The sequence below is a fragment of the Flavonifractor sp. An82 genome, assembly GCF_002159265.1.
Taxonomy (GTDB): Bacteria; Bacillota; Clostridia; order Oscillospirales; family Oscillospiraceae; genus Flavonifractor.
In genome coordinates, this window is the sequence record NZ_NFHG01000004.1 from 1 (window position 1) to 57671 (window position 57671).

The 57671-nt window shown below is 59.7% G+C and carries 42 protein-coding genes and 1 tRNA gene (1 of these 43 running past the window's edge); 34 read left to right on the forward strand and 9 right to left on the reverse strand.

Annotated features, from left to right (window positions below):
* Positions 1 to 101 precede the first annotated feature (101 nt).
* The gene (locus B5G34_RS18410; RefSeq protein ID WP_140397211.1) at positions 102 to 740 is read right to left on the reverse strand and encodes a hypothetical protein; all 639 of its coding nucleotides are present in this window, start codon (positions 738 to 740) and stop codon (positions 102 to 104) included.
* A 205-nt stretch (positions 741 to 945) separates the two neighbouring features.
* Here B5G34_RS18410 and B5G34_RS06175 point away from each other — a divergent pair, with 205 nt between their 5' ends.
* From B5G34_RS06175 to B5G34_RS06190, 3 genes are all read left to right on the forward strand, one after another.
* A complete protein-coding gene (locus B5G34_RS06175) occupies positions 946 to 2553 on the forward strand; it encodes a hypothetical protein (RefSeq protein ID WP_087335272.1) in 1608 nt (535 codons plus the stop codon).
* A 29-nt stretch (positions 2554 to 2582) separates the two neighbouring features.
* Positions 2583 to 3836 (forward strand): RecQ family ATP-dependent DNA helicase, encoded by a 1254-nt coding sequence (locus tag B5G34_RS06180; RefSeq protein WP_162609434.1) that lies wholly within the window; start codon positions 2583 to 2585, stop codon positions 3834 to 3836.
* Positions 3837 to 4119: 283 nt separating this feature from the next.
* Positions 4120 to 5322, forward strand: coding sequence for a site-specific integrase (locus B5G34_RS06190; RefSeq protein WP_087335277.1), 1203 nt, complete (start codon positions 4120 to 4122; stop codon positions 5320 to 5322).
* Positions 5323 to 5397: 75 nt separating this feature from the next.
* Here the strand turns inward: B5G34_RS06190 and B5G34_RS06195 are convergent.
* Positions 5398 to 5473 (reverse strand) — tRNA-Val (locus tag B5G34_RS06195).
* A gap of 130 nt (positions 5474 to 5603) precedes the next feature.
* On the opposite strand from B5G34_RS06195, the gene fabG reads away from it, so the two are divergent.
* From fabG to B5G34_RS06275, 16 genes are all read left to right on the forward strand, one after another.
* Positions 5604 to 6326: a 3-oxoacyl-ACP reductase FabG gene (gene fabG, locus B5G34_RS06200; RefSeq protein ID WP_087335279.1), complete on the forward strand. Its 723-nt coding sequence runs from the start codon at positions 5604 to 5606 to the stop codon at positions 6324 to 6326.
* Between the two features lie 141 nt (positions 6327 to 6467).
* The gene (locus tag B5G34_RS06205; protein ID WP_087335281.1) at positions 6468 to 7670 is read left to right on the forward strand and encodes an ABC transporter substrate-binding protein; all 1203 of its coding nucleotides are present in this window, start codon (positions 6468 to 6470) and stop codon (positions 7668 to 7670) included.
* 181 nt (positions 7671 to 7851) lie between these two features.
* Positions 7852 to 8724, forward strand: a complete 873-nt coding sequence (locus B5G34_RS06210) for a branched-chain amino acid ABC transporter permease (protein WP_087335283.1) — start codon at positions 7852 to 7854, stop codon at positions 8722 to 8724.
* Positions 8725 to 8734: 10 nt separating this feature from the next.
* Positions 8735 to 9814 (forward strand): branched-chain amino acid ABC transporter permease, encoded by a 1080-nt coding sequence (locus tag B5G34_RS06215; RefSeq protein WP_087335286.1) that lies wholly within the window; start codon positions 8735 to 8737, stop codon positions 9812 to 9814.
* Between the two features lie 32 nt (positions 9815 to 9846).
* Positions 9847 to 10671 (forward strand): ABC transporter ATP-binding protein, encoded by an 825-nt coding sequence (locus B5G34_RS06220; RefSeq protein WP_087335599.1) that lies wholly within the window; start codon positions 9847 to 9849, stop codon positions 10669 to 10671.
* 4 nt (positions 10672 to 10675) lie between these two features.
* Entirely contained in the window at positions 10676 to 11377 is a 702-nt protein-coding gene (locus B5G34_RS06225) for an ABC transporter ATP-binding protein (protein WP_087335288.1), read from the forward strand.
* Positions 11378 to 11535: 158 nt separating this feature from the next.
* The gene (locus tag B5G34_RS06230; RefSeq protein WP_087335291.1) at positions 11536 to 12381 is read left to right on the forward strand and encodes a zinc dependent phospholipase C family protein; all 846 of its coding nucleotides are present in this window, start codon (positions 11536 to 11538) and stop codon (positions 12379 to 12381) included.
* A gap of 178 nt (positions 12382 to 12559) precedes the next feature.
* The gene (locus tag B5G34_RS06235) at positions 12560 to 12772 is read left to right on the forward strand and encodes a FeoA family protein (protein ID WP_087335292.1); all 213 of its coding nucleotides are present in this window, start codon (positions 12560 to 12562) and stop codon (positions 12770 to 12772) included.
* Between the two features lie 13 nt (positions 12773 to 12785).
* Positions 12786 to 13007 carry a FeoA family protein gene (locus B5G34_RS06240; protein WP_087335294.1) on the forward strand — a complete coding sequence of 74 codons (222 nt, stop codon included), beginning with the start codon at positions 12786 to 12788 and terminating at the stop codon, positions 13005 to 13007.
* 77 nt (positions 13008 to 13084) lie between these two features.
* Positions 13085 to 15463 carry a ferrous iron transporter B gene (locus B5G34_RS06245; RefSeq protein ID WP_087335296.1) on the forward strand — a complete coding sequence of 793 codons (2379 nt, stop codon included), beginning with the start codon at positions 13085 to 13087 and terminating at the stop codon, positions 15461 to 15463.
* A 39-nt stretch (positions 15464 to 15502) separates the two neighbouring features.
* A complete protein-coding gene (locus B5G34_RS06250; RefSeq protein ID WP_087335298.1) occupies positions 15503 to 15679 on the forward strand; it encodes a FeoB-associated Cys-rich membrane protein in 177 nt (58 codons plus the stop codon).
* A 13-nt stretch (positions 15680 to 15692) separates the two neighbouring features.
* On the forward strand, positions 15693 to 16064 hold the full coding sequence (locus B5G34_RS06255) for a DNA-binding protein (RefSeq protein ID WP_087335300.1): 372 nt from the start codon (positions 15693 to 15695) through the stop codon (positions 16062 to 16064).
* A gap of 181 nt (positions 16065 to 16245) precedes the next feature.
* On the forward strand, positions 16246 to 18642 hold the full coding sequence (locus tag B5G34_RS06260; RefSeq protein ID WP_087335303.1) for an S-layer homology domain-containing protein: 2397 nt from the start codon (positions 16246 to 16248) through the stop codon (positions 18640 to 18642).
* Positions 18643 to 18823: 181 nt separating this feature from the next.
* Positions 18824 to 19465, forward strand: coding sequence for an HAD family hydrolase (locus tag B5G34_RS06265; protein WP_242956888.1), 642 nt, complete (start codon positions 18824 to 18826; stop codon positions 19463 to 19465).
* 57 nt (positions 19466 to 19522) lie between these two features.
* Entirely contained in the window at positions 19523 to 21124 is a 1602-nt protein-coding gene (locus tag B5G34_RS06270; RefSeq protein WP_087335307.1) for a peptide chain release factor 3, read from the forward strand.
* A 185-nt stretch (positions 21125 to 21309) separates the two neighbouring features.
* Positions 21310 to 22353 (forward strand): helix-turn-helix transcriptional regulator, encoded by a 1044-nt coding sequence (locus tag B5G34_RS06275; protein ID WP_162609436.1) that lies wholly within the window; start codon positions 21310 to 21312, stop codon positions 22351 to 22353.
* A gap of 38 nt (positions 22354 to 22391) precedes the next feature.
* Here B5G34_RS06275 and B5G34_RS06280 read toward each other — a convergent pair whose 3' ends face one another.
* Genes B5G34_RS06280 through B5G34_RS06290 form a run of 3 tightly spaced genes read right to left on the reverse strand, consistent with a single transcriptional unit; the run spans position 22392 to position 28583 of the window.
* The gene (locus B5G34_RS06280) at positions 22392 to 25553 is read right to left on the reverse strand and encodes a hypothetical protein (protein WP_087335311.1); all 3162 of its coding nucleotides are present in this window, start codon (positions 25551 to 25553) and stop codon (positions 22392 to 22394) included.
* Positions 25550 to 27997: an MMPL family transporter gene (locus B5G34_RS06285; RefSeq protein WP_087335313.1), complete on the reverse strand. Its 2448-nt coding sequence runs from the start codon at positions 27995 to 27997 to the stop codon at positions 25550 to 25552. The genes B5G34_RS06280 and B5G34_RS06285 overlap by 4 nt, the downstream gene beginning before the upstream one ends.
* A 13-nt stretch (positions 27998 to 28010) precedes the next feature.
* Positions 28011 to 28583: a TetR/AcrR family transcriptional regulator gene (locus B5G34_RS06290; protein WP_162609437.1), complete on the reverse strand. Its 573-nt coding sequence runs from the start codon at positions 28581 to 28583 to the stop codon at positions 28011 to 28013.
* 183 nt (positions 28584 to 28766) lie between these two features.
* Here B5G34_RS06290 and B5G34_RS06295 point away from each other — a divergent pair, with 183 nt between their 5' ends.
* From B5G34_RS06295 to B5G34_RS06305, 3 genes are all read left to right on the forward strand, one after another.
* The gene (locus tag B5G34_RS06295) at positions 28767 to 30404 is read left to right on the forward strand and encodes an S-layer homology domain-containing protein (protein ID WP_087335317.1); all 1638 of its coding nucleotides are present in this window, start codon (positions 28767 to 28769) and stop codon (positions 30402 to 30404) included.
* A 119-nt stretch (positions 30405 to 30523) separates the two neighbouring features.
* Positions 30524 to 31963 (forward strand): proline--tRNA ligase, encoded by a 1440-nt coding sequence (gene proS, locus B5G34_RS06300; protein ID WP_087335319.1) that lies wholly within the window; start codon positions 30524 to 30526, stop codon positions 31961 to 31963.
* Between the two features lie 236 nt (positions 31964 to 32199).
* Positions 32200 to 35208, forward strand: a complete 3009-nt coding sequence (locus tag B5G34_RS06305; protein WP_087335321.1) for an S-layer homology domain-containing protein — start codon at positions 32200 to 32202, stop codon at positions 35206 to 35208.
* Between the two features lie 48 nt (positions 35209 to 35256).
* Here B5G34_RS06305 and B5G34_RS06310 read toward each other — a convergent pair whose 3' ends face one another.
* Positions 35257 to 36135, reverse strand: a complete 879-nt coding sequence (locus B5G34_RS06310) for an aldose 1-epimerase family protein (RefSeq protein ID WP_087335323.1) — start codon at positions 36133 to 36135, stop codon at positions 35257 to 35259.
* A gap of 132 nt (positions 36136 to 36267) precedes the next feature.
* On the opposite strand from B5G34_RS06310, the gene B5G34_RS06315 reads away from it, so the two are divergent.
* The 5 genes from B5G34_RS06315 to B5G34_RS06335 all read left to right on the forward strand — a co-directional run bounded on the left by B5G34_RS06315 (position 36268) and on the right by B5G34_RS06335 (position 41928).
* Positions 36268 to 37074 carry a TIGR04255 family protein gene (locus B5G34_RS06315; RefSeq protein WP_087335324.1) on the forward strand — a complete coding sequence of 269 codons (807 nt, stop codon included), beginning with the start codon at positions 36268 to 36270 and terminating at the stop codon, positions 37072 to 37074.
* Positions 37071 to 37586, forward strand: a complete 516-nt coding sequence (locus tag B5G34_RS06320) for a GNAT family N-acetyltransferase (protein ID WP_087335326.1) — start codon at positions 37071 to 37073, stop codon at positions 37584 to 37586. The genes B5G34_RS06315 and B5G34_RS06320 overlap by 4 nt, the downstream gene beginning before the upstream one ends.
* 52 nt (positions 37587 to 37638) lie before the next feature.
* Positions 37639 to 38184 carry an isochorismatase family cysteine hydrolase gene (locus B5G34_RS06325; RefSeq protein ID WP_087335328.1) on the forward strand — a complete coding sequence of 182 codons (546 nt, stop codon included), beginning with the start codon at positions 37639 to 37641 and terminating at the stop codon, positions 38182 to 38184.
* Complete coding sequence (locus tag B5G34_RS06330; RefSeq protein ID WP_204245916.1) at positions 38181 to 39629, forward strand: nicotinate phosphoribosyltransferase; 1449 nt, start codon at positions 38181 to 38183, stop codon at positions 39627 to 39629. Before B5G34_RS06325 ends, B5G34_RS06330 begins: the two co-directional genes overlap by 4 nt.
* 265 nt (positions 39630 to 39894) lie before the next feature.
* A complete protein-coding gene (locus B5G34_RS06335; RefSeq protein WP_242956889.1) occupies positions 39895 to 41928 on the forward strand; it encodes a glycogen/starch synthase in 2034 nt (677 codons plus the stop codon).
* A gap of 192 nt (positions 41929 to 42120) precedes the next feature.
* On the opposite strand, the gene B5G34_RS06340 is transcribed toward B5G34_RS06335, so the two are convergent.
* Positions 42121 to 43392 carry a dockerin type I repeat-containing protein gene (locus B5G34_RS06340; RefSeq protein WP_140397212.1) on the reverse strand — a complete coding sequence of 424 codons (1272 nt, stop codon included), beginning with the start codon at positions 43390 to 43392 and terminating at the stop codon, positions 42121 to 42123.
* On the opposite strand from B5G34_RS06340, the gene B5G34_RS06345 reads away from it, so the two are divergent.
* A complete protein-coding gene (locus B5G34_RS06345; protein ID WP_087335331.1) occupies positions 43325 to 44548 on the forward strand; it encodes a right-handed parallel beta-helix repeat-containing protein in 1224 nt (407 codons plus the stop codon). The genes B5G34_RS06340 and B5G34_RS06345 overlap by 68 nt on opposite strands.
* A gap of 233 nt (positions 44549 to 44781) precedes the next feature.
* Here B5G34_RS06345 and B5G34_RS06350 read toward each other — a convergent pair whose 3' ends face one another.
* Positions 44782 to 49251 carry a hypothetical protein gene (locus tag B5G34_RS06350; protein WP_087335333.1) on the reverse strand — a complete coding sequence of 1490 codons (4470 nt, stop codon included), beginning with the start codon at positions 49249 to 49251 and terminating at the stop codon, positions 44782 to 44784.
* Here B5G34_RS06350 and B5G34_RS06355 point away from each other — a divergent pair.
* The 3 genes from B5G34_RS06355 (at position 49223) to B5G34_RS06365 (ending at position 54261) form a co-directional block, all read left to right on the forward strand.
* Positions 49223 to 52045 (forward strand): S-layer homology domain-containing protein, encoded by a 2823-nt coding sequence (locus B5G34_RS06355; RefSeq protein ID WP_087335335.1) that lies wholly within the window; start codon positions 49223 to 49225, stop codon positions 52043 to 52045. The genes B5G34_RS06350 and B5G34_RS06355 overlap by 29 nt on opposite strands.
* A gap of 65 nt (positions 52046 to 52110) precedes the next feature.
* On the forward strand, positions 52111 to 53829 hold the full coding sequence (locus tag B5G34_RS06360; RefSeq protein WP_162609438.1) for a transglutaminase domain-containing protein: 1719 nt from the start codon (positions 52111 to 52113) through the stop codon (positions 53827 to 53829).
* Between the two features lie 225 nt (positions 53830 to 54054).
* Positions 54055 to 54261 (forward strand): alpha/beta-type small acid-soluble spore protein, encoded by a 207-nt coding sequence (locus B5G34_RS06365; protein ID WP_087335339.1) that lies wholly within the window; start codon positions 54055 to 54057, stop codon positions 54259 to 54261.
* Positions 54262 to 54309: 48 nt separating this feature from the next.
* Here B5G34_RS06365 and B5G34_RS06370 read toward each other — a convergent pair whose 3' ends face one another.
* Complete coding sequence (locus tag B5G34_RS06370; RefSeq protein WP_087335341.1) at positions 54310 to 54762, reverse strand: hypothetical protein; 453 nt, start codon at positions 54760 to 54762, stop codon at positions 54310 to 54312.
* Positions 54763 to 55088: 326 nt separating this feature from the next.
* Here B5G34_RS06370 and B5G34_RS06375 point away from each other — a divergent pair, with 326 nt between their 5' ends.
* The 3 genes in view from B5G34_RS06375 to B5G34_RS06385 are tightly spaced (at most 18 nt apart) and all read left to right on the forward strand, a layout consistent with a single transcriptional unit that may run on beyond the window.
* Positions 55089 to 56174: a 1-propanol dehydrogenase PduQ gene (locus tag B5G34_RS06375; RefSeq protein WP_087335343.1), complete on the forward strand. Its 1086-nt coding sequence runs from the start codon at positions 55089 to 55091 to the stop codon at positions 56172 to 56174.
* On the forward strand, positions 56174 to 57592 hold the full coding sequence (locus B5G34_RS06380) for an ethanolamine ammonia-lyase reactivating factor EutA (RefSeq protein ID WP_087335345.1): 1419 nt from the start codon (positions 56174 to 56176) through the stop codon (positions 57590 to 57592). Before B5G34_RS06375 ends, B5G34_RS06380 begins: the two co-directional genes overlap by 1 nt.
* Before the next feature lie 18 nt (positions 57593 to 57610).
* Positions 57611 to 57671, forward strand: partial view of an ethanolamine ammonia-lyase subunit EutB gene (locus B5G34_RS06385; protein WP_087335346.1) — the beginning only. It continues 1304 nt past the right edge of the window; only the first 61 of its 1365 coding nucleotides appear in the window; it begins with the start codon at positions 57611 to 57613; the stop codon falls past the right edge of the window.

Consider the following 57671-nt stretch of genomic DNA (forward strand, 5'->3'; position numbering starts at 1 on the left):
CAGAAGACCATTGATCACCTGGTGGACCAGAGATCCATCCAACAGATCTATTCCGATTCCTACTCCATTGACCGGCATTTGAAGAGCACCTATCTGGTGGATCAGGGTAAAATCATATGTTTGCATAATATATCAGAAGTTTCGTCACTTAACTCTTGAAGTCCGGGCGCTATTACTTTGTTGAAAAAACCATCAGTGTCGTCAGGAAGAAAGTGAGTGAGCAGTTTATCTTGGAGAGTAAAAACATGACATTTGCAGTTTGAGGCATAGGTAAATAATCTGTTTAAAAGTGAACTATAAATGTCATTTCGTTGGGGACACTGAGTCATCGCATATGTTACGCACGATTCGTGTTGTTCCTGAGGAGTCTTCCCTGTATCGTTTCGGAAACTACGATAATAAGGGTGAGAACTCGTGTATACCTGATATGAACGAGAAAAGAGCGTCTTGCTATCAGAGAGAAGATGACAAATTACATCTTTTGACATTGTACATTGTCTATTTTTAAAAATAAAGTTTGCTTTGCAAAGAAAATGTGGCCTTATGTCAGAGGAGCGTTGGGATGTGTAGCCACAGGCATTCCAAAAGGATTCTCTTGCAGAGGTAATTTTATTAATTTTATCGGCATCGGTTAATCCATCTTCCTGGTCCTCTTGAAAAAAACCTCGCCCCCAAGGGGTAAGGGAAATGTTATCAGAATCGGAAAACGGATCGTCTAAAAATTGTGGTTCTTTTTGCATGGCTTTACCCCCTAAAATTAGTGAACGACAAACAAACGGGCGAATTAAGAGCGGAAATAATGGGAAGTGGAAGAATAAAATGAACAAAATAGCGTAAAAAAGATTTGCAATACTCAGCCGCCTGTTTCGGTACCAGCAAAGGATCGATGGTATCCTAGGACGTAAGCTCTGGTTGGAGCGAATGTCAATTGGAAGGAGCAACGAAATGCGAGAGGCGGTTACTTTAGATATGAAAAAAATACTATGCACATTTGCTTGTTCGGCGCAGGCCGATGAGCCCTATAATGTAGCAACTGTGCGGGTTCCAAATAGGCAGATTCGGAGCTTGCGCAAACGCCTAAGGGGATCCGAGAACTGGCAGATTGCAGATGGAGCTATCTATCATGTTTCCGGGGTTTCCGTTCCAGCAATCGCGTCCTGGGGCGATATGATGACCGTACGGGTTGCGGGCCGGGATCGACGCTATGGTATCCTACATTTGGATTACTTCGGAGTACGATATATTTTTGCTATTCCGGCCAGGGTAATGGGAAGCACTTTTGAACTACCGGGGTTTGACTTTAATTCGACAGAACTTCAGTTGCTCCGACTCATGGCGAGTGAATTGCGGGGTGTTGAAGATTCCCACGAGGTGCTGATTACGATGAAGCACCCTGCCCTTAAGACAGCAAAAGTGCAACGAAATGAGTGGCGTGAGGTTACAGTCGACCAGGAGAAGCTGCTTGATTTATTGTATCAGGAGCCATTGTTGCTACAGGTCATTGTGGCGGCAGTAGATGTGCAACTGCGCTCCTTCAAGCGCTTGAAACAGGCTCCTCTGGGTGTATACCATTTTCAAGTTACAAAGGGAAGTACCTGTGCAGATAGATGGCTGAGTCAGGTCTTACAAGCGGTGACTTTTGTCAATGAGAAGGGAAGATATGGAATGGGTCCAATCGAGATAATGATGCAAACACAGGCTGATTCAAAGGTATGTAGATATTTTCCAGATAGACTGGTGGTGGTGCGGACGAGCACGACATCGCATCTTAGACCACTGTTGGATGAAATGGAACTGGCGGAAGCGAATAGAAAGGCGGGTTGGAATAAGATGGAGAAGTCTATGGGAACTCCGATTGTAATATCGCAGGGCCTGCTTCACTGCCGGAAAGCTGTGGATTTCCTTGTCCCCGCTGATATTACGGAGCTTTCCGGCGAAGAGCAGGACCTGCTTAGGGCGGCTGCAGCCCAGGTGCTAAGCAGGGGAACAGCTAGGAATGTTTTAGAACAGTGGGAGGTCAGCACATCTGGAATGTATGCATACCGCCTCGATTGGTTTCAGATTTGGCGGGATATTTTAATCAAAAATATTGTGCAAACATGGTTTGGCGACAGCCCATTATGGCAGAGGGCGCAGCAGCTGTTGCACAAGACACAGCAACAGCAGGAACGAGAGGAACGTGAACGGGAAAAGAAAATCGCAGATGCGGTGGAGTTGTTGGGGGATCCTGACCGATTCAAAAATCAAATTTTAACAGAGCGACCAGAGAGCAAGGAAGAGGCTGAGATGTGCCTAAGCAGTGATGCAGTTGCGTTCCGAATCACTTTTCAGAAGGGGGCGGACAAGGGAAGGACGGCACTTGCATTTACAAAGGGCTCACTCCAGAGATTGTTGCGAGGATATGGATGCAGCGAAATGTACTACGAGGCAGTGTTGTCTCGCTGTGAAAAATTGGGATTATTAGATGATAAAAATCGCTCAATTACGTTGGGGAAGGAAACATTCAATGCTGTGACAATTTGGGTGAAAAGTGATGAAGTTTTAAAATTTTAAAGTTGTTTCGATTGAAATGAGGTGTGAATGTGCTCTTACATAGTACAGCTGCGACTGCTGGCATACTTAAAAATTTGGGTGTCGACAACTTGTACGACTGGCAGAAAGAAGTGCTGCATGAAATTTATCGAGGCAGTGATATCTTCCTGCAGCAAGCAACCGGGGGTGGGAAGAGTTTGGTATACCAGCTGCCTGCTGCGGCAGAGGTGGGGCGAGCGCTTACCATTGTAATTTCTCCATTGAAAGCACTTCAAGCAGACCAAGTGGCCAAATTAAAGAAGAGTGGAATCCGTGCTGTTGCGCTCAACGGAGACCTCTCAGATGCTGAAAGGAGGAGAGTGCTAACGGACTTGCCGGACACGGCGTTGTTATATTTGGCTCCTGAGCAACTATGGGCAGACGATTTGAGGGGGGCGCTGTGTCGGTGCCACATTGAACGCGTTGTCCTGGACGAGGCACATATTTTACCACAGGTAGAGCTGAGTTTCCGAAAGGCATATGCGGCTATTGGAGAATTCCTTTCCAGCCTGCCGGTACGGCCTCAAATTGTTGCCTGCAGCGCAACAACCACGCGGCGAGAGCGTAAATGGATCATACAATCTCTGGGTATGATTGAGCCGGTTTTCTTTATCTATCCCATGCGCCGCGATAATGTTCATATCGAGGTCAAGAAAATTGAGTGTCCTCCCAAAGAGCGTGGCACCGACTTGGAGAGTGTGATGTTTCATTGTGTTGAACGGGAACTACGCAGATGGAATGGAGAGGGTGCGGTTATTATTTACTGCCCGACAGTCAGACGGGTCAAGAAGCTATGCAAATGGTTAAATGGACGTGATTGGGCCACGATACGTTATACCGGGAAGATGTCCACAAAAAAACGAATGCAGGGGCAGACTGCATTTCTATCTGGAACTGCGCAAATCGTTGTTGCCACAAATGCATTCGGCCTTGGCATTGATAAATCAGATGTAAGACTGGTGATTCATGCTGGACTACCGCTGACGTTAAGTGGTTATGTTCAGGAAATCGGGCGTGTTGGACGGGATGGAAAGAGGGGAAGATGTGTTTTATTTTACACAGGAGGAGATATCAAACAAAATGAGCGGATTCTCAAAAAGGCCGGGAATGAAAAAGCGCAGAAGCGGGGCTTGAGAGGACTATATGCGCTCCAAAAGGTTCTGAAGTCAAATAAATGTATTTGGCACGAGGTCGAACGGTACTATGGGCAGAAAAAGGGTAAACGATGTGGTCATTGTTCACACTGCCTGGCAAAACAAACTTGAGGGGGCAAGCAATATGTCGGAAACTAGAGCGGAGCAAACGCAAGATACGAGAGTGGAACTACCAATGGTGCTCACTGTAGCCGAGCTAATCAAAGTCCTAAGGATCAGCAAAGGCGCTGCCTATGCCTTAATACGGTCAGGGCAGATTAAGGCACTGCCCATTCCTGGGCGTATTCGCATCTCGAAGTATGAGGTGCTGCGATATTTGGGAGGTCCTATAGAAGCGTAACCATAATCGAAAGGGGGCTGCCAGCCCCCTTTCGATTTGAAAAGGAGGATAAAAATGAAAAATAGTAAAAGTAGCCGTAATGCACCGGGAGCCGGGACGATTCGGAAAAAAGTAGTGCGAAGAGGTGGTAAAGAGTATAGTTACTGGGAGGCGCGGTACACGGTGGGGTATGATCCCGGTACAGGCAAACAGTTGCAGCGATCTATAACTGCAAAAACCCAGCGAGAAGCGGCACAAAAGTTGCGGCAGGTGACGTTGAAGTTGGACCAGGGAACCTATCATGCCCCGTGTAAATTAACGGTGGCCCAGTGGCTGGATATGTGGGCGGCAGATTACTTGGGAGATGTGAAAAGGTCTACCGCTCACCTCTATCGAGAGAACATTCGACTATACCTGAAACCAGCATTGGGAGCAGTCAGATTAGAGGCACTGACAACGCCTGCAATCCAGAAAATATATAATCGGTTGGTAAGTACTGAACGAGATGGGCAGGGGTTATCACCTAAAACCGTGAAAAATATTCATGGAGTATTACATCAGGCGCTTCAGCAGGCAGTAGCCATCGGATATCTGAGATTCAATCCGGCAGCAGCATGTACACTGCCGCGCATTGTGAAGAAGCAAATCAAACCTCTGGAAGAAGATCAGATTGCCCGCTTTTTGGAGGCTATACAAGGTCACCGGCATGAGATCCTCTATAAGGTGGCGCTATTTACCGGCATGCGGGAAGGGGAAGTTTTGGGACTGATGTGGGATTGTGTGGACTTTGAACACAATACCATAACGGTAGACAAGCAACTGCGCCGAGCGCAGGAAAAAGGAGGAGAATACTATTTGGCGCCACCCAAGAACAACAAAGCCCGTGTAATTACAGTTGCGCCATCGGTCATAAAGCTGCTGCGTGTGCAACAGAGAAGGCAGGCCGAACAGCGCCTGGCATTAGGGCCGGTCTGGAAAGGAAGCGGCTTGGTCTTTACAAATGAATTGGGTGATCGGTTGTCCTATCGAACAGTCTATGATTGCTTTAAGCGGATCGCGGCAAGTATAGGCTGTCCGAAGGCCAGATTCCATGACCTCCGCCATACCTACGCGGTGATGGCCTTGGAAAGCGGAGATGATATCAAAACAGTGCAGGAAAACCTGGGGCATCACGCCGCATCATTTACGCTTGATGTATACGGGCACATCACGGAGAGGATGAGACGGCAGAGTGCGGAGCGAATGGAACGCCTGATTCAGACAGTCTCGGGCGGATAAGGGAAAATCAAAGGGAAAACATGCTGTAAAAAAATAAAAAAGCCCTGGAACCTTTGTGGTTCCAGGGCTCATACCTGGTGGACGATACAGGACTTGAACCTGTGACCTCCCGCACGTCAAGCGGATGCTCTACCAGCTGAGCTAATCGTCCGAACAGCATGGACTATTATAGCGAAAAGGGGATAGCTTGTCAATACTTTTTTAAAAAATTCTCTTTTCAACCTGCCCGGAGACTGTTATACTCTGACTAACAGTAAGACAGTATGACTGGAGGTAAGACTATGGCAGGACGGGTGGTGCTCATCACCGGCGGCAGCCGGGGCATCGGCGCGGCGGCGGTCCGGCGGTTTGCCGCCGGGGGAGACAAGGTGGTGGTCAATTACTGCCGCTCCAGAGAGCGGGCGGAGGCCCTGGCGGCAGAGATCGGCGGGTGGGCAGTGGAGGCCGACGTGTCCGACCCGGTCCAGGTACGAAATATGGTTGACAATGTGTTGGATAAATTTTGTCAACTTGACATTCTGATATGTAACGCCGGCATTGCCCAACAGAAATTATTTGGCGATCTGACGGACGAGGACTGGCGGCGGATGTTTGCCGTCAATGTGGACGGCATGTTCTATGCCATCCGGGCGGCGCTGCCCCATTTCATCCACCGGAAGGCGGGGCGTATCCTGACGTTGTCTTCCATGTGGGGGCAGGTGGGAGGCTCCTGTGAGGTGGCCTATTCCGCCGCAAAAGCTGCTGTCATCGGGCTTACAAAGGCTTTGGCCAAGGAGTTGGGACCCTCCGGAATTACCGTGAACTGTGTGTCTCCCGGAGTCATTGACACCGAGATGAACGGCAACCTGAGCCCCGAGGATCTGGCTGCCCTGGCGGAGGAGACCCCTTTGGAGCGCATCGGCCGGCCGGAGGATGTGGCGGAAGCCCTGTGGTTTCTGGCTTCCGACGCCGCAAACTTCATTACGGGGCAGATTTTGTCTCCCAATGGCGGACTGATCATCTGAAATTGCCTGCTTGCGTTCACAAATTGTTCATGATTCACACAAGGACCCTCCCTGAGCGGAGGGCCCTTGTGCATTTTTGAGGTTGACAATTTCCGACGACACGCATATAATTGTCAACAACTTCTCAAAGGAGGAATTACAATGAAAAAGTCTCGCATCCTGTCTCTTGCGCTGGCGGGTGCTCTGAGCTTCTCCATGCTGGCCGGCTGCGGCGGCGGCACCCAGGGCGGCTCCGCCAACACCCCTTCCGGTGGTAATGAGACCACCAGCGGCAACACCGAAGGCGCCATCAAGATCGGCGGCATCGGCCCCCTGACTGGCTCCGCCGCTGTGTACGGCCTGGCCACCAAGCAGGGCGCCGAGATCGCCATTCAGGAGATCAACGCTCTGGGCGGCCTGCAGTTTGTTCTGGATTCCCAGGACGATGAGGGCGACACCGAGAAGGCTGTCAACGCCTACAACAAGCTGATCGGCGACGGCGCTCAGATCATCTACGGCTGCACCACCACCAACCCCTGCGTGGCCGTGGCCGCTGAGACCTATGCCGCCCGCTACTTCCAGCTCACTCCTTCCGCCTCCTCCACTACCGTGACCGAGGGCAAGGACAACGTGTTCCAGGTGTGCTTCACCGACCCCAACCAGGGCATCACTGCTGCCAACTACATCAAGGACAACAACCTGGGTACCAAGATCGCTGTCATCTACAACAACGGCGACGCCTACTCCACCGGCATCTACAACTCCTTCCAGGCCACCGCTGAGGAGATCGGCCTGGAGATCGTCACCGTGCAGACCTTCCCCGACGACAGCAACACCGACTTCAACGTGCAGCTGACCGCCGCCAAGGACGCCGGCGCCGACCTGGTGTTTATGCCCATCTACTACACTCCCGCTTCCCTGATCCTGTCCCAGGCCCAGGCCATGGGCTATGAGCCCACCTTCTTCGGCTGCGACGGCATGGACGGCATCCTGGACCTGGAGGGCTTTGACGTGTCTCTGGCCGAGGGCCTGATGCTCATGACCCCCTTCAACGCCTGGGGCGAGGATGAGCGCACCGTCAACTTCGTGACCGAGTATCAGGAAGCTTACGGCGGCATCCCCAACCAGTTCGCCGCTGACGGCTACGACTGCATGTACGCCATCTACGAGGCCTGCACCGCCGCCGGCATCACCGCCGACATGAGCGCCCAGGACATCTGCGAGGCCCTGATCGCTCAGTTCACCTCCGCTGACTTCAGCGTGGACGGCCTGACCGGCACCGGCATGACCTGGTCCGCCAACGGCGAGGTCTCCAAGGCCCCCGTGGTGGTCAAGGTTGAGGGCGGCGTGTACGTCACTCAGTAATGTGAATCGGAATACCACCGCTTGACAGGGACCCAGAAGCGGGTTGCCGGGGGGACCCGGCAGCCCGCTTTTCCCCATGTATCCCCAATCGGATGTATGGTGGAAACATCGGCAGCCCTTCCGGACCGCCGATGTTTCTGCCATACACAGAACAGAGAAAACAAGTAGAGAGGTGAATGGTTTGAGCTTCCTCAACAATCTGATCACCGGTATCAGCCTGGGCAGCGTCTACGCCATCATCGCCCTGGGCTACACCATGGTGTACGGCATTGCCAAGATGCTGAACTTTGCCCACGGCGACGTCATCATGGTGGGCGCCTATGTGATCTTCTTCGCCACCGGCAGCTTCGGCCTCAACCCCATCGTGGGCATCCTGCTGGCCGTGGTGGTATGTACCGTGCTGGGTGTGGTCATTGAAGGCCTGGCCTACAAGCCCCTGCGGCAGGCCACCTCCCTGGCCGTGCTCATCACCGCCATCGGCGTCAGCTACTTCCTGCAAAATGCCGCCCTGCTGCTGTGGGGGGCGGACCCCAAGGTGTTTACCTCCGTCATCCCCGAGGGTTCCCTGCCCATTGAGGGCGTGAACATCACCTATGTGTCCCTGGTCACCGTGCTGGCCTGTATCGTGATTATGCTGGCCCTCACCTGGTTTACCACCAAGACCAAGATGGGCAAGGCCATGCGTGCCTGCTCCGAGGACAAGGCGGCGGCCCAGCTCATGGGCATCAACGTCAACCGCACCATCTCCATGACCTTTGCCATCGGCTCCGCCCTGGCGGCCATCGCCAGCGCCCTGCTCTTCTCCAGCTACAAGAACCTGATCCCCACCAGCGGCTCCCTGCCCGGCATCAAGGCCTTTACCGCCGCCGTCTTCGGCGGCATCGGCTCCATCCCCGGCGCCATGCTGGGCGGTATCCTGCTGGGCATCATCGAGACCTTCGCCAAGGTGATTAACACCAATATCTCCGACGCGGTGGTCTTCGCCGTGCTCATCATCGTGCTGCTGGTCAAGCCCGCCGGTCTGCTGGGCAAGACCGTCCGCGAGAAAGTGTGAGGTGGCCGATATGAAGAAACTCTCTCCCGGCCGCAAGCGGCTGGTCAGCAACAGCATTACCTACGGCATCGTGATTGCCGCCTTTATCATCCTGCAGGTGTGCAACGCCGGCGGACTGCTCTCCCCCTCCATCCAGGGCCAGCTGGTGCCCATCTGCGCCTATGTGGTCATGGCCATCGCCCTGAACCTGGTGGTGGGCATCTCCGGCGAGCTGAGCCTGGGCCACGCCGGCTTTATGAGCGTGGGCGCCTTCTCCGGCGTGGTGGCCGCCCTGTCCCTGCAGAATGCCATCCCCAATGACGGCCTCCGCCTGGCGGTGGCCATGGTCATCGGCGCCGCCCTGGCCGGTGTGGCCGGCGTCATCGTGGGCGTGCCCGTGCTCCGTCTGCGGGGCGACTATCTGGCCATCGTCACCCTGGCCTTTGGCGAGATCATCCGCAACATCTTCAATGTGCTCTACGTAGGCGTGGATGAAAACGGCCTCCACTTCTCCCTGCAGAATGAGATGGCCCTCAATCTGGCCGAGGGGGGCAAGTCCATCCTGAAGGGGCCCATGGGCTTCACCACCAACGTGAAGCTGGCCACCTTCACCGCAGGCTTTATCCTGGTGCTCATCACCCTGACTGTGGCCCTCAACCTCATCAACAGCCGCTCCGGCCGGGCTATCATGGCCCTGCGGGACAACCGCATTGCCGCTGAGAGCGTGGGCATCGGCGCCACCAAGTACAAGCTGATGGCCTTCGTCACCTCCGCCGTGCTGGCGGGCGCTGCCGGCGTACTCTACGCCATGAACTACTCCTCCATGGCCCCCAAGAAGTTCGACTTCAACACCTCCATCCTCATTCTGGTGTTCGTGGTGCTGGGCGGCATCGGCAACATCCGTGGCTCCATCATCGCCGCCGCCTTCCTCACCTACCTGCCCGAGCTGCTGCGCAACTTCAACCTGGATGAGTACCGGATGCTGGTGTACGCCATCGTCCTGATCCTGGTGATGCTGGTCACCAACAACCCCACCCTGCGCAGCCTGTTTACCTTTGCCGGGCGCAAGGCCAAGAAAGAAGAAGCACAGAAGGGAGGCGCGGTACAGTGAACGAACGGCTCAAGAACAAGCAGCCCACCAAGATGGTGCCTGTGCCCAGCCATTCCATCGTCCCCGAGCGTGACGTGGATAAGCCCCCCATTCTGGAGTGCCAGCACCTGGGCATCGATTTCGGCGGTCTGACCGCCGTCAACGAGTTCAACCTCACCGTGGGCCGCACCGAGATCGCCGGCCTCATCGGCCCCAACGGCGCCGGCAAGACCACGGTGTTTAACCTGCTGACCAAGGTGTACCAGCCCACCCGGGGCACCATTCTGCTGGACGGCAAGGACACCCACGGCATGAACACCGTCCAGGTGAACAAGGCGGGCATCGCCCGTACTTTCCAGAACATCCGCCTGTTTGACAAGCTCACCGTGGAGGACAACGTGAAGATCGGCCTCCACAACCAGGTCCGCTACCCCATGTGGAGCGGCGTGCTGCGCCTGCCCAGCTACTGGAAGAAGGAGAAGCTGGCCCACGAGAGTGCCATGGAGCTGCTCCACATCTTCGACATGGAGGATCTGGCCAACCACCAGGCGGGCAGCCTGCCCTACGGTGCCCAGCGCCGGCTGGAGATCATCCGCGCCCTGGCCACCAACCCCTCCCTGCTGCTGCTGGACGAGCCGGCGGCCGGCATGAACCCCTCCGAGACCGCCGATCTGATGGAAAATATCCTGAAGATCCGGGACACCTTCCAGATCGCCATCATGCTCATCGAGCACGACATGAACCTGGTCATGGGCATCTGCGAGGGCATCTGCGTGCTCAATTTCGGTCAGGTCATCGCCAAGGGTACCCCCGCCGAGATCCAGGCCAACCCCAAGGTGGTGGAGGCCTACCTGGGCAGCCAGAAGAAGGAGGGCTGACACCATGCTGAAGGTCAACAACATCAACGTCTACTACGGCGCCATCCACGCCATCAAGGACGTGTCCTTTGAGGTCAACGACGGCGAGATCGTCACCCTCATCGGCGCCAACGGCGCCGGCAAATCCACCACGCTCCAGACCATCTCCGGTCTGCTGCGCTCCCGTACCGGCTCCATCGAGTTCATGGGCAAGGATATCGGCAGCGTGCCCCCCGACAAGCTGGTGGCCCACGGCCTGGCCCAGGTGCCCGAGGGCCGCCGGGTCTTCCTCCAGATGACGGTGGAGGAGAATCTGGAGATGGGCGCCTTTACCCAGCCAAACTCCACCATTGCCCCCAATATGGAGCGGGTGTACGCCCAGTTCCCCCGGCTGAAGGAGCGCCGCCGTCAGGTGGCGGGCACCCTGTCCGGCGGCGAGCAGCAGATGCTGGCCATGGGCCGCGCCCTCATGTCCAACCCCAAGCTGCTCATGCTGGATGAGCCCTCCATGGGTCTGGCTCCCATCCTGGTGGAGCAGATCTTCGATATCATCAAGGAGCTGCACAAGGCGGGCACCACCATCCTGCTGGTGGAGCAGAATGCCCAGATGGCCCTCTCCGTGGCCGACCGCGGCTACGTGCTGGAGACCGGCAAGGTGACCCTCACCGGCCCCGGCAAGGAGCTGCTGGCCGACGAGGGTGTCAAGAAAGCCTACCTGGGCGGCTGAGCCCAAGACAAAAAAGGAGCGTCCCGCCGGGACGCTCCTTTTTCCTTTGGAGATCGAAAGATTTAACATTTTTTTGCTTTCTCTCCTTGACACACAGTGCTAGAATAAAACTATAAAATGGACTGTTATGGACTGTGACAGGAGGGACATACAGGAACATGCCAAATTACTACGCGCACCTGAAGTTTGGAGATAAAGTCCTGGGCGGCCTGCCGGCGCCGCTGGCTCAGGCCATCGACCGCGAGCGGGAGGCCTTTGACCTGGGCTGCCTGGGACCCGACCCGCTGTTTTTCTACCAGCCCATCCGCCCCAACGCCGTGCGGCGGGAGGGGGTGCGGATGCACCGCAATTCCGCCCTGCCCGCTGTAGAGCGGCTGCGCCAGGCCATTGAGGACCAGGTGCCCATGTCGGTGGGCTACGGGGCGGGCTTTCTGTGCCACCTGGCTCTGGACAGCGCCTGCCACGGCTATGTGGACGAGCGCTCCGCCGAGGGCCCCATCTCCCACATGGCCATGGAGGGGGAATTTGACCGGATGCTCATGGCCGGCGACGGCCTGGACGCCGGCAGTCAGGCCCACCTGCCTGTGCCCCCCCACAAGGAGAGCCAGGTGTGGGACGCCGCTGCCTGCGCCTATGTCCACGCCTCCCCCCGGCAGGTCCGCCGGGCCTACAAGGCCATGAACTTCTATCTGGACTTCTTCGCCCGCTCCTGCGGCACCCGCCGGGGCAAGGTCATCGGGGCGGTGAGCCGGATGCTCCCCATCCAGTCTGCCAAGGATGTGGCCCTGAAGGAGACCCCCCATCCCGCCTCCCTGGAGAGCAGCGCCCACCTGGACCGGCTGCTGGAGGGGGCGGTGGACGAGACCACCCGTCAGATCGACGCATTCTTCCAGGCCATCCGGGAGGAAGCCCCTGTGCCCGCCTGGTTTGACCGGGATTTTAAGGGCACTCCCCAGGCAGGGGAGCGGAGCTGGAACGCCGTACACATCGGCGCCCTGTCCTGACAACTCCATAGAGAAGCTTTGGGCGGCCCTTGCGGCCGCCCGTTTTTATATGCAGGAAAAATTTTAAAAAAGGGATTGACAACATCGGTTAGTTGGTGTAAACTCATACCCACCGAAAGGGTTAGCGATTGCTAACTAAAGATGAGAGGCGGGACAGCCGCCGCTGGAGGGAGGAACTATGATGCCGCTGACATTGGCAGGCCGGGGAGAACCGGTGACCATCCGCAAGATCACGGGAAAGGATGAGATCCGCCAGCACCTGGCCGAGCTTGGTTTTGTAATGGACGCCACGGTCACCGTGGTCAGTGAGATGGGCGGGAACCTGATCGTGCAGGTCAAGGACAGCCGCATCGCCCTGGACCGGAACATGGCCGGACGAATCATGATCTGAGAGGAGCAGCGCAATGAGAACTTTGAAGGACGCCAAGGTGGGGGAGACCGTTACGGTGGCCCGCCTCCACGGCGAGGGTGCGGTGAAGCGCCGCATCATGGACATGGGCATCACCAAGGGCGTGGAGATCCATGTACGGAAGGTGGCCCCCCTGGGAGACCCCATGGAGCTGAGCGTGCGGGGCTATGAGCTGAGCGTACGCCGGGCCGACGCAGAGATGATCGAGGTGGGGTAATATCCCCTGTGCCGTCGGAGGACGGCGTTTTTTCAGAATAGCGGTTAGCTATAGCTAATTGAGGAGGGAGCAAGAAGATGGAGTTGAAGATCGCGCTGGCGGGCAATCCGAACTGCGGTAAAACCACCCTGTTCAATGCCCTGACCGGCTCCAGCCAATATGTGGGCAACTGGCCCGGTGTGACGGTGGAAAAGAAGGAGGGCAAGCTGAAGGGCCACAAGGATGTGGTCATCCAGGACCTGCCCGGTATCTATTCCCTGTCCCCCTACACCCTGGAAGAGGTGGTGGCCCGGAACTATCTGGTGAATGAGAAGCCGGACGCCATCCTGAACATTGTGGACGGCACCAACATCGAGCGCAACCTGTACCTCACCACCCAGCTCATCGAGCTGGGCATCCCGGTGGTGGTGGCTGTCAACATGATCGACCTGGTGCGCAAGAACGGGGACGTCATTGACCTGCAGAAGCTGGGCAGCGCCCTGGGCTGCCAGGTGGTGGAGATGAGCGCCCTGAAGGGCGAGGGCGGCAAGGAGGCCGCCCAGAAGGCGGTGGAGCTGGCCAAGAGCCACAGGGCCGGCGAACTGCCCCATGTGTTCACCGGCAGTGTGGAGCACGCCATCGCCCACATTGAGGAGTCCATTGCCGACCTGGTGGAGGAGCGGTACCTCCGCTGGTACGCCATCAAGGTCTTTGAACGGGATGAGAAGGTGCTGGAGCAGCTCCGCCTCACCGGCGAGCTGAAGGAGCACCTGGAGGCCCACATCGCCGACTGTGAGCGGGAGCTGGACGACGACGCCGAGAGTATCATCACCAACCAGCGCTACTCCTACATCAGCTCTGTGGTGGGCAAGGCCGTGAAGAAAAAGCGGGCCGCCCACTCCATGACCACCTCCGACAAGATCGACCGCATTGTCACCAACCGCATCCTGGCCCTGCCCATCTTTGTGGCGGTGATGATCCTGGTGTACTCCATCGCTATGGGCGGCAGCGCCTTTGCCATCGGCACCCGTGCTACCGACTGGGCCAACGACGGCCTGTTCGGCGACGGCTGGTTCGTTCCCTTCACCGCCGACGTGGACGCCTGGGAGGAAGATTCCGGCGCCTGGGAGGAGGCCTCCGCCATGATCGAGGGCTATGAGGCCGGTGACAGCGAGGTCTACTTCTACGACGACGAGACCGGCGAGACCACTGTGGTGCCCGTCACCCAGGAGGCCTATCAGGCTGCCCTCCAGGTGTCCGAGCCCGATCCCAACGACTACGGTACTTGGGTACCCGGTATTCCCGTGCTGGTGGAGGGAGCCCTCACCTCCTGGAATACCCATCCCGTGGTCCAGGCCCTGATCCTGGACGGCATCATCGGCGGCGTGGGCGCCGTGCTGGGCTTCGTGCCCCAGATGCTGGTGCTCTTTCTGCTGCTGGCCCTGCTGGAGGACTGCGGCTACATGGCCCGGGTGGCATTCATCATGGACCGGATCTTCCGCCGCTTCGGCCTGTCCGGCAAGAGCTTCATCCCCATGCTGGTGGCCACCGGCTGCGGTGTGCCCGGCATCATGGCCTCCCGTACCATTGAGCAGGAGCGGGACCGGCGCATGACCATCATGACCACCGGCTTCATCCCCTGCGGCGCCAAAATGCCCATCATCGCCCTGTTCGCCGGGGCCCTGTTCGGGGGCTCCGCCTGGGTGGCTACCTCCGCCTACTTCATCGGCGTGGCGGCGGTGGTGATCTCCGGCATCATCCTGAAGAAGACCCGGGGCTTTGCCGGTGACCCCGCGCCCTTCGTCATGGAGCTGCCCGCCTACCACGCCCCCGCCGCCGGCAACGTGCTGCGGGCCATGTGGGAGCGGGGCTGGTCCTTCATCAAGCGGGCGGGCACTGTCATCCTGCTCTCCTCCGTCATCCTGTGGTTCCTCCAGGGCTTCGGCTTTGTGGACGGCGTGTTCCAGATGGTGGAGGACAACAACGACTCCCTGCTGGCCGCTGTGGGCCACGCGGCAGCCTTTGTCTTCGCCCCCCTGGGCTTCGGCACCTGGCAGGCCACCGTGGCGGTGGTCACCGGCCTCATCGCCAAGGAGGAGGTGGTCTCCACCTTCGGTGTGCTCTTCCCGGGCAACCAGACCCTGGAGATCGCCGCCCACTTCACCGCCATCTCCGCATACTCCTTCATGATCTTCAACCTGCTGTGCGCCCCCTGCTTTGCTGCCATGGGCGCCATCAAGCGGGAGATGAACAGCCCCAAGTGGACCTTTGCCGCCATCGGCTATATGTGCGGTTTTGCCTATGTGATCTCCCTCATCGTCTACCAGATCGGCGGGCTCATCATGGGCCTGGTGCCCTTCGGTGTGGGCACCGTGGCCGCCCTGATCTGCCTGGCGGGCCTCATCTACCTGCTGGTGCGCAAGAATAAGTACGAGGAATCCGACGTCAATCTGCGGGCGGTGGCCGCCGCCAAGTAAAGCGGCCCGCCCATTCCCATCCAGAAAGGAGCAGTTACTATGCTATCCACCATTCTCATCAGTTTCGCCATTTTTGCGGTGTGCGCCGCCGTCACCTACCGGGGCGTTCAGAATCGCCGTCAGGGCAAGAGCAGCTGCTCCTGCGGAGGCTCCTGCGGCAGCTGCGGCTGCAACGGGGCGTGCCACGGTACCCATGAGAAATCCACCGCCGGCTGAGGAAGGAGAGACTATGGAGCTGACCAACACCAACATCCGTTATCTGCTGACCATCTACGACCTGTCCAAGGTCCGGCTGGAGGTATCCTCCAAGGACATTGCCCAGTCGCTGGCGGTCTCCCGGGCGTCGGTGACCAGTATGATGTCCATCCTCATCGACAAGCGTCTGGTGGATAAGGAGCGCTACGGCAAGATCCATCTGACCGGCCTGGGCCGTACCCTGGCCCGGGAGCTGGCCGGCCAGGCCGACCGGCTGGCCATGGACCTTCAGGCCCGGATGGACCTGTCCGGGGAGGAGGCCTGGAAGGCGGCCTGTGCCGCCGTGTCCGAGCTGCCCCACCGCTGCTTTCAGGGACCGTGCCGGATCGCCGCCCTGCCTGCCTGATCTCCTTTCCCTCTCTGCCGCCGCCCGCCGGAAATTCCGGCGGGCGGCGGCATTTTTTGGCATTGTGAAATGATTTTACAAAAGAGGGAACCATTGCACTGGACATTTCGTCCAAAGTGAGAGATAATGGAGAAAATTAACCAAGGTAAACCAATGAAGTTTTGGAAGGAGAGATACGGAAATGAAGCAGATGCGGAAGAGATTGATGCGCCTGCTGTCCGCGGGTACCGGTCTGGCCCTGCTGGCAGGCATGCTGCCCGGGGCTCTGGCGGCCACGTCGGTTCTGGAGTATGAGGTGGATTCCGACGATGTGCTGGAGATCACCGACAAGGCTCTGAATGACTACTGCAAGAAAAAAACAGACAGCAACATGGACTACATTTACTTTACCGACCTGCCCTCTGCCAGTAAGGGAACCCTCTATTACTGCGACAATTATGAAAAGAAGAATCCCATTGAGGTCGAAGAAAATGAAGATATCCCCTATAATGAACTCTATTACTTGCTCTTTGAGCCGGATGAGGACTTTGACGGTACCGTCACCATCCCCTTTGAGGGTGAGTCGGTCGGTGAAGATGCCTATTGGGGCGATCTGGTCATCGAGGTGACCGGTGTGGGTTCCTCCTCTTCTTCCGGCGAACTGACCTATGAGATCGACGGGGATGAGACCCTGGAGCTGGATGTGGACGAGTTTGACCAGTATGTTTATGACCATACCCAAAGGGGCGAGGAGGTAAAGGAGCTCTGGTTCACCAGCCTGCCCTCCTCCAGCAAGGGTACGCTCTACTACGACTACGGTTACTCCAGCCAGAAGAAGGTCCGCGAGGACGACGAATATGACCATCGTGACATCGACTATCTGACCTTTGTGCCTGAGGAGGACTATAAGGGTACTGTTACCCTGTCCTTCCGGGGACTTTCGGACAGAGATGAGTCCTTCTCCGGCGACCTGGTCATCAAGGTGAACGGCGGGGATAAGGTCACCGGCGATGTGACCTATGAGGTGGAGGTCAACGATACCGTGGACCTGCGCTACCGGGACTTCAGTAACTACAGCGTCGACGAGACAGGGGACGACGTGGACTACATCTGGTTCACCGACCTGCCCTCCTACCGTGAGGGTACCCTCTACTACGATTACGACGACCGGTATGAGGACGGCACCGAGGTGGACGAAAACAAAGACTATGACTATGACGAGATCGATGATCTGACCTTTGTGCCCTACAAGGACTTTGAAGGCACCGTCACCATCGGCTTTGCCGGCAAGGCCGACAACCGGGAGACCTTCTCCGGCGAGCTGGTGATCCAGGTGGGCGACGCCTCCGACGGCGACATCACCGTGAAGCTCCAGGCCGCCAACGGCGCCGACCTGACCTTCCGGGCGGATACCTTCAACCAGGCCTGCGTGGAGGAATTTGGGTCCAACCTGGACTACGTCATCTTCGACTACACCTCCGGCCGGAGCGGCTACCTCTACTACCAGTACGGCCAGTCCAACGAGAGCGAGGTGGAGAATGCCCGGTATTACCGCTCCTCCTATCCCAGCCTGGACCAGATCACCTTTGTCGCCGGCAGCGGTACCGGCAGCACGGTACGTATCCCCTTCAGCGGAAAGACCACCAATGGCAAGACCTTTGACGGAGAGGTGGAGATCACCTACGTCACCCTGAAGGATCCCAGTGTTATTGTCTACACCTCCAACGGCCTGGGTGTGAAGTTCAAGGACAGCGATTTCCGGGCTGCCTGCGCCTCCCGTGGGGGCCAGGCCCTGAGCACCGTCCGGTTCCTGGAGCCCGAGCTGACCGGCGGCAGCCTCTATTACAGCTTTACCAGCCCCATGCAGTACCGGGGCCCCGTGGTCTCCAGCGTGGACTATTCTGCGGGCGGCCTGTATTCCCTCAGTGAGATCACCTTCCTGCCCAAGGCGGGCTACACCGGTATGGTCTCCATTCCCTACGTGGGCACCGATACTGCGGGTATCACCTATGACGGCACGCTGAACATCCTGGTCAGCGCCCCCACCACCAGCCGCTTTACCGACATGGGCACCTACGGCTGGGCCCTGCCCTCCGTGGAGTTCATGGCCGCCTACGGCATCACCACCGGCACCGGCAACGGCAGCACCTACAGCCCCGCCGGTCCCATGACCCGCGGTGACTATATCCTGATGCTGTGCCGCACCTTCGGCTTTACCACCACCCAGACCGGCAACTTCACCGACGTGCCCGCCGGTATCTACTATGCCGATGCCCTGGCTGCCGCCAAGGCCCTGGGTATTGCCACCGGCGACAGCAACGGCGCTTTCCATCCCGGCGATCCGGTGACCCGGCAGGACGCCATGGTGTTCCTGTATAAGGCCATGGATGTAGCCGACAAGGATATGCCCAGCGCCAATGTCAATGTGCTCAACCGGTTCTCCGACGTTGCCTCCGTGGCGGAGAGCGCCAAGCCCGCCGTGGCCGCCATGGTGCAGGCCGGCGTGATCCAGGGCAACGGACTGGGCCAGCTCAATCCCAAGGGCACTCTGACCCGGGCGGAGATGGCTACCATCCTCCACCGCGCCGTTACTCTGTGATTCTTACCTGATGCTGAAAGGCTGGGGCCGCAAAGCGGCCCCGGCCTTTTTGTGCAAAATATGCCGGGAGGAAGGCTTGAAAAACCGACTTGGGGTATGATATAGTAACATTGTATTGGTATCGGCTGCATCCCTTCGGATGTGGTCGTTTTTTGAGACGAAAGCGGGAGGCGCGTATCCTTTGTTTGACGGACTGCTCTTTGATCTGGATGGGACCCTGTGGGACTCGGTGGACGCCATCTGCCTGTCCTGGAACAGTGTGCTGGAGCGGCGCAACCCCCAGCTGGCGGGACTGGTGACCCGTGAGAATGTCACCGGCTGCATGGGCATGCTGCTGCCCGACATCGTGAAGAAGCTGGTGCCCGATATTCCCAAGGAGGAGATCCGCCCTCTGCTGGATGAACTGCTGGTGGTGGAAAACGACTATGTGGCCACCCACGGCGGCGTGCTCTATCCCCGGGTGGAGGAGACCCTGGAGCGACTGGCCCGGGACTATCCCCTGTTTATCGTCAGCAACTGCCAGGACGGCTACATCGAGGCCTTTTTCCAGGCCCACGGCCTGGGGAGGTTTTTCAAGGACTATGAGAATCCCGGCCGCACCGGCAAGCCCAAAGGGGACAATATCGCCCTGATGGTACAGCGCAACGGCCTGAAACATCCCCTCTACATCGGGGACACCCATGGGGACTACAACGCCGCTACCCAGGCGGGGGTGCCCTTCCTTCACGCCGCCTATGGCTTTGGTCACATCGACCGTGAGGTGCCCCGAGTGGAGGCCTTTGAGGATATTCCGGCGGCGGTGGAGCGGCTCAGCCCGCCGTAATATGGATGCCGCCCCCTGAGAATGGATATTTGACATTTTAACAAGGAGGACATCACCTTGTCACAATACGAATCTGAAATCAAGCGCCGCAGAACCTTTGCGATCATTTCTCACCCCGACGCCGGTAAGACGACCCTGACTGAGAAATTCCTGCTCTACGGCGGAGCCATCGCCCAGGCCGGTCAGGTCAAGGGCAAGAAAAACACCCGTGCCGCCACCTCCGACTGGATGGAGATCGAGAAGCAGCGCGGCATTTCCGTCACCTCCTCCGTCATGCAGTTCCAGTACGAGGGCTACTGCATCAACATCCTGGACACCCCCGGCCACCAGGACTTCTCCGAGGATACCTACCGTACCCTCATGGCTGCCGACAGCGCCGTCATGGTCATCGACGCCGCCAAGGGCGTGGAGGCCCAGACCCGGAAGCTGTTCAAGGTGTGCGCCATGCGGGACATCCCCATCTTCACCTTCATCAACAAGATGGACCGTGAGGCCCGGGACTCCTTCGAGCTGCTGGAGGAGCTGGAGAAGGAACTGGGCATCGAGACCTACCCCGTCAACTGGCCCATCGGCTGCGGCAAGGACTTCAAGGGCGTGTACGATCGGGGCAGCAAGAAGATCATCCACTTCACCTCCAACGGCGGCGCCAAGGCGGCCACCGCCACCGAGGTGGAGCTGGGGGACCCCAACCTGGACGGCCTCATCGGAGAGCGGCTCCATCAGCAGCTGGTGGATGAGATCGAGCTGCTGGACGGCGCTGCCGCCGAGTTCGACCTGGACCGGGTGCGCCACGGCAAGCTGTCCCCCGTGTTCTTCGGCTCCGCCCTCACCAACTTCGGCGTGGAGCCCTTCCTGGAGCACTTCCTCCAGATGACCACCGCCCCTCTGCCCCGGAAGGCAGGGGAGGAGATCATCGACTCCATGGACGACAACTTCTCCGCCTTTGTGTTCAAGATCCAGGCCAACATGAACAAGGCCCACCGGGACCGGATCGCCTTCATGCGCATCGTCTCCGGCAAGTTCGAGGCGGACAAGGAGGTCTACCACGTCCAGGGCGGCAAGAAGATCCGCCTGTCCCGGCCCCAGCAGCTGATGGCGGCCGAGCGGGAGATCATCGAGGAGGCCTATGCCGGCGATATCATCGGCGTGTTTGACCCGGGCATCTTCTCCATCGGCGACACCCTGTGCACCGCCTCCAAAAAGTTCAAGTTCGACCCCATCCCCACCTTTGCCCCCGAGCACTTCAAGCGGGTGCGCTCTCTGGACACCATGAAGCGCAAGCAGTTTTTGAAGGGCATGGAGCAGATCGCCCAGGAGGGCGCCATCCAGATCTTCAAGACCCCCTATTCCGGCATGGAGGAGGTCATTGTGGGCGTGGTGGGCACCCTGCAGTTTGACGTGCTGGAGTACCGGCTGAAGAACGAGTACAACGTGGACCTCTACATGGAGGGCCTGCCCTACGAGTACCTGCGGTGGATCGACACCGAGGACGGCCAGCCGGTGAAGGAGGAGGACCTGAACCTGGGTACCGACACCAAGCTGGTGGAGGATTACAAGGGCAACCAGCTGCTGCTCTTCGGGTCCCAGTGGGCCATCAACTGGACGGAGGAGCGCAACAAGAACCTCACCTTCCACGAGTTCGGCGGCACCAACTTTTGAGTATTCGGCGGCCCGCGCATTGCGCGGGCCGCCTTTGCGCGTTTTGGGAAAAAGCCCGCAAACCATTGGGAGAGCAGGACTCGACCAACGGTCGAGGGGGAAATAGCTCCTCATTTCTTGACTTTTTCCCGTCGGGCGGGTAGGGTGTGTGTCGGGCGGTTCGCCCAAGATCGGAGGTCCTTGCTTTGGATGAAAAGAAAACCTTTGGCGCCTATATCCGCCGCAAGCGGGGGGAGACCGGCCTGACCCAGCGGGAGCTGGCCCAGGCGCTCTATGTGACGGAGTCCTCGGTGAGCAAATGGGAGCGGGGCTTGTCCTACCCTGACGTGTCCCTGGTGCCTGCCATCTGCCGGCTGCTCCATATCTCGGAGCACGAGTTCTTCACCGCCTGTGACGACGATGAGGCCAGCGCCCAGGCCAGAGCCGCGGCGGTGTGGAACGGAGTGGTGAGGGGGACCCGTATTTTCTTTGCCGCCGCCTACCTCACCGCCCTGATCCCCTGCTTTATCTGCAACCTGGTCTTTGAGGGGCGGCTGAGCTGGTTCTGGATCGTGCTCTTCTCCCTGGGGATGGCTTTTTGCGTGACCAACCTGCCCTTCCGCCTGAAGAAAAACAAGCTGCCCATCTGCATGGGGGCCCTGTCGGCCTGCCTGTTGCTGCTTCTGGTATCCTGCTGGGGGGTGACCGGCGGCTCCTGGCTGGGGGGCGGGCTTGCCATCACCGCAGCCTGTCTGGCCCTGCCCTGGGGTCTGTGGGCGGTCAACCGCTTTTACTCCGGACACCGCCTGCCGGCCTTCCTGGCCCTGCTGACGGTGTGGCTCTTCGTGCTGCTGGCGGTGATCTCCCTGGCCACCGGAGGAGACTGGCTGCTCAGTCTGGGATATCCCATTGCCGCCTTCGTGATGGCCCTGGTCTGGCTGCTCTTTGTGATCCTCTACTGGCTGCCAGCGGGGCCCTGGCTGAAGGGGGGGCTGGCCGCCCTGGAGATCACCTTTGTCATTCCCCTGGGCAACTGCCTGGGCGCCTGGCTGGTGCCCGAGCAGAAGGTGCCCACTCTGGCCCAGTACTTTGCCTGGCAGGTGCTGGTGACCCACGCCGACGTGGGGGGCTTCTCCTGGATCAATGTGCTGGTTTTTGCCATCATGCTGCTGGCCGCCCTGGCCCTCGTGGGGGTGGGGGTGTGGCTGGAGCTGCGGCGGCTGCGGCGAAAAAAGAATAACGGGAAATAAAAAGAGGCAGACACTTGGGTGTCTGCCTCTTTTTTGATTCACTTGACGTCCGCAGTGGCGCGCCCCTTCTTCCGTCGGCGCAGGAGCAGGAGGGCCGCAAGCAGGACCAGCAGGCCGCCGCAGACGGGCAGGATGATGAGCAGGGGGTTGAGGGCAGGCTGGTCCAGCAGGGCGATCTGCCCCTGGGCGGGGCCCTCAAAGACCAGATAGCTGCCGTCCAGCTGAGCCTCCACCACCTGCCAGCTGCCGTCAGCCTGCCGGATGGCCGCCTGCGGGCGGTCAGTATCCGCCGCCCGCAGACGGAGGGTCACGGTGTCGCTCTGGCAGTGGGTGACGGTGTAGGACCAGCTGCCCATGCTCTGCCGGCCCGACAGGGTGGGAACGTCCTCCAGGGACTCCAGGTCCAGGGTGGACTCCGGCGCGAAGGCGCCCTCCGCCAGCAGGACGGGAAACTCTCCGCCGGAGGAGAGGGTGGCGGTGGGCTGGGTGAACTGGGCCTCCAGCACCATGGAACGGGTAAGGCCCTTCACCGGGAAATCGGGCCACACACCGTATTCCCCGTCCTTCTCCGGGGGCTGGGGCACTTGACTCTGGTCCAGATCGTCCCCGTAGGAGAAGGGGATCTCAGCCACCGTTTGGCCATCCACCACAAAACGGTAGGAGAAGGTAAGGAAGTCCGCCGGGATGTAATCCAGCTGGGAAAAGGACGTAAAGTCCAGACCCTCGGCCTGACCGGTGACGTCCACCCCGTCCAGGCCCGCCAGATCCTCCAGCAGGTAGCGGTTGCCGGTAAGGGCGTCCTCCGACTGACCGGCGACGGCCCCCCGGTACTCCCCGTCCCCCTGGGCCCGCACCATGGCCCGGCAGTCGGTGAGGGTGCCGCCCAGACCGGCAATGCCGCCCAGCCAGCTGCCGCCGTCCAGGTCTACCAGGGCGGCGCAGCGGAGCACGGTGCCGTCGGTGCGGCCGGCGATACCGCCGCAGTAGTCGGTGCCGGTGGTGACGGACCCCCGGGCAGCGCAGTCCACGATGGCGCCGGTGGTACACCGGCCGGCAATGCCGCCGCCGCAGTCGTTTTTCACGGTGACGGCGCCGTCAAACCGGCAGTCCCGCACCGCCGCCCGTAGGGTGGCATATACATCAGCCAGAAGCTTCAGGTCCTCCACGTCAAAGGTTTCCTCCGGATCGTCGGTGAGTTCAGCCCCTACCGCGCCTACGATACCGCCTACGTTGGAGTCCCCATCCACGGTGCAGGAGGCGGTGCAGGCGGCCACCACGCCGGAGCCCTGGGTGGCATCCTGGGACAGATCGGCGGTGGTGAGCTCCGGTTCCTGGCCCAGTTGATAGATGGCTTGGCGCACCTGGTCCAGGGCCCCGGTCACTTGTTGGGCGGAGGCATGGAGGGCCTGGTTGTCCTTCCCGGCGGCCTGGGTCATGCTGTCCACCCGGTCCTGGATCACATCCAGCTGGCCGCTGATATCCTCCGCCGCGTCCTGGGTTTTGCTGCCCAGGGTGTCGGAATAGTCCTTCAGCAGGCCGCGGACGGCGTCAGCCTGGGCGGTAACGGCGTCCAGGTCCTGTTTGGCGTTCTGGGACAGAGTGCGCCCCGCCTCCACCAGGCGGCTGGCGGCGGCGTAGATGGCGTCGGCGGCTTTATCGGCATCAGCCCGGATGGCGTCCACCTCATGGGATGTGTGTTTTCCAATGGCTTCCCAGCTGCGGAGCAGATCGCCTGCCAGGGTGGGCAGGCGGTTCAGGGCCTTCTGGATGGCGGACAGGTGGCCCGCTGGGTCCAGGGTGGGGAAGGGAATGGAGAGGGCTCCCTCCAAATCCAGATGAAGCAGACGGTCGGCTACCTGCTTGAGGTAGGTCTTTATGTTATTCAGTTCATCGGACATGGCCTTCAGGTGGGTACGGATGGTTCGTACCTGGCTCTCTACCCCGTCGATGGCGTCCTCCAGAGCGGCGGCTGCCTTGGAGAGGGCGGAGTCGGTGCTGTCCAGCAGATCGTCCACGCTGCGGCGCAAAGCGTCGGTCTGCTCCAGCAGGGTGTCCAGCTCCGTCCAGGCGGTATCGGAGAAGGTATCCACATGGCTGCGCAGACCGTCCAGCGCAGTTCCCAGGGCGGTGATCTCCTTGTCCAGGGCGTCGGTCATGGCCTGGTAGTCATCCAGCCCCTCCTTCCCGGCGTCGTTCACCCGGTCCCGGAGTCCGCCCACCGCCTCCTGGATGGCCTGCGCATCCTCGATGCCCCGGCCTGCTATGGCGCTGATCTGGTCGCCGAAGTCCTCCATTGCGCTAAAGAGGGTATCCAGGCTGCTGTTGAGGCTGTCGGTGGGGGAGGGGCCGTAGCGCACCTCCACGCTGGGCTCAAACTGCCCCACGATGCCCCCCACGTCCTTCCGGCCCAGGATGGAGCCGGTGTTGGTGCACTGGGAGATGTAACCGGACTGGAGCCCGGCAATGCCGCCGGTGTTGTAGCCCAGGTGCTGGTAGCCCACGGTACCGGCGTTGGAACAGTTGGAAATAGTGCCCCGGGACAGCCCGGCGATGCCGCCGGAGTTGGAGGGGGCCTCCTCGTTGGGGTCGGTGTTGACGGCGCCGGTGTTGGTGCAGCTTGTAATGGTGCCCAGGCTCTGGCCGGCAATGCCGCCGGCGTTGCTGGGGGCGGACACGGAGGCCTGATTGATGCAGGAATCCACGGTACCGGTCTCCGTGTTGAGACCTACCACGCCGCCCACGTCCGCCTGACCAGAGACCGAGCCCTTGGCGGTGCAGTCCCGGACGGTGCCGCTGTTTTCACCGGCGATAAGCCCCACCTGCCCGGCGGTGCCGCCGGGGGACAGGGTACCCTCCACAATTAGGTCCTCCACCAGGGCGCTCTCGGTGAGGGTGCGGAAGAGGCCCACCTTGGAGCCTTTGTCGGAGAAGGAGAGGCCGGTAATGGTGTGGCCGTCGCCGCGGAAGGTGCCCTGGAAGATGGGAATGGGGGAAAAGTCGGTGCCGCTCAGGTCCAGGTCGGCGGTAAGCTCTACTGTCACTCCCACTGACCAGGTGTCTTTGGTGCAGCTACGGGCGAACTCCTGGAAGTCGGAGAGGGTGGCGATGCTCACCGTCCCTGCCGCCCCGGCGGGAGGCAGCAGGGAGAAGAGGAGGGCGGCGGCCAGCAGCAGGGCCGGGATACGTTTGGTTCGGTTCATGGCTGGTCCTCCTCTTGGTCGTCTTCGGTCTGAATCTCCTGATAGTTGCTCTCGATGAGGGCGTCCACGCTGCCGTGGATCACGCCCTTGAATTCGCCGTCCACAAAGCCGGACACATGGCCCCGGACATGGCCGTCCAGCCGCATGGTGCCCTTGTTGAACCGCTGGGACCGGTCCCGGTTGAGGGTGATGGCGGTGCGCTCAATGAGGGCGTCCCCCAACAGCAGCAGCTGGGGCAGCACGGTCATGACCAGGAAGATGGAGGTGACGGTGCCCCGGCCCAGGGTGAGGCCCACCGAGCCGATGGTGGCGTCGGTGGAGATGCCGCCGATGAGGAAGCCGGCCACCGCCATGATGGAGCCGGAGGTGAGGATGGTGGGGAAGCTCTGGCTCAGGGCCTCCACCGCCGCCTGCCGGGGTTCCATCATGGTTTTCAGCTCCAGATAGCGGTTGGTGATGACAATGGCGTAGTCGATGGTGGCCCCCATCTGGATGGAGCTGACCACCAGGTAGCTGAGGAAGAAGAGGTTGGTATTGGTGAGGACGGGGAAGGAGAAGTTGATCCAGATGGAGCCCTGGATGGTGAGCACCAGCAGCACCGGCAGACCGGCGGACTTGAAGGTAAAGAGCAGGATGACCATGACGAAGAGGGCGGTGAGCACGCTGATCTTCAGGTTGTCGCCGGAGAAGGAACTGGCCAGATCAAAGGCGTTGGTGGAGTTGCCCACCAGCACCACGTCGTCATAGTAGTCCCGGCCAATGGCCCGGATCTCATCCAGCAGGGCGTAGGTTTCTTCCCCCTCGGTGGGCACGTCGGCCACAAAGACCATCCGGGACCAGTCCTCGCCCTGAAGCTGCTGGAGCCCCACATCCAGCTGCTCCTGCAGGTCCTCCACCTGTTTGGCCTGGTCTCCGGTGAGGCTGATCACGCCCTTGTCCTTCTGCTCCAGCAGGAACTGGAAGATGTCCAGCAGGGGGACAGAATAGTCGTCCGGGTTCTGGAAGATGGCGCCGTACTCCTCCACACTGAGGCCGTAGGCCTGGAAGAGCAGCCGGGCCAGCTCCACATCCACGCCCGCCAGCTCGGCAAACTGCCGGGGTGAGATGTCGTCGGTGAGCATCCGGCCCTCCTCCACCTCGATGTTGGCAAGGCCGGTGACCTGGGTCACCTGGGGCAGGGCGGACACCCGCTCCAGGATGCGCTTTTCCTTCTGGTAGTCCCCCCGGGGTACCAGCATGGCGATGGTGTTCTTCTTGCCGAAGGTGGCCGTCACCTTTTCGTCGGCCAGCTGCCAGTCAGGCTTGTTGTCAAAGTCGGCATCGTTGGTGTCAAAAACGTAGACGCAGCGGCTGGACAGCACCGCTCCGGCGATGACCACCACCAGAAAGATGGGGGGCAGGATAAAGCGCAGCTTGACCACCGCCTTGCCCCAGAAGTTGATCCTGGGCACCAGGTTTTTGTGGCGGGTGCGGTCGATGGGCCCCTGGAACACCATCAGCAGGCCGGGCATCAGGAAGAACACGCACAGCATGGAGCACACGATGCCCTTGGCCAGCACGATGCCCATGTCGAAGCCGATGCGCAGCTGCATGAGCATCAGGGCCACCAGACCGGAGATGGTAGTCAGGCTGGAGGAGGAGATCTCCACGATGGCCTTACTCAGGGCGGCGATGTCGGCCTCCCGGGGGTCCAGGCCTCCGTCCCGCTCCTCCATGTACCGGTGGCAGAAGATGATGGCGTAGTCGATGGCCAGGGCCAGCTGGAGCACCACGGCGATGGAGTTGGTAATAAAGGAGATGGTGCCGAAGATGAAGTTGGTGCCCATGTTGAGCACCGCCGCCGCCACAAACACGATGAGGTAGACGGGCACCTCCATATAGCTCTTGGAGGTGAAGAGCAGCACCACCACGATGACCGCGGCGGCGATGGCCAGGATGACGGTCATCTCCTTACGCAGGGAGGCGGAGGTATCCCGGCCCACCTCGGTGGATACCGACAGGTCGTAGCCCTCCAGGGTGTCCTCCACCCGGTGGAGAGCGGCCACCGTCTCCGGGTCGTCCGCCTCCCCGTCAAAGGAGATGGCAAACAGGGCGGCCGAGTCGTGGTAGTGGTCGGCGGTGTCGTCAAAGGTTACCTGGGACACCCCCTCCACCTGCTCCAGCCTGGCGGCCAGGGCGGCGGCGGCGTCATAGGTCACGTTGGACACCATCACGTTGGCGGTGCCCAGAGTGACGAACTGCTCCTCCATCAGGGTCAGGCCCCGCCGGGTCTCGGTGTCTGCGGGCAGGTAGGAGGTGATGTCGTTGTTCACCTGCACCTTATTGATGGAGGCGCCGCAGAAGATGAGGGCGGCGATGAAGATGAGAAAGAAGGCCTTGCGCTTGTCAACGATGAAGCGGGCCAGCTTGGTCATGGGGGTTTCGGTTTTCTGTTCCGGCTGCATAATCAAAGTCCTCTCAGCTGTGGGGAATGAAACGGTCCAGGTGCTCCAGCAGCACCGCCTCGGGCACCGGGTCGGGGCTGAGCAGCCACCACCGGACCAGGGAGAGCATGGCACCCACATAGAAGCGGGCGGCGATGCGGGGGTCCAACCCCGGCAGGGCGTCGGGGAAGGGGGGCTGGCTCAGGCGGCGGGCCAGCTCCTCAGCGGCGGTATCCTCCAGCAGCCGGGTCTGGGTGTCCGCACCGCTGGCCATGCAGGCCCGGTAGAAGCCCTTCCGGGCGCTGAAGAAGGCCAGGGTGTTGCGGGCCGCCGTCAGAAAGAACTGGCGGGGGGTGGGCGCGTCCTGGGGGACGCAGGCGGCGATGCATTCCCGCTCCACCTGGACCATCAAATAGTGGAGCAGCTCCTGCTTGTCGTTGAAGTGGGCGTAAAAGGTGGTGCGGTGGACCATGGCCCGGCGGCAGATGTCGGTGACCGACAGCTCCTGGAAGGGCCGCTCCTCCATCAGCTCCACCAGAGCCTGGGTCAGCTGACGGCGGGTCTTGCGCTGGCGCAGGTCCAGATCCTTCTCCTGTTTTTCCTCCATAGGGGACCTCCTCCTTTTCGTTGGCTGGACCAGCATACTACTTTACGCTACACTTGTCAAGATAAAATACAGATGTCGATTATTAAAAGGGGACGACGGATTTCAGGTTGCTTTTTCCCTGCGGGACCGCTATAATGGGGGCATATAGTTATGGAAACCAATGCAGTCGACGGAGGAAAAGCTATGAAAGGAAAGAGAATTGCCGTTCTCGCTCTGGCCGCGGCGATGACCGTGTCCCTGCTGGTGCTCCCTGCCGGGGCGGTGAGCTTCACCGACATGGAGGGCCACTGGGCCCGGGAGGACGTGGAGTATCTGGCCGGACTGGGCGTCATCAACGGTACCAGCGCCACCACCTTCTCCCCCAGCCGCCAGATGACCGCCTGCGAAGCGCTCCTCTTCTGCTCCCGTACCACCGGCGTGTCGGCTGCGGATAAAAAGCAGATCGCCGCCGACCGGGCGGAACAGCTGGGCCAGATCCTGCCCGAGGAGGTATACAGCTGGGCGGCGGAGGAGATTGCCGTCTGCCTGGAAACCGGCATCATCAACGAGTATGAGCTGGAGGCCATGTGCACCTCGGGTGCTCTTCTCAAGTCCATTACCCGTGAAAATCTGTCCATGTACCTGGTGCGGGCCATGCAGCTGGAGGCCATGGCCAAGAGCCTGACCAGCTATTCCCTGAACTTTGCCGACACCTCCTCCATTGCCGAGGTGCTCAAGCCCTATGTGTACCTGCTGAGTACATACGGCATCGTCCAGGGCAACAGCGCCAACCAGTTCATGCCCAAGGGCAGTCTGACCCGGGCAGAGATGGCCACCATGCTCCGCCGGGCCATGGATTTCACCGACGCCCAGGGCATTTATGCCGAGCTGCCCGCCTACACCTCCTATCCCTGGACCGGCGGCGTCATCACCTCGGTGTCCACCGCCAGCGACGGCACCACCGCCATGGTGATTTCCAGCAACATCACCGGCGTCAGCAGCGTGACCCTGCCCGCCGCCGCCCCCATCTATGAGAACAACATGCGCACCACCCCCACCGCCCTGCGGCAGGGGCAGTATGTCCGGGTGAATCTGGACAGCGCGGGCAATCCCCAGTCCGCCCGACTGGGGGGCGCACTTACCGCCCTCAGCGGCACGGTGTCCACCATTGACCAGGGCAGCATCTCCCTCCAGGTGAACGGAGCCAGCCGGCGGCTGACCATCGACCGCTTCACCAAGGTCCAGGTGGACCAGCTGGCGGGGGGGCAGGAGCTCATCGACCCGTCGGCGGGCTACACCCAGGCCCAGTGCTGGGTGGACGGCATGGGCCACCTGGCGGAGCTCAAGCTCACCGGCGGCACCACCTCCTCCTCCCAGGGCGTGCTCCAGAGCATCACCTACGGCAGCCCCACCATTCTGCTGATGCAGACCGATCAGGGGCAGAGCATCAGCTATCAGCTGGATCTGCTGAACCTGCCTGCCATCCGGCGGGACGGCAAGACGGCCACCATCGACCAGCTGCGCAGCGGCGACAAGGTCATCGTGGTGGTCAGCGGCAATCAGGTGCGTGAGATCCAGGCCACCGCTCAGTCGGAGCCGGAGACCACCCCCGACGACACCCAGCTGACAGGAACCATTACTCAGATCGACACCAAAATGGATCTGCTGACCGTTCGTCTGGAGGACGGCAGCAAGGTCAGTGTGGATGTGTACGACGCCCGGCTCATCACCAGCTCCGGCAGCTCCACCAAGCTGGACCGGCTGGAGGAAGGGGACCGGGTGCAGGCCTACGGCCAGTACCACAAGGACCAGTTTATCGCCACACTGGTGGTTATCCTGTAAAAACAGAAAAGAGCGGGGCCCGGAGGAGATGATCCGGGCCCCGCTCTTGACTTTTGGGGCATAAATGCATAAAATAAGTGGAACCCATGTAATTCTGAAACAAAGGATTGAGATAAAGTATGGCACAGGATAAAAAGCAGGTGGAACAGATCACCGATATGGAGGTGGACTTTGCCAAGTGGTTCACCGACGTGTGTAAAAAGGCGGAGCTCATCGACTACTCCTCCATCAAGGGCGTTTTCATCTACCGTCCCTATGGCTACGCCATCTGGGAGAATTTCCAGAAGATCCTGGACGAGAAGTTCAAGGAGACCGGCCACGAGAATGTGTACCTCCCCATGCTCATCCCCGAGTCCCTGCTCCAGAAGGAGAAGGACCACGTGGAGGGCTTCGCTCCCGAGTGCGCCTGGGTGACCATGGGCGGCTCCGAGAAGCTGGAGGAGCGCTACTGCATCCGCCCCACCAGTGAGACCCTGTTCTGCGAGCACTACAAGGATATCATCCACTCCCACCGGGACCTGCCCAAGCTGTACAACCAGTGGTGCTCCGTCCTGCGCTGGGAGAAGACCTCCCGTCCCTTCCTGCGCCACCGGGAGTTCCTGTGGCAGGAGGGCCACACCATGCACGCCACCGCCGAGGAGGCCATCGAAGAGACCGAGCGCATGTTCAACATCTACGCCGATTTCTGCGAGAACTACCTGGCCATGCCCGTGGTGAAGGGCCGCAAGACCGACAAGGAGAAGTTCTCCGGCGCCGAGGCCACCTACACCGTGGAGTGCATGATGCACGACAAGAAGGCCCTCCAGGCCGGTACCTCCCACTACTTCGGCGACGGCTTTGCCCGCGCCTTTGACATCACCTTTGCCGGCAAGGACAACCAGCCCCACCACCCCTTCCAGACCTCCTGGGGCGTGTCCACCCGCCTCATCGGCGGCGTCATCATGACCCACGGTGACAACAACGGTCTGGTGCTGCCCCCCCGCATCGCCCCCACCCAGGTCATCATCATCCCCGTGGCCCAGCACAAGGCGGGCGTCCTGGAGGCCAACCAGGCCGTCATGGACCGCCTGAAGGCCGCCGGCATCCGGGTGAAGATGGACGCCTCCGAGCAGTCCGCCGGCTGGAAGTTCGCCGAGTACGAGATGAAGGGCGTGCCCCTGCGTCTGGAGATGGGTCCCAAGGACATGGAGAAGAACCAGTGCGTGCTGGTCCGCCGGGACAACGGCGAGAAGAGCTTTGTCTCCCTGGACAACATCGAGGAGACCGTCAAGACTATGCTGGACGCCGTGCAGCAGGGCCTGTACGACAAGGCCAAGCGCAACCTGGACGAGAACACCTACGCCTGCTCCTCCCTGGAGGAGGTCAAGGAGAAGATGGCCACCCAGGGCGGCTTTGCCAAGACCATGTGGTGCGGCGATCTGGAGTGCGAGCTCAAGATGAAGGAGGAGGCCGGCGTGTCCTCCCGCTGCATCCCCCTGGAGCAGGAGCACCTGGGCGATGTGTGCCCCATCTGCGGCAAGCCCGCCAAGCATATGGTGTACTGGGGTGTGGCCTACTAATTCGCAAAAGCTGTGAAATAGCCCTGAAATGGCTATATTTACATGCATTAAATTCGGAATTTTGCCTTGTGATCCGGAAACGAGTATGTTAAGATACCCCCTGTCTTACGGCAAACCCGACGAGAGTCGGCGGCGCTGCAGGGGGAGATTCCGGATGGGAATACCACCAGGGGTGGAGCTCTGCAGTGAGCTCCGCCCCTTTTTTTCGGGCAACAATCACAAGGAGAACAATTTGCATGAAGAAACAGATCTTGTCCCTGCTGCTCACCGGTTCCATGGTGTGCGCCCCTGCCGCCATGGCCGCCCAGCCCGACCAGACCGCCGGCACCTGGTATGACGACGCCATGTCTGTGTGGGCCCAGCGGGGCGTCCTGAAGGGGGACGGCACCGGCAACCTCAATCCCACCGGTTACATCACCCGCGCCGAGCTGGCTGTGATCCTGGACCGGATCATGGATTATCAGATCGCCGCCAGCAACAGCTTTGCCGATGTGGCTGACGAGGCCTGGTACACCGACGCGGTGCTGAAGGCCTGCTCCGCCGGCGTGCTCCAGGGCGACGGGGTCCATGCCCGGCCCGGCGACACCATCACCCGCCAGGAGGCCATGGTCATGATGGCCCGGGTACTGGAGCTCACCGGCCGCAGCCAGGGCGTGAACGCCTTCCGGGACGCCGGCCAGGTGGCCGACTGGGCCAAGGACTCTGTGGGGGCCATGGCCCACGCCGGCTACGTCCAGGGCAGCGGCGGCAACATCATGCCCACCAAGCCCATCACCCGGGCCGAGGTGGCGGTGATGCTGGACAACATGTTCGCCGAGACCTTTGATAAGGCCGGTACCTACACCCAGGACGTGGACAGCTCTGCTGTCATCAGCGCCGACGACGTGACCCTCCAGGGCCTCACCATTGCCGGGGACCTGATCGTGGCTGAGGGCGTGGCCGACGGCCATGTGGTGCTGGACGGGGTCACCGTGGAGGGCAAGCTCATCATCCGGGGCGGCGGTACCAACTCCGTGGTGATCAAGGGCGACTCCAAGGTGGACATGGTTACCGTGGCCCGTCAGGGCGGCGGCGTCCGGGTCTCTGTGGAGGGCAACGCCCAGGTGGGCGAGCTGATGGTGTCCGGTCAGGACCAGCAGGTAAAGGTGGACGGCGCGGTGGAATCTGTCACCGTCATCGGCGCCGACGCCAAGCTGGAGGTCACCGGCACCGTGGGTATCCTCACCGTCATGGAGGAGGCCTCCGACGCTGCGGTGACCGTGGCCAAGACCGCTGTCGTGAGCGATCTGACCGTGTCCGGCTCCGACGCCGCCCTGGCGGTGGCGGGCAAGGTGGAGCAGGTCAGCGTCACCCGGGAGGCGGATGGCGTCTCCATCCAGACCGAGAAGGGGTCCAAGATCGACTCTGTGGTGACCTCCGGCTCCAACACCACTGTGGCGGGCTCTGGTACCGTCACCAAGGTGGAGGCCGCCCCCAATGCCAGCGGCACCACCGTCAGCACCAGCGGCACCAAGGTGGAGAACAACAGCGGCGACTCGGTCACCATTCCCGGCGGCTCTGTGGACGCCGGCCAGTCCGGCAATACTTCCGGCGGTTCCAACAACGGCGGCGGCTCCGGCGGCGGGTCCAATAACGGCGGCGGTTCCGGCGGCTCTGACAACGGCTCCGGCGACGGTGAGGACAATGGCGACGGCGACGGCGATATCGCCGGAGACCAGGAGCAGGCCAAGCAGGCTCTGAAGGAGCTGGTGAAGAACGCCCAGGCCTATGACGGCTATGAGGACCAGCCCGACGGCATCTGGGTGTATCAGGGCAACTTCACCACCAGCGAGAGCGGCGACGAGATGACCGTCAGCGGGGCCTACACCATGACCCAGGTAGCCGACGGCACCGCCATGAACGATATGGCCCGCTTCCTGGGTGCCCTGTACCGCCAGGATAACGGCGCCGCCGTCCAGAGCATCTCCTACAACGGTGAGACCTACACCTGGGACGCCGAGCGGGGTCTGCTGGGCTCCAACTGGGTGAAGGACCCCAGCAGCGAGGAGAACAGCGGCAACACCCTGGTGTCCGTGCTGGTGGCCGACTTTGCTGCCAAGGGGGCCGTGGGGGAGATCACCCTCAACGGCAATCATGAGGCCGCCATTACCCTGAAGCTGGACCTGGGTGTGGTGGTAAACAGCGGGGCGGAGCTGACTGCCGCCCTGGCCAGCCAGGTGGAGTCCATCCAGCTGGGCGGCTCCTTTGAGGTGGAGCGCCAGATCTCCGTTAACCGCCCGGTGGCCATCGACGGCAAGGGTCACACCATCACTGCGGCCGAGGGCTGGACCGGCTCCGGCAATGCCGACAAGCACCTGCTGAATGTGGGCGGCGTGGCCGAAGGGGTGACTATCCGGAACCTGACTCTGGACAGCGCCAACCGGGCCGCCGGCATGCAGGCCTACACCTCCGGCGCTGTGGTGCTGGAGCAGGTGACTCTGCGGGGCAGCAACGCCTCCGGCCTGAATGTCAACGGCTCCAACGTTACGGCTAACGGCCTGTCCATCTCCGGCAGCGCCTGGCAGGATATTGACCTGTCCAAGGGGTCTGCTGTGGAGCAGGGCGCGGTGCTCACCCTCACCGACGCCAATCTGGAGCACTTCCTGGCTATCGTGGAGGATGTGAAGAGCGAAGAGGACCCCGCCACCGCCCAGGTGACCCTGGACGGGACGGCTCTGAGCTCCGTGCTCCATGTTCAGGACGGAAAGCATAAGCAGGTCTTCCTGCTCAACGCCCCTCTGGTGGGAGCGGTGACCGAGGCCGGGGAATACACCTACGCCGACGGATATACCTATGCCGGTTCCTATGAGTCTGTCTTTTCCGGCAGCACCCGTGAGGATGTGGCGGTGACCATCACTGCCCGGTACGACGACCTGTCCGCCCTGGCCGACGGCTCCGCCATGAACGACATGGCCCGCTTCCTGGGTGCTCTGTACCGGCAGGACAATGGGGCCACCGTGGCCAGCATCACCTACGGCGGCCAGGTCTACACCTGGGCCAACGGGGAGAACGCCTCCAACCTGGGCTCCAACTGGGTAAAGGACCCGGAGAGCCCCGCGGGCCAGGGCAATACCCTGGTGTCCGCCATTGTGAGCGCCTTCCAGGAGGAGCCCGGCGAGACCTTCCCCCTGGAGCTGACCCTCACCGATGCCAGCGGCCACACCATGACCCTGACCTTCCAGGTCACCATGGACGGCCAGGCCTGAGCGATGTGAAAAATCCCCCGGCATCTTTTGATGCCGGGGGATTTTCGGTTACAGGGTGTCCACCTGATAGCCCAGGGTGCGGCTTTCGCCGGGGGCCAGGGTGATGCAGAAGGCCTTGTCCTTCAACTCCGGGCCCTCGCCCGCCACGGCGGGGACGCCGTGCCAGGGTTCGATGCACAGGTAGGGGGCCGCCTTGCCCGGGGTGGACCACAGAGCCAGTACCGGGAAGCCCGGGAAGGTCATGCGCACCCCCTTGCCGCTCTTCCGGCTGCGCAGGCGCACCGACTGGGACTTGAGGCCCTGGAAGACCAGGGTATCCATCTCGTCAAAATAATGGTAGGACAGGGGGAGCACGTCGGTGTCCTCCAGACAGGGACGGGTGCGGCTGGGGTCCAGACCGTTGGCGTCGGGCACCAGGGTGGGGCAGGTCTCCTTCTGGTCAAAGAGCACCTCATAGTCGGTGAAGGACTCCCCCTCCTCCAGAGGACAGCGGAAGCCGGTGTGGGCCCCCAGGCAGAAGGGCATGGGCCGCTCCCCGGTGTTGGTGACGGTGACGGCGGTGGCAAAGCCGGTGCCGGTGAGCTGCTGGCGCACCGTCAGCCGGAAGGGATAGGGGTAGAGGGCCAGGGTGTCTTCACTCTCCCGCAGCTCCAGCTCCGCCCAGTCCTCACCCTGGCCGGTGACGGAAAATGTACTGTTGCGGGCAAAGCCGTGGCGCTTCATGGACACTTCCTTGCCCTCAATGAGTACCTTGCCGTCCCGCAGCCCGCCCACGATGGGGAAAAGGAGGGGATTGCGCCCGGCCCAGTAGGCCGGATCTCCCGTCCAGATGTACTCCAGACCGGCCTCGTCCCGGTAGGAGATCAGCTCGCCGCCCTGGGTGGTTACCCGGGCGGTGCGGCCGCCCCGCTTCAGTTCCAGTTCCATCTTACGCGCCTCCTTATCATTCTCATCAGCATTATACCGGCCAAAGTTTGGGAATTCAAGGCTGAAGCGTTTGACATGGGGCACATTCGGGGATAAAATAGATAAGACTTTGAATAGGAAGGAGCAGCCGCTATGCTGTTTGCGCCATACGAGCGTGTCCATTATGCCCGCTCTCCGCTGGTGGAGGTCATCTGCCAGCTCCGTTTCCCCACCATCCTGTCCATCGGGACCAATGAGCCCGCCGCCTTCCAGGAGGCCATCCGGAAGGATTTTCCCAAGTATATGACCCGGCAGGAGCAGCTTCCCCCCAAGGTGGTGAAGAAGGGCAACGCCACCGCTCTGGAGCCCCAGAAGCCCATCACCAACTACCACTTTATTTCGGAGGACGGCCGGTGGAAGATCAACCTGACCCAGAACTTCATCGCCCTGTCCACCCTGACCTACCAGCGGTGGGAGGACTTTGCCATCCGGCTGGACCAGGCCCTGGCCCAGTTCATCCAGATCTATCAGCCTGCCTATTTTGAGCGCATCGGCCTGCGCTACGTCAACGCCATCTCCCGTAAGGTTATGGGCCTGGAGGATCAGCTGTGGGACGATCTGATCCAGAGCCAGTACCTGGGCATCCTGGGCGAGCCCGACGTGGAGGAGAGTGAGATTGTCAAGTGCGCTCTGGACGTGGAGACCCCCCTGGTGGGCGGCTACCGCATGAAGCTCCACGCCGGTCCCGGCCTGGTGGGGGCCAACAACCCCCAGAACCCCAACCAGCCCAAGGAGACCCGGTTCATTCTGGACAGCGACTTCTCTGCCGGCGGTCAGATCAGCGCCGACGGCGTGCCCGAGAAGCTGGAGAAAATGCACCGCTACGCCGTCTGCCTCTTCCGGGGTGCGGTGACTCCCACCCTCCACGAGGCCATGGGCCCCACCCTGGTGGCCGAATGACCGGGGAAATCGCCATCCGCCCCGCCCGGCGGGAGGAACTGGAGGAGATCTGGGCCCTGGTGGGCCGGGCGGTGGTCCATATGAACCAGCTGGGCAATCCCCAGTGGGGGGAGGACTATCCCACCCGTGACTTCTACGCCGGGGACATTGACCGGGGAGAGCTGTACGCCGCCGTCATCGACGGCCGGCTGGCCGGGGTGGCCTGCGTCAACACCAGCGAGTCCCCCGAGTACGATCCCCTGCCCTGGACCACCAGCCGCCCGGCGGTGGTCATCCACCGCATGGCCATCGACCCCGCCTTCCAGCGCCATGGGGTGGGTTCCGCCCTCTTTGCCTTTGCCGAGGGGGAGGCCCGCCGCCGGGGCATTGCCGCCATGCGCATCGATACCTATTCGCTGAATGACCGGATGCAGGCCCTCATCCGTAAAATGGGCTTTACCAAGGTGGGAGAGATCCACCTCCACGGCCGGCCTCTCACCTATCCCTGCTTCGAGAAGGCCCTTGCAATTTAAAGAACAGATATCTATAATAGACAGGTGTCTTGACAGCAAAGGAGGAACGGCCATGAAACGGCTGCTGCTGGTGGTGGACTACCAGAAGGACTTCGTAGACGGCGCTCTGGGCTTTGCCGGGGCGGAACGGCTGGACGGTCCCATCGCGGAGAAAATCGCCGCCTACCATGCCGCCGGCGACGACGTGGCCTTTACCCTGGATACCCACCAGGAGAATTACCTGGATACCCAGGAGGGGCGAAAGCTGCCGGTGCCCCACTGCCTTATGAACTCGGAGGGGTGGCAGCTCTACGGAAAGACCGGACAGGCCATGGATAAAAGCCGGGATATGGTGGTGTGCAAGCCTGCCTTCCCTTCCCTGTGGCTGGGCAACTGGCTGAAGGGGCAGGGCTATGACCGCATCGAGCTGGTGGGGCTGGTGTCCTACCTGTGCGTGCTGTCCAACGCCATCGTGGCCAAGGGGGCGCTGCCCGAGGCGGAGCTGGTGGTGGACGCGTCCTGCACCGCCGGGCCGGACCCCGTCCTCCATAAAAACGTGCTGGACCTGATGGAGGCCCTGCAGATCACGGTCATCAACCGGGAGGTTACAACACCATGAAGCAACATATGAACTACACTTTGCTCTGCGACTTTTACGAGCTTACCATGGGCAACGGCTATTTCCAGACAGAGGGCTACGCCGAGCAGATCTGCTATTTCGACGTATTTTTCCGCAACGTGCCCGACGGGGGCGGCTTTGCCATCGCTGCCGGTCTGGAGCAGGTCATCGACTATGTGGAGCGGCTCCACTTTGACGAAGAAGACATCGCCTATCTGCGGGGCAAGGGCTGCTTCTGCGAGGGCTTTTTGGAGTACCTGAAGAACTTCAAGTTCACCGGCGACATCTGGGCTGTGCCCGAGGGCACCCCCATCTTCCCCCGGGAGCCCTTCCTCACTGTCCGGGCCCCCGCCATCGAGGCCCAGTTCATCGAGACCTTCCTGCTGCTCACCCTGAACCACCAGTCCCTCATCGCCACCAAGACCAACCGCATCGTGCGGGCGGCCGACGGGCGGCCGGTGAGCGAGTTCGGCTCCCGCCGGGCTCAGGGCCCCGACGCCGCCATTCTGGGCGCCCGTGCCTCCTACATCGCCGGCTGCGCCGGCACCGCCTGCACCCTGGCCGATGAGGTGTACGGCTCTCCCGCCGGCGGCACCATGGCCCACTCCTGGGTCCAGATGTTCCCCGACGAGTATACCGCCTTCAAGACCTACTGCCAGCTCTATCCCCACTCGGCCACTCTGCTGGTGGATACCTATAACGTGCTCAAATCCGGCGTGCCCAACGCCATCCGCGCCTTCAAAGAGGTGCTGCTGCCCCAGGGCATCACCAACTGCGCCATCCGGCTGGACTCCGGCGATCTGACCTACCTGTCCCGGAAGGCCCGCAAGATGCTGGACGCGGCGGGGCTCACCGAGTGCAAGATCGTGGCCTCCAACTCCCTGGACGAGTACATCATCCGGGACCTGCTGCTCCAGGGGGCCAAGATTGACTCCTTCGGCGTGGGCGAGCGGCTCATCACCTCCAAGAGCGAGCCGGTGTTCGGCGGCGTGTACAAGCTGTCGGCGGTGGAGGACAAAGAGGGGAACATCATCCCCAAGATCAAGATCAGCGCCAACCCGGACAAGATCACCAACCCCGGCTTCAAGAAGGTGTACCGCCTCTTTGACAACGAGACGGGGAAGGCCTTTGCCGACCTCATCACCCTGTGGGACGAAAAAGTGGACGAGAGCCAGCCTCTGGAGCTCTTCGATCCCGACGCCACCTGGAAGCGCAGCGTGTTCACCAACTTTACCGCCAGGGAGCTGCTGGTGCCCATCTTCCAGGGGGGCAAGCGGGTGTACGACTCCCCGCCCATCGCGGAGATGCGGGCCTGGTGCGCCGGGCAGATCGACCTGCTGTGGGACGAGGTCAAGCGCTTTGAAAACCCCCACAACTACTATGTGGACCTCTCCCAGAAGCTGTGGGACCTGAAGCGGGACCTGCTCAACCGGGAAGGGAAATAAGCATAAAGGCGTGCTGCAGATCCTGCGGCACGCCTTTGCTATATCCTTTCTATGAAGCGAAGGGGCTGAAACCGCCCAATTAGATTTATGATGTTTTGGTAAAATCATGAGTTTTCAACCGGAATATACCAAAAAGGGGTGTAAAAATGAGGATGGATATGTTATATTCTTAACGTCAGCAAGTTTTGCCCCTGCGTAGAGCTCATACCCATCTGAGGCGGCAGGGGTTTTAGGATTAGGATGATATGTGAAAGGAAGAATCATAATGGCACGGGAAAAAACGGACTCCATGAACGTGAAAAAGACCGCGGCTGAAACGAAGCCTGTGGAAGAGAAAGCTCCTGACGCAGTAAGTCCCGTCTCCGCCTCGAAGGAGGCTGTGGCTGCCACGGAGAAGACGGCAGCCGAAAAGAAAAAGGCGGCTCCCGCCGCAAAAAAAGCCGAGCCCGCCAAAGAGGCAGCCCCCGCCGAGAAGAAGGCGGAGCCCGCCAAGGAAGCGGCCCCCGCCGCGAAAAAGACTGAGCCCGCCAAGGAAGCGGCCCCTGCCGAGAAGAAGGCGGAACCTGTCCAAGAGGCAGCCCCTGCCGAGGAAAAAGCCAAGCCTGCCAAAAAGACGGCCGCCGCGAAGAAAGCCGAGCCTGCCAAAAAGACAGCCGCCGCAAAAAAGGCTGAGCCTGCCAAAAAGACGGCTGCCGCGAAGAAAGCCGAGCCCGCCCAAAAGGCGGCGGCTACCAAAAAGAAGACCGCTTCTGCGGCCAAGCAGAAGGAGGCTGCCCCTGTGACGGAAGAGAAAAGCGCCCCCGTGGTGGTGAAGGCTGCTCCTGTGAATGAGACCATGAATCTGCCCCGCCGGAGCGTGGCCTTTATCGGCTCGGAGTGCCATCCCTTTGTCAAGACGGGCGGACTGGGAGACGTGATGTATGCCCTGCCCCGGGAGCTGGCCCGGCTGAACTGTGACGTCCGGGTGATCCTGCCCCGCTATGCCTGCATCCCCCAGGAGTATCAGAACAAGATGATCTACCGCGGCGAGTTCTACATGGACCTGGGTAAGACCGGCCGCAGCTATTATGTGGGGATCATGGAGTATATCTGGGACGGCGTGGTGTACGACTTCATTGACAACGAGGAGTTCTTCTCCTGGGGCAATCCCTACACCAATCTGGTGGATGATATCCCCAAGTATTGCTTCTTCAGCAAGGCTGCCCTGGCTGCCCTGAACTATATGGACTGGATCCCCGACGTGGTCCACTGCCACGACTGGCAGGCGGCTCTGGTGCCGGTGTATCTGCGTACCTTGTTCAAGGACTCCCCGGTGGGCCGGGCCAAATCGGTCATCACCATCCATAACCTCCGCTTCCAGGGCGTGTACAACATCCCCACCATCCAGTATTGGTCCGGCCTGCCTGACGAGGTGTTCGGCATGGGCGCGCTGAAGCAGGACTGGGTGGAGGGCAACATGCTCAAGGGCGGCCTGGCCTACGCCGACCGCATTACCACCGTCAGCGGCACCTATGCCTGGGAGATCCAGACCAGCGAGTACGGCGAGCGGCTGGAGGATCATCTGCGCTATCACAGCGGCAAGCTCCGGGGCATCGTCAACGGTATTGACTACGGCATGTGGAATCCGGAGACCGACCCCGCCCTGGCAGAAAACTACGGCCTGGGCAATGTGCTGGACCACAAGATGGCCAACAAGCTGGCCCTTCAGAAGGAACTGGGCCTGGAGCAGGATACCGGCAAGTTCGTCATTGGACTGATTTCCCGGCTCACCAACCAGAAGGGCCTGGATCTGGTCAACGCCATCATTCCCCAGGTGCTGGACGGCAACACCCAGGTGGTGGTGCTGGGTACCGGCGACAAGCAGTATGAGAATGCGTTCCGGGCCTATGAAGAGGCCTATAAGGGCACCTTCAGCGCCTGCATCCAGTATGACGAGGGGAGAGCCCACCGCATTTACGCCGGCGCCGATGCCCTTCTGGTGCCTTCCCGCTTTGAGCCCTGCGGGTTGACCCAGCTCAACGCCATGCACTACGGTACTCTGCCCATTGTCCGTGAGACCGGTGGGCTGAAGGATACCGTGGAGCCCTACAACGAGTTCAACGGCGAGGGCAACGGCTTTACCTTTGACCGGTATGAAGCCGGCCTGCTGCTGGATGCCATCAACCGTGCAAAATCCCTTTATTTCAACAACCGTTATCACTGGGACGAGGTGGTCCAGCGGGACATGGCCAAGGATGTCTCCTGGGAGAAGTCCGCCCGTCAGTACAAGGACCTGTATCTGGAACTGACCCAGTGGTGATGTTCATAAAAAGTGAATCGGTCCGGTAAAAGCGGACCGTGATAAAAAAGCCCCCTGATGCAGCAAAACATGAACTGCATCAGGGGGCCTTATCATAAGCTGGCCTGGCGCTGGCGAGGCCGGCTCTGTAGGTAGCTTAAAGCCAAACTATGAGTTTTAAGCGAGTGCACCGCATGGTGCTGCGGTATTTAATTAGTTTGATTTTTGGAGATAAAGCTCTGACAATGGGATTTGATTTTGGTCCAATAGGAATATCCGAAGGCTATCCCACCCGCGCCTCAGATTGCCCGGGAGGACATATGTGTGGGTGCCTGACTGCAGCTCCACTTGTTGGAGCAGGGCCTGTTCCATTCTATTTCCGGTATAGGACGCCGCGATCAGGCAGACTGTTTGGCTGGAATTGGTTTCCACGGTTACGTGTAAGGTATCATCGACAACAGATACATCTGTAGTGCGGGCTGCGGGCTCGCCTGTCAGACTTCCCGGCACCACAAGGACGGGCACCTGAGTATAGGATCCTGCCTGGAAGAAGTCACTGCTGTCATAGGAGAGATCCAGTGTTCCAAACAGAGGGATTTCCCGCTCGGTGTGGACAGATACGGTGAAAAGTTCACCGTTCACCACTTCTGTTTGGCTGCTGTACCAGGAGACGATTCCAGTCTCGACATTGTAGGAGAAGTTTCCGACTTCCGGCAGACTGTTATCCGGCTGCACATCGGTGACGACGTAGCCCTCCGGCAGCTTCAGTTGGAAGCGGAAGGCTGCAATACCGGGGCAATTTGCGCCGGATACAGTGAAGAATGCGTTTCCATCAGCGTCTACCCGGCAGTCGGAGACGGTGACCTGATAGGGTTCCGATGCCGTCAAGGAGGAAAGGGGCAGACCACTGGTGGGCTCCAGGCTGCTGTTGAGCAGCTGGGCAAGAGCGGAGAGATCCTTCACGTCCAGCGTCCGGTCGAACCAGACGTCGGCAGCCTGCTCCTGAGCGGCGTCCATCTCCTCCTGTCGGTTGAACCACCGGGCGAAGTAGACGATGTCCTTCATGTTGACGGCCCTGTCATAATAGATGTCGCCCACTGCCCGGTCCAGAATGGATACTCTGCCCTCCTGGACGGTGAAGCCTACCTCTTCCTGGTTGCTGTTGCAGATATCTGAGGGAGCGAAGGAGAGAGACACAGGCACATCCTGAGCTTCTTCCGCCGTCTGCCAGGTGATGGTGAAGGCCAGGCCGGTGTCCCCAGTATCCTGGGCACTATACCAGGTGAGGCGGAAGGGCTCGCCCGGCGCCAGGGTATCCAGGTTGGAGGTCAGAGTACCGCCGGACAGGCAATCTCCCGCCGTGACGGACAGAGGGGTAAGGGCGGTATCGTCGTAAGTTACCTCCTGGGTCCATGATGTGGACAGCCGGGGGCCGCTGTACCTGCGCTGCGATGCCGGGAATCCGGGAGAGCTGTATGACAGCATCGAGTTCCAGAGTGCCGTAGGAGTGGCCGAGGGCTATTGGGGCATTGTGGACTGTACGGATAACAATGTGATCGACAACCTGTGCCTGATGTACCGCAGCACTATAGGCGTTGATCTGAGCCGGGGAACCGGCAATCGGGTGCGGAACTGCGAGATCGGCTGGATCGGCGGCGGGTCCCATATCCTGAATTACAGCACCGGAGAGGACCGCTTTGTGCCGGTCTCCGGGGAGTGCGTCCGCATGGAGGGGAGCAATACAGCTACCGTGAATTGCTATGTCCACGATGCCTTTGACGGTGGTATCACCATAGAATTCGACGAAGAGTTTCTCTGGCCTGACTACCTGTTTCTGGGCATGACTATGACCGGCAATCTGATCGAGAATTGTATGGCCGGGGTGCTGATCGGCGACCACAACCAGGACTGGGATAATACCCGGGAGACCTTTGGAGACGTGACGATCACGGACAACCTGATCTTTGACAGCGGCTACGGCTGGAGCGGAGAGGACGGCTACGACTGCACCTGGATGGGCGTCACCGACAGCGGGAACGCCATCACCCTGTGGGACGGCCCCACCTACAACAGCGGCATCACAGTGGAGAACAACGTCCTTTACCGGACCAGACACGCGCTGGTGATGATGGGGACCGACGAGGCGAACAGCCCGGCCTTTTCCGGCAACACGTACGGCCAGAACAACAACGGCATCTGGGTCTATTGCAGGGTATTTCTGGAAAACTACAGCGTGATGGCTCCGCTCTACGCCGTTACCAGTGAGCGGATGGACTATGTCTGCACCCAGCTGCTGGGGGACGAGGAGGCGCGGGTGCTGGCGCCCTCCGTCTGTCCCCGGGCGGAATTTGCCGTGGAGGGTGACCGGCTGACAGGAAGGATAAGCTTTGAGCTGTCCGGCCTCTCGGGTGATTTCCTGCTGGCCGCCGCACTGATGGAAGCGGACAGCGGGCGGATGCTGGATGTGTTTTCCTGGGAACGAGTTGGCGGAGGACGGGAGCTGGTGTCCTTTTCCTGCACGCTGCCGGAAGGACACGAACTGGAACTGCGTACCTTTGTACTGCGCAAGGACGGAACACTGCTCCCGGCCCAGGAGCGACTGCGTTATGCGGTGGAAGAAGGCACGGCAGTTCCCAAATAAATCGATAAACGCGCAGAATTTTATATTTTGTAGATTCCGGCGCAGCACGCAACACAGCTCATCGTAGTACCGTTCCGCAGCGGAGATATCTCCGTATGGTTTAGGGTAAAAAGATGTGCCGCAAAAACATTTGTTTTTGCGGCACATCTTTTTTGCTTGGCCTGAGTGTTTCTTATCTTGGGGATCACAACCCCTGGGTAACGGACTTGTAAATTAGGAGCTGCGGTGAGGTTTTAGGGCATTTGATCAAAAGAGACTTCTTGCATTTCCGGCGCCCATTTCTGATCCACCAGGAAAAGCTTCATGGAGACTGCCTGATCGTACGCATCAAAGCGCAGACTGGTGGTACACACGCCGGCACTGTTGAAGGTTACCGGCACCTGTACAACGTCCAACAGGGCGCCGTCGGTCCCATAGAGCGCGCCCAGCAGGCTGTGGGTCGTTTCTCCGGACTGCTGACCCACCAGGGAAACCCGCACAGGCTCGCCTGCTTTTGCGTCAGCCAGGACGGCGGCTTCTGTGCTGCCTGAGGTGGTATATACTGCGGCAGCCCCCGGCGTGGAAGTCTGGGGCCCATCCAGAGGCTCAACCTTCTCAATGGCGAAACCAAATGTATTGGAGGCATAATTGAATGCGTCCATTTTCACCGTCAAGGTATTGCCATTCACTGTAATGGTCGTTCCTGCTACGGAACTATATACATAGGAGGTGTTATTGATCGTCAAATCCATATCCGTACGGTCGGAGAAGGTCACCCGCAGGCCGGTGGCGCCGGGATAAGTGTAGGTATAGGTCAGTGGTTGGGACAGGCTTTGCAGGCCGTGCTCGCTCTGCAGTACATAATCCTGGCAGCCGTCGTTCCACAGGATGGGTGTGAAGTCAACCGCATTGGAGCCCACGGGGGGGACGGTATATGTTGTGGCCTGACTGATGGAAGTGACAACGGTCCCGTCGTTTTTGATATAGTGATGATTGGTATCCACTATGTCGCTGATGTCAGTGGAGTAATAACGCAGGTGATAGGTATCTCCCGCATTCAGGCCGGAGAAAGAGTAGGTACTGTACCAGCGTCCCTGCTCGTCCTGCTGGCCGATGTTGGGACCAATTCTGACTTCAATGGCTGTGGGATCCCAATCCAGGGTGGAGATGCCATTGGAATTGGAGTAATACAGCACCAGGGTCATGGGCTGGTCCAGCCCCTCGGGACAGTAGATCCTGCCGGTGGCAAAGGGCTGAGCAGTCAGCGGAGTAATCACATGTGTCTGGGGATCGTCCAGCGAGAAGGTGCCGGCCTGAGCCGGGTCGGTACTCAGACTTCCATCGGCGCACAAATAAACGTCCGGGCCGGAAAGGATCCCCTCTATATTTCCATAAATGTGATAATAGATTTGATAACTTGCTGCCGTTTCGCTTTGTGGAACAGAAATGGAAAACGCGGCGCTGTCCTCGCTGGAATGAAGGTACGCAGAGGTGCTGTAGGAATAGGTGCTGGACCCCCTGTCCACCAATACCTGGATGCGCACATCAAAACTGTCGGTAAACTCATCCGGGCGGTATACTGTGCCGGTGATTACGCTTCTGGCTGTGAACAGGGTAAAATCCAGACCGCTGGTATCGCCGCTGACGGATGGAGTTGTCAGGACTTGTTCCCCCCAGTAGATATTGCTGGACACCTCCGAAGGAAGGGAGTATACCGACTCCAGGGTAAGCTCATACTGAGCCGCCGCGTTTTTGGGGACTGTGACAGAATAGCTGCCGCCAGTATTCCCTACTGTGCCGCTGCCGTAGTAATAGCCATTGCCGCTGGCGCTTTCGGCTTCGACACGTATATCCACTGTCCCGCCATGGATATAGCCGTCTTCAGGCAGGCTGATATTGCCGGACAGGAGCCAGCCGGTCTCCACGTACAGCTGCAGCCCGGTCAGATCTTCCTCTGTCAAAAGAATAGGGGTAGCTTGGTCCTCCTGGGTAGCAGCCCCGGGGGAACTGCTATAGTAGTAGTTCTGATCTCTGATGATACTGGTCTGAGTATTGCTGTCAATACAAGTGTAAAGAATAAAGCGTCCGGTAAGATTGGAAGGCACAGTGACGGACCAATTTCCCTGGGCATCCGGAGTGATTCGGAACACTTCCGACTCGGTACCGGATCTCAGGTACATCCTTAGATTTTCTTCCGGATCCCATACCACCGGACTGCCGTCAACAGACACAAAACTGCCGCTGATGATTTTGGCCTTGGGAATGGTAAAGTCGATGGTTGCGCCACTCTCTCCCAGTGTGACAGGAACAGCATCCGCACGGTCACTGGTCAGGCCGGTTCCTGTATAATAATAGTCTCGATTCAGCACAGCCCCTTCGCCTTCATGAAGGTAGATAGATAGATAATATGACTGGCTTGAGGCTTCTTCTGGCAGGGAAATTTTGTAAGAAGAGGAATTGCCGGTAAATTCAAAATATTCGGAGTAGTGCGATGCACCATCCACAGACTCCAGCAGGATAGACCCGGAGTAGCTGCCGGCTGACAGTCCTTCAGCCAGAGAAATGGTGCCCGACACAAATACGCCCTGGGACAGCGGGATTTCCAGATTCAAGTCCGTGCCGAGAGTTTCAGACAAATCTGCATATTGGGTGGAAAAGCTGCTCAGATCAGACTGAAGATAGAGCTCGGAGGTGTTCAAAATATTTGTTGTATCTGTCTCTACCCGAACAGACATATGCCTGAGGACAATACTCTTTGGCAGCGAGAGGGTAAAAGATGTGCTGATTTCCCCGGCGGGAATTGCTACATTCGCAGATGCATTGGAATCACTGCCATTCAGGTCACCGTAGGCATACAGAGAGATGAGGGCAATCCCCTCCCGGCAGATTTCCGGCACAGTGATGGTGCCTGAGATGGTCACCGTTTCCTGAAAGGCCAGATCGGCCTGGGACAGCTCGCCACGAGAGAAGACTTTGGAGGCCCTTTGGAAGAAACCCTCTGTGGGGCTGGACAGCTCTGCATAGACCTCTGTGCTGTCGGATATTGGAGCATTCAGGGAATAGGAAAGACTGCTGTGCCCGCTGGGCAGATAATAGGTGGCATATACGGTATCGTTGTAATCCTCTGTCAAACCCAGGGTAATTACCAGTCCATCTTGGGGTGCAACGTATCCGGCGGGCAGAGAGAGGGTGCCTTTAATAGTGGGAACTTCCGCAGGGAAGGTCAGATCTGCCTGAACTGCCCCGGACAAGAGATAGCTGCCGCCGGAGATATGGGTGGACTCATTGATTTGGTTTCCGGTTCCGTTGGCGGCCTTGTATGCAGTCAGATGGAAAGAGTTCCCTTGCTGACTCTGTGGAATATAAATGATATAGGAAACGGATGTGCTGCCGGAAGCAAATACCGCCCGTCCGGCATAGGCTTCTCCGTCATTAAATTCCGCCAGAACATAGGCGGCCTGATCAGGAAGCGGATCTCCGCTCCGGCTCAGAGTACCGGAAACCGTATAGCAGGCTGGTTCAGCAAGGGTGATGTTATTCTGGATTCCGGTAAAGACTTTGGCTTTGGAGAATTGGGTGGTGATGCCGTCTTCTGCAGCATAACGGGAACCGGCGGCAGGGAAGTTGTACAGATTACAGCCGGTCACATCACTGTAGGCAACCCGGAAAGTGCTTCCCTCTTCCGCCCAAAGCTCTGCAGAGAGGCTATCCTCACCGGCCGCGACATAGTAGATAGCGCTGTCGTCAGGATATCCCTCTTCATTTACCAGAGAGATGGCATATTCCCGATCCGCAGCAAGAGGTTCGGGGAGCCTAACCGTCACTTCCACCGGGACCATCTCCACCTCCGGCTGGCCGCCCGACCCGCCGGAGGAACCACCCAGACTGGAGCAGTCCACCTGCAACCCGCTCACAGAATCGTCCATGGTGCCGACCGGCATCCGCTGCCTGTGGTCTGTTGTGACAGCTCCATAAATGTCATAGACGCCATAAGCGCCTGTGTCCGAATTTCTGAACTGGATAAAATACTGCCCCTCGCCTACGCCGATGGAAAAGTCGGCTGAAGTGGCGCCTGCCTTAAGGGTGGCAACACTGGAATAGCTGGCAGTGCTGTCGCCATAACAGTTGATCCGAAAGGAGATATCTTCTGACGGAGCGCTGTCAAAGGTCATGATACCGCTGATAGAGCGGGGTGCGGCGGGCAGCGCCAAATTGACAGAGGTGGTTCCCGTGCCCACACTCAGAGCCGTTGCAGCATAAGGGTTGCTCACTGGTGTACCATCAGCGTTGAAATAACAGTCGCCCCCCAATGTGCTTCCGGAACTGATATCGGAATAGGCCTGCAGCACATATAAGCCGGATGCCACGTTTTCAAAAATAAAATTGCCGGAGTTTTGTCCCTGTGAAAAGACAACTCGGGTACTTTCCATCACAACCGGCTCAGCAATTACTCTCCCGTTGGGATCCAGAACAGGCGGCGTACACAGGTAGACATACAAATAGCTGTCCGATAGTGCAGTGCTGTCGCCGGGCAGGGATACCGTGCCGCTGACCGTACTGCTTCCCTGGCTGAGGGACTCCCGCCCCACATTTGCCGGGGCCGCTTCCCGCTGGACAATGAATTCTTTCTGACCTGCCAGGAAAGGTTCCTCCACAGCAGCCTGAAGCTGCTGTTCGTCTTCTTCCGGTTCCTGGATGCTGCCCAGAGCGGTACCAGGCAGCATCCCTAACCTGACCTATAACGGTCAGCCCCAGAATGTTACCGCCTCCGTGGATAACCCGGTTGGCAGCGATACCGTCACTGTCACCGTTACCAATGGCGAGCAGACCAATGCGGGTACCTACGATGCTACAGCCACCGCGCTGAGCGATGAGGAGAACTATCAGCTTCCCGCCAACGCCACCTGCACTTATATCATCCAGCCCAAGGTGACCCCGCTGAAGGTGGAGCTGAGCGACAACAGCTTTGAGTACAATGGCAGCGTACAAAAGCCCACTGTCACCGTCAAGGACGGCACTGCGACTTTGGCTGAGAGTACCGACTACACCGTGACCTTCTCTGATGCCAAATCCACCGACTACGGCACCTACACCGTCACCGTAAACGGCATCAACAACTACGCGGGCAGCACCGGCAGCGCCACCTATCAGATCACCAAGAAGCAGCAGAATGCCCTGATTATCTCTGATGCGTCCGGCAAGACCTACGGCGACGCTTCCTTTAAGATCACCGTCACCGGCGGCAACGGTGACGGCGCTGTGACCCTGGTCTCTTCCGATCCTCAGGTCCTGAGCCTGACCCCTGTGGAAGGCGAGCCCAATGCCTGGACCGCTGCCATCCTGAAGGCCGGCACTGTCACCCTGACCGCCAACAAGGCCGGCGACACCAACTACGAGGCCGCCGAGAAGAAGCAGGTGGAAGTGACCATCGCCGCCAAAGCCCTGACTGACACCATGGTGACCCTGTCCGGCAGCTCCTTTGAGTACACCGGCAGCCCCATTACTCCCACCGTCACCGTGAAGGACGGCGAGACCACCCTGGTGGAGGGCGGCGACTACACTGTGGCCTATGCCAACCACACCAATGCCGGCACCGCCACCGTTACCGTCACCGGTAAGGGCAACTATCAGGGCAAGATCGAGAAGACCTTCACCATCACGCCCAAGAGCCTGGCTGACGCGACCGTCACCGGCGTGCCCGCCAGCGTGACCTACACCGGCAGAGCCATCGAGCCCAAGGTCATGGTGCAGCTGGGCGAGACCGTTCTGGTGGAGAACACCGATTACACCCTGAACTATACCAACAACACCAATGCCGGCACCGCTACCATCACCATCACCAGCCAGGGCAACTACAGCAACAGCAAGACCGTCAACTTCACCATTGCTCCCGCCGCCTTTGCCGCTGCGGTGACCATTACCGGCGAGGAGTACGAGGCTGGCCAGACCCTGACCGCCAATGTGACCGGCGCCCAGGGCAGCGACCTGACCTACCAGTGGTGCCGCAACGGTCAGGCCATCAGCGGGGCCACCGGCAGCACCTATGTCCTGACCCCCGAGGACGCCGCTGCCAAGATCACCGTGAAGGTCACCTCCACCGGCAACTATGCCGGTACGGTGGAAAGCGCCGCCATCGAGGTGGGCAAGACGCCTATCCCCAGCGGAGTGACCCTGAGCATTTCCGGCGGCAATACGGTGGGCGCGACTCTGACCGCCACCGTCGACGGCGGCATCGCTGAGGCTGACTACTCCATCGCCTGGCTGCGGGACGGCAAGGAGATCGCCACCGGCAGCACCTACACGCTGACCGCTGCCGACCAGGGCCACGCCATCACTGCCAAGCTGGTGGCCAAGGGCAACTACACCGGCGAAGTGGCTGCCAGCGGTGAAGGTAATGTTGTAAACGTCCCTGCCGCCAAGCCTTCCGACCTCAAGGTCACCGCTTCCGTGGACGACGGCAAGGTCACCCTCACCTGGACCGCCGCGGACAACGGCTCCGCTATTTACCAGTATCAGGTGCGGATCGACGGCAAGACTCCTGTCCTGCTGCCTGGCACTACTACCAGCTATACCTTTGACGGCCTGGATAACGGTAAAGAATACACCTTCACAGTGTCTGCCATCAATGACAAGGGCACCGTTATCACCACTGTGAAAGCCACACCTGAGGAGCCCGCTCCGGAGCGTCCCGACGGCGGCGGCAGCAGCGGCAGCAGCGTGACCCGCTACACCATCACCGTCAAGCAGAACAAGGGCGGCGAGATCACCCCCGACACCGTGCGCGTCAAGCGCGGCGACGACCAGACCTTCCGCATCTTCGCCGACGAGGGCTATGAGATCGAGGACGTGCTGGTGGACGGCAAGAGCGTGGGCGCCGTCAGCAAGTATATCTTTGAGGATGTCCGCAAGGCGCACACCATCGAGGCTGAGTTCAGCCCCGTGGAAGAAGTGCCTGAGTTCCAGTTCGCCGACGTGGACAGCGACAGCTGGTCTGCCCCCTATATCTACGAGCTCTACGACCGGGGCATCGTCAACGGCGTGGGCGGCGACTACTTCGCGCCTACCCGTGCGCTGACCCGTGCTGAGTTTGTGAAGATGCTGGCCGGCGTGGCGGGCGTTGATATCAGCCGGTATGCCGGTGTGGGTACTGACTTCTACGATGTGGAGCCGGGCAGCTGGTACGAGGCCTACGTGACCTGGGCTGTGGCCAACGGCGTGACCACCGGTACTTCCAGCACCACCTTCTCTCCCTCGGCTACCATCAACCGGGAGCAGATGGCGGTCATGATCTACCGCTACGCAGAGAGCAATGGCATTGACCTGCCCAGAACGCAGCCTGCCATGAACTTCAGCGATGCGTCCACCTTCTCCGGCTGGGCTGTGGAGGCCATTGAGGCTACTCAGCGCGCTGGTATCATCAACGGTGTGGGCAACAATATGTTCGCGCCCACTGTGGTCGCTACCCGTGAGCAGGCCTGCAAAGTGCTGGCCGTGCTGCTGGAGATCATCGAAAACTAATTCTGGCGTAAAAGGGGGGCTTATGCGTATGCATAAGCCCCCCTCTGTTTATGGGAGAATGTGGTATGAAAAGAATAAAATATTTAATTTGTATTCTGGCAGTCGCCCTGCTGACCGTCATCCCTGCCCTGGCTGCGGAGGGGGAGGAGATCTTTGTTTCCACGGAAGCCAAGGGTTGCGTAGCATTATCCCAAGAGGGAGACCTTACCGGGCTACAAACTTCTGGCCAAAACTGCCTGTCTGCTGTGGCGAGCAGCGAAGAGGAAACGCTGTATCAGACAATCTATCAGGGCCTCTGCAATCAGCAGAGCACGATTACAGTCAGCATGACAATACAGGTTGCTGATTCAAATCAGGTCAATGCTGAGCTTAATGAATTCCAGAGCCGCGTCATTGAGCTCTATCAGGCTGTTATCAATGATAATCCAAGGCTTTTTTATGCGACCGAGGGTTATCGGATTCAGAGTGAAGGCAGAGGGACAACGGCCGCATTTGTCATGACGGCAATTATCACGCCGGGCTATAGAGGGCATTTTTCAGAGGAACAGATTCGGCGCTTCAATCAGACTGTAGATGCATTGGTCTGTGAGGCCCAAAAGGTACAGACCGACCTGGAAAAGGCGCTCTTTATACATGACTATTTGGCCACTCATGTGTCATACAACCGAGAAACTGCGACCGGTCAAGATGCTCTCAGTCAAAATGTTTATACTGCATATGGGGCCTTGATCGAAGGAGACGCTGTATGCCAGGGTTATGCGCTGGCATATCAGTTATTGCTGAGAGAACTTGGTATAGATTGTATCACGGTCACAAGCGGCATTAACCAGATGAATCATATGTGGAATTTAGTGCGGATGGATGGGTACTGGTATCATGTCGACGTCACCTGGGATGATCCCGTTCCAAATCTGGAAGGCAGATGTGACCATTCCTATTTTATGTTGTCTGATGAAACAATCAGCGACGAAACACATAATCATTATGGCTGGGATACAACGGCACCTGAGTGTACCAGCACAAAATATGAGACATCTTGGATATTCAATGATACTGAACTGCCAATCTACTGGTGGGATAATAAAATCTATTATGCAATACGAACAAACGGCCGGTATACAATCTATGCAACAGAGGAGATGAATGAGGAAGGCAGCTTATATGCAACAAGCGAGATGAGCTTTGTGAATCAAAATAATTACATTGTAAACAGTGCGGTGTGGACGGATGGTGCGCTGTGCTATGTAGACCAAAATAAAAACCTAAAAATGTTGTCACTCCAAGACAAGAGTGAAAGCGTGCTGGGCACCATATCTAACTTTACAGCTATGGACTCTGTAGAAAAAGATGAAAATGGAAAACCGTACTATCCGGCTATATATGACGGGATTGGTCTTCGTTATGATGAAACAACTAAGAGTGTTCATGCAATTTCAGCGAATCGCGCTGAAGAATTGGGGACATTTGTTATTCTCAACTATCCTCCCCAGTGGGGGCAGGATATCCCGTGTACAACCACTCTGGTTGGTGCGCGCTGGATGGATGACTCCACGCTCCAGATAGGTGTGGTTTATGTGAGCTCTGAAGCCAAACCTACCCTGTGGGCAGCAACCTATCATAATGGGCGGATGACCGGAGTGAATCAGGTAGATACCTCTGAATTGACCAATGGGCTGAACATCCTGGAACTGAGGGTCCCATCAGGAAAGAGCTTTGATACCCGTCTGTTCCTGCTTTCTAAAAACAGTTGTATACCGGTTGGAAATATGGTAACAGTTCCCTAATTGGGGTGATATGTCAGACCGCTAAATTTTAAAAAGCAAAAAATGCCCGTGTTTCTCCAGAGAGTAAACGCGGGCATTTTACTTTTATGGACCGAACTTGCGTTGCTGGATGATTTTTGTGGTCCATGGATTGGCAGAAGAAAAATCGCATAGAAAATCCGCATGGGGCAAAGCTATGCTCGGATCACCGATCCAACAAAACGATTGCAAAGGAGATGCAACATCATGTCCAACAGCAACAGCAATCAGCCCGTGGTTTCCAGCGCTCGTGAGGCCCTGAACAAGTTCAAGATGGAGGCTGCCGCCGAGGTGGGCGTCAACCTGAAGCAGGGCTACAACGGCGATCTCACCAGCCGTGAGGCCGGCTCCGTGGGCGGCCAGATGGTCAAGAAGATGATCCAGGCCTACGAGAACGGCATGGCCGGCAAGTAAAAGGCCAGCAACAGAGATCCGCTCTGAACAACACAGAAGAGCCGCCGGTCAATCGACCGGCGGCTCTTCTGCGTTCTGGGGCTGTGCTTCCCAGTCTGCCGGGGCCTCCTCCGGGCTGAACAGGCAGCGGTCCGCCAGGCAGCGATACCGCAGCCCCCGAAAGGACACCACGTCTCCACGCTCGTAGCCATCAGCGTCCCCTGCCGGGCGGCTCCACAGGGGCGTGCCTCCGCCGTCCAGACCCACGGGCTCATAGAGTTCGGGAGTGCGCTCCGGCGGTGCTCCGGCCGAGGAACGGTGGTCCAGGGTCACCTGGTAGAGCTGGGGGTCACCCACGGCGTTGAGGCCCCGGCGGAGATAGTCCCCTGTCTGATACACCACGCCGGGTACAAATTCCGGGTAGACCCAGGCCACCTCCATGGCCCGGGCGGGCTCCAGCTGGGCGGCAAAAAGCTGGAGCAGACGGTAAAACTGCTGGACTTGTCCATTCATATCCCACATACCCATTCCCTCCCTTTTATCTATGGTGGGACAGGGCCTTTTGTTGTACGTTTTCATACACCGAACCGCAAAAAAACAGGAACGCCCGCCGTATGGCGGGCGTTCCTGTTTTTGAACAGAGAGGTAAGAGAGAGAGGAGAATGGTTTGTCATTTGTACCTGACGCTGTTATCATATCCGTTTTTCGCCAAGGGATGGTGAACAGGGTGTGAACAGATTCTAAAGGAATGATGAAGCTTTTCTTTCCAAAGCAACAGGATGGTTTTTGGTATATTCCCGTCCGCTGCCGCCATACTAAGGCCATCAAGGAAGAAACAGGGGGCGCCCATGGAACGATTCAGACTGAAGACCGCCATTTCCTTTGGAACCGACGCGCTGGCCGCCCTGGAGGAGCTGGCCGGTCAGCGGGTGATGGTGGTCACCGACGACTTTTTGGCCAGATCCGGCCTGCTGGACAAGGTAAAAGCCCGGCTGCCCGGCTGCACGGTGGAGACCTTTACCGGGGTGGTGCCCGACCCGCCCCTGGAGGTGGTGGCCGGAGGGGCCAAAGCCCTGGCCGGCTTCAAGCCCCAGGCGGTGGTGGCCTTCGGGGGCGGTTCCGCCCTGGACTGCGCCAAGGCCATGGTGGAGTACGGCAAGAAGCTGGGGGCCCCGGTGGACATCTCCTTCTGGGCGGTGCCCACCACCGCCGGCACCGGCTCGGAGGTCACCTCTTTTGCCGTGCTTACCGACAGCCAAAAGGGGGTGAAGTACCCTCTGGTGGACGACGAGCTGCTGCCCCACCATGCGGTGCTGGACCCGGTCTTTCTGGCGGGGGTGCCCGCCAAGGTGACGGCGGACACTGGCATGGATGTGCTCACCCACGCCGCCGAGGCCTATGTGGCCAAGGGGGCCAACGTATACACCGACGCCCTGGCGGAGAAGGCCTTCGCCCTGGCCTGGCGCAGCCTGCCCGCCGCCTTTCATGGGGATCAGGAGGCCAAGGCGGATATGCTGCTGGCCTCCAATCTGGCGGGCATAGCCTTCAACGCTGCCGGGCTGGGGCTGTGCCACAGCATGGCCCACGCCCTGGGGGGAAAGTTCCATATCCCCCATGGGCGGCTCAATGCCATGCTGCTGCCCCATGTGATCCGGTTCAACGCCGCTCACCGGCCTGCGGCGGAGCGGTATGCCGCCCTGGCAAAGAGGTGCGGCCTGACCCCCACCGCCCGGGGGCTGGCCTTCGCCGTGGAGCGGCTGCGTACCCGGCTGGAGCAGCTGGGCTCCCTGTCCCAGTGCGGGGTGGACCCCAAAGAGGTGAAGGCCAAAGGGGAGGAGATCGCCGCCGCCGCCCTGGCCGACCTGTGCGCCCCCTCCAATCCCCGGAACGTCACGGCGGAGGATATCAAGGCCATCTTGAAGGAGCTGGCCTGATGGGAGAGCAGTTACTATCCGTTGGCATTGATATCGGCACCTCCACCACCCAGCTGATCCTGTCCCGGCTGACCCTGGAGAACCGGGCCACCCCCTTTACGGTGCCACGGGTGTCCATCTCCGGGCGGGAGGTGCTCTACCGCTCCGCCATTCACTTTACCCCGCTGTTATCTGACACGGTCATCGACGCGGCGGGGGTACGGACCATTGTGGAGGAGGAGTACCGCAAGTCAGGCTTTGACAAGACCCAGGTGGACACCGGCGCCGTCATCATCACAGGGGAGACCGCCCGGAAGGAAAACGCCCGGGAGGTGCTCTCCGCCCTGTCAGAGTTTGCCGGGGATTTCGTGGTAGCCACCGCTGGACCTGACCTGGAGTCCATTCTGGCCGCCCGTGGAGCGGGCGCGGATGAATACTCCAGGGAGCATCATACCACGGTATTACACTTTGATATCGGCGGCGGTACCGCCAACCTGGCGTTGTACCGAAACGGGGAGCTGGTGCGTACCGGCTGCCTGGACGTGGGCGGGCGGCTCATCAAGATGGACAGGGGCAGCGGACAGGTCACCTACGTGTCGCCGGTGTTTGTCCGGGCCGGGTGTCCCGCCCCGGCGGTGGGCCAGCGGGTGACACCCGAGACCTTACAGCCCACCCTTCAGATCATGGTGGAAGCTCTGGAGCAGGCGGCGGGCCTGCGGCCCGGCCGGGACAGGCTGGACGCCTTTCTCACCCAGGGCACCAGCTGGACGGTAGAAGAGGTACCGGTGGTGTCCTTCTCCGGCGGGGTGGCCGACTGTATCGACAACCCGCCGCCGGACTGGCTGGCTTTCGGGGATCTGGGCGTGCTGCTGGGGCTGGCCATCGCTGCCTCTCCCGCCTTCCAGAAGGCGGGGCGGTTCCGGGGGGCGGAGACCATCCGGGCCACGGTGGTGGGGGCGGGGAGCCACGCCACCGATCTGTCCGGCTCCACCATCTTCTACCGGGACATCACCTTCCCTCTGAAGAACATCCCCATCCTCAAGCTGGCTGCCGGGGAGGAGGGGGGAGAGCCGGAGAAGTTGGCCCGGCACATCCGGGACAGGCTGAGCTGGTACCGGGACCAGGGAGGGCTGGTGCAGCTGGCTCTGGCCCTGCGGGGGGAGCGCAACCCCTCCTACCGCCGCATCCAGGAGATGGCCCAGGGAGTGGCCCACGGCCTTGCACCTCTGGTAGAGGCGGGCTTTGTGCCCATTGTGGCGGTGGAGGCCGACCAGGCCAAGGTGCTGGGCCAGGCCATGGCCCCCTTGCTGCCCGGTCCGCTGCTCTGCCTGGACAGCGTGGGGGTGGACAATGGGGACTATATCGACATCGGCGCCCCGGTGGCCGGTGGTGCGGTATTACCCATAGTTATAAAGACGCTTGTATTTAACAAATCGTAGTCGCAAAGGAGCGATCACATGATACTCAAGACCAAGCTGCTGGGGCATGTCTATGAATTCAAGTCGGTGAAGGACGCCC

What these genes read in the sequence shown, in the direction of transcription:
- B5G34_RS18410 (WP_140397211.1), bottom strand. Translation starts at nt 740, where the DNA reads ATGCAAAAAGAACCACAATTTTTAGACGATCCGTTTTCCGATTCTGAT.
- B5G34_RS06175 (WP_087335272.1), top strand. Translation starts at nt 946, where the DNA reads ATGCGAGAGGCGGTTACTTTAGATATGAAAAAAATACTATGCACATTT.
- B5G34_RS06190 (WP_087335277.1), top strand. Translation starts at nt 4,120, where the DNA reads ATGAAAAATAGTAAAAGTAGCCGTAATGCACCGGGAGCCGGGACGATT.
- fabG (WP_087335279.1), top strand. Translation starts at nt 5,604, where the DNA reads ATGGCAGGACGGGTGGTGCTCATCACCGGCGGCAGCCGGGGCATCGGC.
- B5G34_RS06205 (WP_087335281.1), top strand. Translation starts at nt 6,468, where the DNA reads ATGAAAAAGTCTCGCATCCTGTCTCTTGCGCTGGCGGGTGCTCTGAGC.
- B5G34_RS06215 (WP_087335286.1), top strand. Translation starts at nt 8,735, where the DNA reads ATGAAGAAACTCTCTCCCGGCCGCAAGCGGCTGGTCAGCAACAGCATT.
- B5G34_RS06220 (WP_087335599.1), top strand. Translation starts at nt 9,847, where the DNA reads ATGGTGCCTGTGCCCAGCCATTCCATCGTCCCCGAGCGTGACGTGGAT.
- B5G34_RS06225 (WP_087335288.1), top strand. Translation starts at nt 10,676, where the DNA reads ATGCTGAAGGTCAACAACATCAACGTCTACTACGGCGCCATCCACGCC.
- B5G34_RS06230 (WP_087335291.1), top strand. Translation starts at nt 11,536, where the DNA reads ATGCCAAATTACTACGCGCACCTGAAGTTTGGAGATAAAGTCCTGGGC.
- B5G34_RS06235 (WP_087335292.1), top strand. Translation starts at nt 12,560, where the DNA reads ATGATGCCGCTGACATTGGCAGGCCGGGGAGAACCGGTGACCATCCGC.
- B5G34_RS06240 (WP_087335294.1), top strand. Translation starts at nt 12,786, where the DNA reads ATGAGAACTTTGAAGGACGCCAAGGTGGGGGAGACCGTTACGGTGGCC.
- B5G34_RS06245 (WP_087335296.1), top strand. Translation starts at nt 13,085, where the DNA reads ATGGAGTTGAAGATCGCGCTGGCGGGCAATCCGAACTGCGGTAAAACC.
- B5G34_RS06250 (WP_087335298.1), top strand. Translation starts at nt 15,503, where the DNA reads ATGCTATCCACCATTCTCATCAGTTTCGCCATTTTTGCGGTGTGCGCC.
- B5G34_RS06255 (WP_087335300.1), top strand. Translation starts at nt 15,693, where the DNA reads ATGGAGCTGACCAACACCAACATCCGTTATCTGCTGACCATCTACGAC.
- B5G34_RS06260 (WP_087335303.1), top strand. Translation starts at nt 16,246, where the DNA reads ATGAAGCAGATGCGGAAGAGATTGATGCGCCTGCTGTCCGCGGGTACC.
- B5G34_RS06280 (WP_087335311.1), bottom strand. Translation starts at nt 25,553, where the DNA reads ATGAACCGAACCAAACGTATCCCGGCCCTGCTGCTGGCCGCCGCCCTC.
- B5G34_RS06285 (WP_087335313.1), bottom strand. Translation starts at nt 27,997, where the DNA reads ATGCAGCCGGAACAGAAAACCGAAACCCCCATGACCAAGCTGGCCCGC.
- B5G34_RS06290 (WP_162609437.1), bottom strand. Translation starts at nt 28,583, where the DNA reads ATGGAGGAAAAACAGGAGAAGGATCTGGACCTGCGCCAGCGCAAGACC.
- B5G34_RS06295 (WP_087335317.1), top strand. Translation starts at nt 28,767, where the DNA reads ATGAAAGGAAAGAGAATTGCCGTTCTCGCTCTGGCCGCGGCGATGACC.
- proS (WP_087335319.1), top strand. Translation starts at nt 30,524, where the DNA reads ATGGCACAGGATAAAAAGCAGGTGGAACAGATCACCGATATGGAGGTG.
- B5G34_RS06305 (WP_087335321.1), top strand. Translation starts at nt 32,200, where the DNA reads ATGAAGAAACAGATCTTGTCCCTGCTGCTCACCGGTTCCATGGTGTGC.
- B5G34_RS06310 (WP_087335323.1), bottom strand. Translation starts at nt 36,135, where the DNA reads ATGGAACTGGAACTGAAGCGGGGCGGCCGCACCGCCCGGGTAACCACC.
- B5G34_RS06315 (WP_087335324.1), top strand. Translation starts at nt 36,268, where the DNA reads ATGCTGTTTGCGCCATACGAGCGTGTCCATTATGCCCGCTCTCCGCTG.
- B5G34_RS06320 (WP_087335326.1), top strand. Translation starts at nt 37,071, where the DNA reads ATGACCGGGGAAATCGCCATCCGCCCCGCCCGGCGGGAGGAACTGGAG.
- B5G34_RS06325 (WP_087335328.1), top strand. Translation starts at nt 37,639, where the DNA reads ATGAAACGGCTGCTGCTGGTGGTGGACTACCAGAAGGACTTCGTAGAC.
- B5G34_RS06330 (WP_204245916.1), top strand. Translation starts at nt 38,181, where the DNA reads ATGAAGCAACATATGAACTACACTTTGCTCTGCGACTTTTACGAGCTT.
- B5G34_RS06335 (WP_242956889.1), top strand. Translation starts at nt 39,895, where the DNA reads ATGGCACGGGAAAAAACGGACTCCATGAACGTGAAAAAGACCGCGGCT.
- B5G34_RS06340 (WP_140397212.1), bottom strand. Translation starts at nt 43,392, where the DNA reads ATGCTGTCATACAGCTCTCCCGGATTCCCGGCATCGCAGCGCAGGTAC.
- B5G34_RS06355 (WP_087335335.1), top strand. Translation starts at nt 49,223, where the DNA reads ATGCTGCCCAGAGCGGTACCAGGCAGCATCCCTAACCTGACCTATAAC.
- B5G34_RS06350 (WP_087335333.1), bottom strand. Translation starts at nt 49,251, where the DNA reads ATGCTGCCTGGTACCGCTCTGGGCAGCATCCAGGAACCGGAAGAAGAC.
- B5G34_RS06360 (WP_162609438.1), top strand. Translation starts at nt 52,111, where the DNA reads ATGAAAAGAATAAAATATTTAATTTGTATTCTGGCAGTCGCCCTGCTG.
- B5G34_RS06365 (WP_087335339.1), top strand. Translation starts at nt 54,055, where the DNA reads ATGTCCAACAGCAACAGCAATCAGCCCGTGGTTTCCAGCGCTCGTGAG.
- B5G34_RS06370 (WP_087335341.1), bottom strand. Translation starts at nt 54,762, where the DNA reads ATGTGGGATATGAATGGACAAGTCCAGCAGTTTTACCGTCTGCTCCAG.
- B5G34_RS06375 (WP_087335343.1), top strand. Translation starts at nt 55,089, where the DNA reads ATGGAACGATTCAGACTGAAGACCGCCATTTCCTTTGGAACCGACGCG.
- B5G34_RS06380 (WP_087335345.1), top strand. Translation starts at nt 56,174, where the DNA reads ATGGGAGAGCAGTTACTATCCGTTGGCATTGATATCGGCACCTCCACC.